We start from the raw sequence: 43,315 nt of genomic DNA on the forward strand, positions 1-43,315 counted from the left end.
CGCCGACGACCTCCCCGCGGCCGGCTCGCTCGAGGTTCGAACCGCGGCGGAGACGACGACAGCCGATCCGATCGCTCTCGCGCCCGGCGAGACCGGGGCGCTCGAGCGCGAGGTCGCGTTCGAAGAGGCCGGCGAGCACGAACTCAGGGTCGGTGAGGCATCGACAACGGTGACCGTCGGCGGCCTCCGCTCACGGCTCGAGTCGATGCCCGGCTTCGGCGCCGCTGGGGCGGCCGTCGGGCTGGCGCTCGCGCTCGCGGTGGCGTTCGCAATCAGTGTGGCTGGCCGAGGCCGGCGGCGCTGAGACGGTCGTCACGCGGCGGCCGTCACCCGTCCCGCTCGCGCTCGACGAAAAATACGCAGGCGTCACCGCCGTCCTCGACGCAGGCCACCTTCGTTACAGTCGTCGCTTCGGCTCCGGCGTCGTCGAAGGTCGCGACGAAGCCCTCGAGGAGTCCCCGCGCCAGTCCGCAGTAGGTCGGCTCTCGGTGCGTGCGGTAGGTAACGCGGACGCGGTCGGCTCCCTCGCGACGCCCGGTAACGGTCGGCAGCGCGGTTTCGTCGCTCGACGCGTCGACGCTCTCGACGATCACCGCCAGGTTCTCGAGGGCGGCGAAACAGTCGTCGTCGCGGATGTGTGCGGTAAACGTCGTCCGGAGTTCGGGCGCGAGCGTCCGGCCGAAGTCGCGTTCGATCTGGGCTCTGTTCTGGGTCGCCATCGACGACAGCGTGGCGAGGATCGCGTCGATCTCGTCGTCTGCGTACGTCGTCACGGGAAGGTAGAGCCGCGGCTCGATGCCCGCACGCTCGAGGACGGTCTCCCAGGTGTCCTCGTCGGTTCGGCTGACGACGTACTCCTTGAGCGTCTTGTGGACGATTCCGTGCATTGGGTCCCCGCCACTCGACACCGGGCGCGAGTGCCGATTCGTGGTGGCGTCGTAGCTGTACGTGGTGCGAGTAACTACTTAACAGTTGAAGTCCTTTCACGACGGTCTCGAGGCGCTCGCTCGAGTCGGCGACGCGACGGATCCGAGTCGCCCCGATGGGATTGCGTTCCGAACTGTAACCGACGGACTGAAGATGGTTTCCTTCGAGGGGTGAGGTGATGGCTGACGAACTGAAACGGCGGCTCGTCCACTCGAGCGGGGCGGGACTCGTCGTCCTCTATCTCCTCTCCGAGGCCTACGACCTCGGTCTCACCTGGGAGCGGTTTCGGATGCTGATGGTCGCCCTCGCCGTCGGAACGATCGGCCTCGAGTTCCTCCGCCTGCGGGTCGGTCTGGACTGGCAGCTATACGAGAAGCTGACCCGCGAATACGAACAGGACCAGTTCGCCGGCTACGGCTACTACATGGTCAGCATGACGGTCGCCGTACTGCTGTTCGAGCCCCAGATCGCGCTCCCGGCGATGTTGATGCTCGCGATCGGCGATCCGATCAGCGGCGCGGTCTCCGACGACAGCCTCAAATTCGTCAAGGGGCCGACGGTGCTCGTCACGATGTTCGTCGTCTCGGCGCTGCTCGCCGCGCCGTTTCTCTACGAGACGCCGCTTGCCGTCCTCGCGGCCGCGCTGGGGGCGACTATCGCCGACGGCGTCAAGGTCCGTCTCGGCGATTTCATCGTCGACGACAACCTGACGATTCCAATCTACGCGAGCGTGCTCGCGTGGGTGGTCCTCGAGTTCGTTCCGCTGTGATCGACCGGTTTCGATACGCGAGCGATAACGCTGTGGCCAGCCGTTTCAGAATTGGATAATATTAATGTAGGTTGGGGGAGACATACAACTATGGGACGATCCGGGCCCGCCATCGACCGTGAGTGGACGTATCCGGTCCTCGTCGGCCTCGCATCTGTTCCGGGAACGCTGTTCGTCCAGTGGTCGAGCATCGACTCTGCCGTCATCGTCCCGGTATTCGTCGCGGGATTGATCGTCGGCTCCCTCGGTAGTGGCCGCCCGGTCTCGAGTCGTCGCGTCGGCTGGCGAACGGGATTGATCGGGGGAATCGCTCTGCTGTGGGGCGGTGCTCGCTTCGTTGCAACCATCCCCGACTACTCGTCGACGGCGGCCATCTCGGTTCTCGCAGCGGGGCTTACTGTCGTGGCCGTAGCGCTGTATATCGCCGTGTTCGGCGTGATCGGTGCCGTCGGCGCTATCGTCGGCGACTGGGCCACCGAGCGATTCGACGACTCCCGGTCGCGGCCGACCGGGCGGTAGCCACCGACTCGAGTGCGGCCACGCTCTTCTGGACGGAGGACGGACCGTCCGCTCGAGACTCGGCGCCGAGTAATTCCCGGATCGCGGTTCCCGCCGACCCTAGAGATCGGTCGCCTGGAACCGCCAGTAGCCGCCGCCGATCGCGAGGACGACCCAGCCGAGCAAGACGGCGAGCCCGAACGCCGGCTCCTCGTAGAACACGGGATCGGTCGGCGGCGAGGCGAACGTTCCACCCCCGAGGTCGGCGGAGAGGCCGGCGGCCAGATTCGCGTACGCGGACATCGGATTCAACGCGGCGACGAGGTCCACCCACTCGGGCGTCGTTTCGGGATAGGAGAAGCCGTTGACGACGTAGAGGACGGCTCGCGGGAGCTGGGCCCAGAGCTGGAAGAAAAAGAGGACGAAGACGCCGAACGCGGCAACCGTCGCCCGCGTCGACGTGCGAACGACCGCCGAGATGCCGACCGCGAAAGCGGTAAACGCCGCGCCGAGCAGCGAGAGCAACGCCGCGACGCCGACGAACTGTGCGGGATCGATGGCGACGCCGAGCACCGCCCCCACCGGGACGGTGACGATCATGCCGACGACGACGGCCGCACAGACGACGAGCGTTCGCGCGAGGAACGTGCCGACGACGACGGCGCCGCGGCCGACCGGTAACCCGAAGACGATCTTGAACGCGCCGTTCGTCCGTTTCTCGACGATCGACGACGCGAAGAAGCCGAGCGCGAGCAGCGGCGTCAGCATCGTGAAAAACGAGAACAGCACCGGGGTCAGTTCGGGTTCGGTCCCGATCGACTGCGCCTCGGCGTAGACCAGAAACAGCCCCAGCAGCGCGTAGATCCCGACCAGCGCGTACAGCTGTCGTTCGCGGATCGTATCGCGAACGTCCTCGCGGACGAACAGCGCGAGCGAATCGAAGCGACTCACTGGGCGACACCTCGCGTGTAGCGCTCGAAGAGGTCCTCGAGGGACGTCTCGCTCGTTTCTACGTCTCTAACGGTCGCCGGCGAGTCGTGGAAGGCCGCGATGACGGCGGCCTTCGCGCCGTCCTCGCAGCCGATTACGACCGACGAGCCGTCCGTCTTGAGGCCGGCGACGCCCTCGAGCGCCCGGACGTACCGGACCGTCTCCTCGGGGACCGAGGAGAGTTCGAGGGTGACGGTCGACGTGCCGCCCGCGGAGTCCCGAAGCGCGTCGATGGTGTCGACGGCGACGAGTTCGCCGCCATCGAGAATAGCGACGCGGTCGCAGACGGCCTCGACCTGCTCCATGATGTGACTCGAGAAGAAGACGGTCGCGCCGCGCTCGTTTTCCTCGCGGACGATCCGTCGCATGGTTCGAGCCCCGTTCGGATCGAGGCCGGTCGAGGGTTCGTCCAGGACGAGGAGGTCGGGGTCGCCGGCGAGCGCGACCGCGAGCATGAGCCGCTGGGCCATCCCCTTCGAGTACTGCGTGACGGGGTACTCGTCGGGGCCGCGCATGCCGACGCGCTCGATGAGTTCGTCCGGGTCGTCGTCGGCGCCTTTCGCCTCGATGGCGAACTCGACGTGTTCGCGGCCGGTTCGCTCGCCGACGGCGCCGTAGCCGTCGGGGAGGACGCCGATCCGTTCGCGGACCGCGGTGCGTTCGGTGGCGACGTCCTCGCCGAGGACGGTGACGCTGCCGGCGGTCGGCGCGGCGTAGCCGAGCAGCAGGTCGATCGTCGTCGACTTGCCGGCGCCGTTCGGCCCGAGAAAGCCGAAGATCTCGCCCGATTCGACGGTGAGATCGAGGTCGTGGAGGGCGGTGACCGACCGGCCCCGAAAGAGGCCGGCGCGCTCGTAGCGCTTGGTCACGCCGCGGAGTTCGATCGCGGCCATACCTCGGCCGTCTCGCGCGGGTGCTATTAGCTTTCTGATCGGTTCGATCCCGACTCCGCTCGAGTCGGCGTCGGAAGCCGCGTCGACGGTAGCGTCGGCTGGACGGTCCGAACCGATCGGGTTCCGATATCGGCAATACCGTACCGGAAGGACGCCCTCAACACCCTCTGGCGCGAACGGTCGCACTCGTGGTTCGACAGTTGGGACTCGAACGGTTCGCGGGCGCGCGGTCGGTACTCGCGGACGGTCGCGGAAAGATCCTCTTCGCCGTCGCGACCGGGTGGTGTTTCTCGATCGGCGTCCGGATGGCGTATCCGGTGTTGTTGCCCTACCTTCGGGAGGCGTACGGGCTCGGGCTGACGACCGCGGGCTTGCTGTTGACCGTGCTCTGGCTGGCCTACGCGCTCGGCCAGCTTCCCGGCGGGATCCTCGCCGATCGGCTCGGCGAGGGCAACATCCTCGTCCTGAGCAGCCTCATCTCGGCGGCGACTCTGGCCGTCGTCGCCCTCGCCGGCTCGGCGCCCGTGGTCTACCTCGCGACGGCCTGTTTCGGCTTCGGAACGGCGCTGTACGGCGTCGCCCGCTTTACGATTCTCTCCGACGTCTTTCCAAATAACGACGGCACCGCCATCGGCGTCACGATGGCCGCCGGCGAGGTCGGCAACGCCGTCCTCCCGCTGCTCGCGGGCGGCATCGCGGCGACGCTCGCCTGGCAACTCGGCTTCGGCCTCTCGGTTCCCATCTTCGGCCTCGTCGCCGTACTGGTCTGGCTCTTCGTCCCGTCACACACGTCCGGGACGACCAGCGCCGTCGACAGCCTCTCGCTCGAGACGGGCCGCTACGTCGCCGACAAGCTCTGGCAGCCCGCCATCGTCGTCGTGACGACGATCCAGATCCTTACCTACTGCGTCTGGCAGGCGTTTACGGGCTTCTACCCGACCTACCTGATCGAGGTCAAGGGCTTCTCCGAGGCGCTGGCGACGGCGATGTTCAGTACGTTTTTCGCGCTCGGAATCGTCGTCCAGCCGCTGACCGGTCGGCTCTACGACCTGTGGGGGATCCGCCGCTCGCTGCCGGCGATTCTGTCGGTCATCATCGTCTCGCTCGTCGCGTTGCCCTTTCTCGAGGGGTTCTGGCCGATCGTCGTCGGCACCGTGTTGCTCTCGAGCATCCTCGGCTACGGCACGATGACGCTGCCGTACATGACCGCGGCGTTCCCGCCGGATATGAAGGGGACGGGGCTCGGCTTCCTCCGGACGACGTACATGACTATCGGCGCGGCGAGTCCGGTCCTGTTCGGCGCGCTCGCCGAGCGGAACTACTTCGACGAGGGCTACTTCGTGCTGGCCGCGTTCGCCCTCGGCGCGATGATCCTCGTCTACTGGCTGCCACCCGAGGCGGAAGCGCAATCGCGCTGACGACTCTCCGACACTGCGCTGCTAGTATTCCTCGTCGAGCTGGCGCCCCGCCACGGTCATCGTCATCGTCCGCTCGTCGACCTCGAGGGCGGTCACCTCGCCGCCGACCAGTTCGACCTCCGATCGGACGTCGTTCTCGGCGTCGACCGCGTCGTCGGGGTCGTCGAAGACGAGCGCCCACTCCGAGGCGTCGGCCTCGCGATCCGGCGTCGAGACGCCCCAGCAGTAGATCTCGCCGTGCTCGAGTCCCTCGAGCGGCGCCAGGTAGGCACCACTCGCGAGTTCGCCCGTCGGGAGCGTCTCGAAGACGTGGGTCATCCAGGGATCGATCTCCTCGAGGCGGTCCCGCTCGCCGCGTCCGGCGTCGATCGGCCGTTCGTAGCGCGAGCCGACGACGATGGCGTCGTCCCCGCCGGCGACCGGCCCGCCGTCTCCGTTCTCGTCGTCGGGTTCCGCGACGACGTACCCCTCGTACTCGTCGGTGACGGCGTACGCGTCGGAGCCCTCGAGCGTCGACTCGAGGTCGTCGCGATCGAACTCGCCGAAAACGACCTCCGAACCCGGTTGTCTCAGCAGGCCGTCGACCCGGTCCGGGTAGCCGTCGATGACCTCGAGGATCGGCGACTCGACGTCGTCGACGGGCGGGAGGTCTTCGGTGTAGTTGTACTGGCCGGTGGTCTCGTTGCCGTCGTCGAACAGCCACGCGCGGAACTCGCGGGCGTCGTCCCACTCGAGATCGACGTCTGGGTCGGGCATTCGCTCGCGTCTGGACTCGATATCTTTCGGTCCGATCCCGTCGGGGTCGTCGTCATCGTCGTCGCTGCCGAGACAGCCTGCGGCGGTTACCGCGGCGACGCTCGCGCCGACGCCGGCGACGAACCGACGCCTGGTCGTTCTCCCATCGTTCATGCGAAACTGAACGTCAGGTATTTGTAAAACTTCGGTGCCCTTCGTCAGTTTCTGAGGCGCCGTCGCGTGACTCCCTCGAGTGGCGATCTGTGGCTACTGTCAGGCGTTCAACCGCCAGATTTCGAAATTGAGCACCGCCGCGAACGTCACCCAGGCGAGATACGGCACGAGCAACGCCGCGGCTCGGCGGTCGACGCGGCGAAACGCCGCGATCGTCGCCGCGACGAGCACCCACAGCAGGAGGATGATCCCGAGCGCGGCGAGGGGCGCCTCGAGCGAGAAGAACGTCGGGGTCCAGGTGACGTTGACCGCCAACTGGACGGCGAACAGCCCGAGCGCGAGCCGTCGACCCGCGGCGTCGCTTCGCCAGACCAGCCAGAGCGCGACGCCGAGCAGGGTAAAGAGCGCCGTCCAGACCACCGAGAACGCGATACCCGGCGGATAGAACCAGGGCTTCTCGAGCGCCTGAAACCAGGCGCTGCCGGGCGAGGAGAGCACGCCGGGAAGGCTGCCGATCAGGTTGACGAGGACGACGAACCCGACGGCCTGCAAGAGCGGTCTACGATCGGGCACACGCTGTGCGGCGCGAGCGAAGACGGAGGCCATGGTCGGTCGACTACCCGCGTTCGCAAAGTCCTGCTGCCGGCATCGTTCCCCATCCTCGCGGCGGTTGACGGGTCCGACGCGAGGAGTGTCTGGATGATAACACCTATAGGTGTTCCGTTGGATCTTCCCCCTACATGGCTCCCGCGACACTCCCCTCCCTCCGCGAGTCGGGACGCCGACTCGGTCGCCGGCTACGGCGCGGCGTTCGGATCGACGCGCGCACGCTCGCCGTCTTCCGCGTCTTCGTCGGTCTCCTCGTCGTCGCCGATTTATTCCTTCGTGCGCGAAACTTCGGCTTTTTCTACACCGACGACGGCGTCGTTCCCCGGTCGCTCGTCCTCGAGACGATCTCCACGCATCCGTTCTCGATCTACCACGTGACGACGGACCCGCAACTGATCGCGGCGCTGATGATAATTCAGGGCCTGATCGCGGTCCAGCTCATCGTGGGTTACAGGACCCGGATCGCGACGGTTCTGACGTTCCTGTTCGTCATCTCGCTCGACAATCACAACCCGTTCGTCCTGAGCTACGCGGACACGCTCTTTCGACTGCTGTTGTTCTGGGCGATCTTCCTCCCGCTGGGCGAGCGCTGGTCGGTCGACGCCGTCCACGCCGACCGCGATCCCCGGCGGTACGTCGCGAGCGTCGCCTCGGCGCTGATCCTCGGCCAGATGGTCTACATGTACTTCACGAACGGACTGATCAAATCCCAGTCCGACGTCTGGACCGGCGGCGACGCCGCCCCGCTGGTGATGGGCATCCACGAGATGACGTTTCTGCTCGGCGACACCCTCGCCCAGTTTCCGACGCTACTCCGTCTCGGCGGCCTGCTCTGGTTCTGCATGCTCGTCTGTTCGCCGCTGTTGTTCGTCCTGCAAGGGCGCTGGCGGATGGCGTTCGTCGGCCTCTTCGTCGGCGGCCACCTCGCGTTCGCGGTGACCGTTCGCATCGGCGCGTTCCCTTACGTCGCCCTCGCCGGCGTACTCCTCTTCCTGCAGGCGCAGTTCTGGAACGATTTGGCGACCGTCGCCCGCCGCATCGGGATCGAACCCTCGAGCGCGAGGCCGATCGAGCGCGCGACGTCCCGACTCGAGGCGGTCGCCCGGCGCGTTCCGAACCCCCAGCCCCGACCGTTCGGCGACGACGACCGCCTCGCCGTCGCTCGAGAGCGGACGTACACGGTCACTCTCGGCGTCGTCGTCGCGACGATCCTGTTCGTCGCCGTCGCGGTCGCGTTCAACGCCGGCGGGGCCGCCCTCGACGACGGGAGCGACGAGTCGCTCGTCGAACGCGTCGACGCGTCCATCGCCGAGACGCTCGCGGAGACGACGGGCGTCAGACAGGTCGATACGGTCGCCTCGAGTCTGCGGATCGACCAGCCGATCGGCTGGGGCGTCTTCGCCGGCCCGGATCCGCGGACGACGGATCGCTACTACGTCTTCCCCGCCGAGACCGAGAGCGGGGAGTTCGTCGACGCCTACAACGAGCGGCCGCTGACGTTCGACCGCCCCCACGACGATCAGTTACAGCAACAACACGGCACGTATCGGGAGCGGTTCTACATGAACAGCGTCCGCCGCGGCGGCTACAGCAACGACGTCCCGGACCTGCTAGCCGACCACCTCTGCGAGCGGTGGCCCGAGGACCACGGGGAGGAACTGCGCTCGCTCGAGATGTACGTCGTCGAGGAGGAGATCACCCACGACACGGTCGACGACCCCGAGAACCGCGACCGCGAGGCCGACCGGTTCTCCCGCCACAGCTGTAGCGGCGACGACGTCGCCGAGTTCCCGTCGCCGGAGTGGTGACGCGCTCCGGTTCGGGGTTCGTGTCTTGGCGGACACCAACTATGAAAAACATTTACTACAGGGGCTCGAGTACAGTTCGTACTGTTGAAATGTCCCTCCAACTCGAGGTGGTGCCGTGAGCACCCTCACCGTCGCGAAGAAAGACTACCACGACGCGATTCGGTCGCGCGAACTGTGGGTACTGATGGCGCTGTTCGTCCTCTTTCTTCCCGTCGTAGCGTTGTACGACGTTACGTCCGGTACCAGCGTCGACGACGGGCTTCCGATCGGGACGCTGTTCTCGATGGTGTTCGTGATGACGGTGCTCGCTCCCGTCACCGCGTTGCTCGTCAGTATCAAGTCGATCGTCCGGGAGCGCCGACTCGGGACGATCAAGTTTCTGCTGGCCTTCCCGTACACGCGCGGAGAAGTGTACGTTGGGAAGTTCCTCGGCAGACTGGCGGTCTTTGCGACCGCGGTCCTCGTCGGCTACGTCCCCGCGTTTCTGATCCTCTTTTTCGGCATCAGCGACTTCGCCGTCGGTCCGTTCGTCGGCATGCTCGTCGTGATCCTCTTTTTCGGGCTGATCTTCGTCGTCGTCGGCTACGCCGCCTCGGCGCTGACGACCTCCGAGACGGTCGCGAGCGTCGCCGGCTTTGCCCTCTTTTTCCTCGTCTACAGCTGGCAGTCGGTGTTCTCTCTTCTCAACTGGTGGCTCGGGCTCGTCGACGGCAACGCGGAGACGTTCATCCACCGGTTCGGACTCACCGCCGTCTCCGAAGACATCGTCAACGCAGTTGCGTCCATCTGGGACAGCGATATCGACAGCGCCTCCGTGGCCGTCAGCAACGGCGGCGACGTTCCCTTCTACCTGCAACACTGGTTCGCGTTCGTCGTCCTCGGGGTCTGGATCGGGCTTCCGCTCGCGCTCGGCTACTGGCGGTTCAGACGCGCGGAGTTGTAGGCGCTCGAGTTCGCGCTTCGGGTCGGGTTCGATCCGTCGCTCGAGCGGATCGGCCTCGAGTTGTGCCTCTCCCTTCTCGTCTCGAAATAGCCAGCAGCGACGCACCGGCACGGCCGATGCCCACAGCGCGTTTCACTTCCACCGCGCTTTCTCAACGTTTAACCGCGGGCACCGCGAACCGCCGGCAATGGCGACACAGGACGAGGAACCGCCGTCCATCGAGCATCCCTTGCTCGAGCCGAACTTCCTCGAGCGCCGACTCTATCAGTTGAAACTCGCCGGTACGGCGGCGAACGACCACACGCTCGTCTGTCTCCCCACGGGCCTGGGGAAGACGACGGTGAGCCTGCTCGTCACGGCTCGCCGACTCGAGGAGGTCGGCGGCACGTCGCTGATGCTCGCGCCGACGAAACCACTCGTCCAGCAACACGCCGATTTCTACCGCGAAGCCCTCCAGATCCCCGACGAGGAGATCGTCGTCTTCACGGGCGACGTCAGCCCGGACGACCGCGCCGCGATGTGGGAGGACGCGACGGTGGTGATGGCCACGCCGCAGGTGATCGAGAACGACCTCGTCGGCTCTCGGATCTCGCTTTCCGACGTCACTCACCTCACCTTCGACGAGTGCCACCGCGCCACCGGCGACTACGCCTACAACTACATCGCCGAACGCTACCACCCCGACGCTCGCGATCCGCTCGTGACCGGCATGTCGGCCTCTCCCGGCGGCGACGAGGAAGCGATCCTCGAGGTCTGTGAGAACCTCGGCCTCCGCGAGGTCGAGGTGATGACCGAGGAGGACGCCGACGTCGATCAGTTCACCCACGACACCGACGTCGAGTGGGAGCGCATCGACCTCCCCGAGGAAGTCATCGAGATCCGCGATGCGCTGAACGACGTCATTAAAGACCGACTCGAGAAACTGAAGGAGCTCGGGGTCGCCTCCTCGACCCAGCCCGATCAGTCCCAGAAGGACCTGAACCGGATGCGCGCGGAACTCCAGAAGCTGATCAACAACGACCAGTCGGAGGGGTTCAAGGGAATGTCCGTCCACGCCGAGGTGATGAAGCTTCGGCAGGCCGTCACGCTCGTCGAAACCCAGAGCGTCGAGGCCGTGCGGCGGTACTTCGACCGCCAGCGCAACCAGGCCCGTTCGTCAGGCGCCTCGAAGGCCAGCCAGCGGCTGGTTTCGGACCCCCGCGTCCGCGAAGCGATGCGCAAAGCCGAGCGCTTCGACCAGTTACACCCAAAATATCGCAAGACGCGGATGTTGCTGGCCGAGACGCTCGGCCTCGAGGGCGGCGAACGAGTGATCGTCTTCACGGAGTCCCGCGATACGGCGGAAGCGCTCACCGACTTCCTCTCGGACAGTTTCGACGCCAAGCGGTTCGTCGGGCAGGGCGACCGCGAGGGATCCGACGGGATGACCCAGAAACAGCAACAGGAGGTGTTGAACGACTTCCGGGCCGGCGAGTTCGAGGTACTGGTCTCGACCTCCGTCGCCGAGGAGGGTCTGGACGTCCCGGAGGTCGACCTCGTGCTCTTTTACGAACCCGTCCCGACGGCGATTCGATCGATCCAGCGCAAGGGCCGAACGGGCCGCCAGTCCGAGGGTCGGGTCGTCGTCCTCATGGCCGAGGACACCCGCGACGAGGCCTACTTCTGGATCTCCCGCCGACGCGAGAAGGAGATGGAGTCCGAACTCCGCGACCTGAAGAGCGTGTCCGACGACCTCGAGGCGGAACTCGACGACTCCCAGCAGGCGCTGACCGACTTCGACGACGGCGACGCGGAGACCGGAGCGAAAGTGAACGCAAACGGCGGCCACCCCGACGCCGTCAGCGATTCGTCCACCGGAACCGAGGGGGTCGAATCGCAGCCCGGCCTGCAGGACTTTTCGGGTGAGAAGACGGAGTCGGACGACGGCGACGGTGGTGAGAGCGAACGCGGAGACGATACCGACGACGTCGAAACCCACGAACCCCACGCCGAAGGCGATGCTATCGAGATCGTTGCCGACCAGCGCGAGATGGACGCCAACATCGCCCGGGACCTCTCGAGACGCGAGGAGATCGAGATCCGCCTCGAGACGCTCGACGTGGGCGACTACGTCTGTTCGGATCGCGTCGTCGTCGAGCGAAAATCCGTCGCCGACTTCGTCGACTCGCTGGTCGGCGGCGACCGATCCGTGTTCGAGCAGGTCGGCGCGATGGCGCGTCACTACTCCCGGCCCATCGTGATCGTCGAGGGCGACGGCCTCTACGAGCAGCGGGACATCCACCCGAACGCGATTCGCGGCGCGCTCTCGAGTCTGGCCGTCGACTTCGGCGCGAGCATCTTGCACACCGAGGGCGAGGACGAGACGACGGAACTGCTCGCCGTGCTCGCGGGCCGCGAACAGGAGACGAGCAGCCGCGAGGTGTCGGTCCACGGCGAGAAGCAGTCGAAGACGCTGGCCGAACAACAGGAGTACGTCGTCTCCTCGATCGCCGAGATCGGTCCCGTGACGGCCCGCGCACTCCTCGAGGAGTTCGGCACCGTCGAGGCGGTGATGATCGCCAGCGAGGAGGAGCTACAGGCGGCCGACGGCGTCGGGAAAGTGACGGCCGAGCGCATTCGGGAGGTTATCGGGAGCGAGTACACGGGTTGAGGCTGATCCACACCGGCGCAAGGTCGTTGTTTTCCACCGCGGCGCGCGTCTTCGGCGTTCCCGAGTCTCGACGCCGACGGACATTCCGAACAGAAAACATATATCCGCCGATTCTCGAGTACTACTAACACCCGTCTACGCTCTCGCGTCGTCCGTTCGACTCGAGTGACGGCGTCGGTCGATGACGCGGAGGTCGAACGTCGGAGCGCGGGCGGCGACACCCTTGGTGATTTCACGTGCGACAACGATTCGAACGACTCGCGGGACGGTTTCGACGGAACCTCGAGGACTGCATCCGCATCGACACTCGCTCGCTCGCGGTCTTTCGAATCTTCGTCGGCCTGCTGATCGTCGCCGACCTCCTGCTTCGGTCGCGGAACTTCTCGTTTTACTACACCGACGACGGCGTCGTGCCGCAGTCGCTGGCGACGGAGCTCAGCGCCGACGGCGCGTTCTCGATTTACCATCTCACGACCGATCCGACGCTGATCGCGGGGCTGTTCGTGCTCCAGGGACTGATCGCGATCCAGCTGATCGTGGGCTACAAGACCCGCATCGCGACGATCCTCTCGTTCCTGCTCGTCGTCTCGCTCGACCACCACAACCCGCTGGTCCTGAGCTACGCGGACACGCTCTTTCGACTGCTGTTGTTCTGGGCGATCTTCCTCCCGCTCGGCGAGCGCTGGTCGATCGACGCCGTCCACGCCGGCCGCGAACCTCGCGAGAGCGTCGCCGGCATCGCCTCGGCGCTGATCCTCGGCCAGATGGTCTTCATGTACTTCCTCAACTGGTACCACAAGTCCCAGGACGAGCTGTGGACCGGTGGGGACGCAACGCCGCTGATCATGGGTCTCGACGATATGACCTACCTGCTCGCCGGAACGCTCCGTCAGTTCCCGGCACTGCTCGAGCTGGGAACCTATCTCTGGTACTACATGCTCATGGGCTCGTGGCTGTTGATCCTTCTCGTCGGGCGCAAGCGAATGGCGCTGGTCGCGCTGTTCATGGGCGGGCACGCCTCGTTCATCGTGACGGTTCGCATCGGAGCCTTCCCCTACGTCGCGCTCGCGGGGCTTACCCTGTTTCTTCAGGCGCAGTTCTGGCGGGACCTCCGGGCCGTGGTCGACTGGCTCGAGGTCGATACGTCGCGAGTGAGCGGCTTCCGATCGCGCCTCGAGACGCGGGCCGGCGCCGTCCCGTACCCACGATTGCAACGTCCCTCGATCGACCGGGCGAAGTCGACCCTCCACAGCGCCACGCTCGCCGTCGTTTTCGTCTCGCTCGTGCTCTTCTCGACGGTGACGTACCTTCCTCTCGCCGGGGTCGGCGAGGCGGGGTCGGGGCCGCCCGAACCGGTCGACGACGTGGCCTCGAGTTTCGGCGTTTCACAACCCGAATGGAGCGTCTTCGCGCCGACGCCGCGGACCACCGATCGCTACTACGTCTTCCCGGCCGAAACGGTAGACGGCGAACGAATTGACGTCTACAACGAGCGCGACATGACGTTCGACAGGCCGTCCGACGAACTCCAGACCCAGTACGACACCTATCGGGAGCGGTTCTACATGAACAGCGTCCGCCGCGGCGGATTCGACGACAACGACGTCCCGGTTCACCTCGCCGAGTACTACTGTACGACGTGGGCCGAGGAGAACGACGTCGAACTGACCCACCTCAGCATGTACGTCGTCTACGAGGATATCACGATGGAGACGATCGACGACTACGACGAGCGAGAGCGCTCCTGGGGACTCATGTACCGCCACGGCTGCGGCGACAACGAACGGGAAGTCATCGAGCGGCCGGACTTCGAGGCCTGATCCCGGTCTCGAGTTCGATGCCGTACCTGGCTCGATTTCGGTCCCGATCTCGATGCTGCATCTGGCTTGATCCGGCCTGATCTAGCTCCGGCTCGGCCGGCCGTCCCACCTTATCGAAGCGTCTCGAGCGCCTCGCTCGCCTCGCGGGCCGCCTCGAGACACTCGCGTGCGTACCGCGGGTCGTCCGTCTCCGCGGCTTCCGCCGCGAACTTCTCTACGGCCGCGACGAGCGAGTCGCGTGCCGTCCCGAGGTCGCCGCCGGCGGATCGGCCGGCCGACCGACGGTCGCCGTTCGGCGCGTCTCGAGACGGCGTCGAATCGGCCCCGCTCGCTGCCGACCGCGGCGTCGACGTCGGGCTCGCGTCGCGCTCGTCGGTCGACTGGCTCGAGGAGCCGAGCGTTACGGGGTCGTCGGTGGTGCTCGAACTCGCCGCGTTCGAATTCGCCTTTCCGCTCGTGCCCGCGGCGTCGGCGACGTCAGCCGCGTCCGCAGGCGACTGCGAGTCGGCCGCCGTCTCGGGCGGCTGCTGGTCGCCGTCCTCCGGTTCGGCGTCTCCTCTCTGCTCGGCGTCCGTTCCCTGTCCGGGGTCTCCGGTCGCATCGGCCTCGAGTTCCGTCCCCTCGACGGCGTCCGGGTTACCGTGACAGCTCGGGCAGAACGTGGTGCCGTCGAGCTGGAACAGCGGGTCGCCGCAGGTGCCACAGTGGGCGTTGGTCATCGTCGCGCCCTTGAGCAGCAGATCGCTCATCCGCTGGGTGGCCTGGCGCTCCTGTTTGTCGCGTTCGTACTTCTCGCGAAGCTTCTCGCGCTCGGCCTCCTTGTCGAAGTCGCTCATACTCATCTCAAGACGGTGGAACGTCGAAAAAGCTGCGAAGGGGCGACGGAACCGGGTCAACGGAGTGCGGGCCTACTCCGTCCGGCGGAACATCCCCTTCGAAGCCGGCTGGACCCCCTCGAAACCGAACTGCTCGTAGAAGCCGTCGATATCGGCGATGAGATTCACGTACGCCCGCGGCGGAGCCGTCTCCGCGATGTATGCCTCGAGTCGCTCCATGAGCCGCGTTCCGAGACCGCGTCGCTGGTGATCCGGATGCACCGCCATATCCGTGATCTGGTAGACGGTCCCGCCGTCGCCGACGACTCGCCCCATTCCGACGACGTCGCCGGTGGGTTCGTGGACCGCGACCGCGCCGTGCAGCGAGTTCGGCAGGCCGCGTTCGATTCCCTCGGGGGAACGCGGCGGCAGGTTCGCCGCCTCGCGGAGCGCAGCGAACGTTTCGGGGTCGGGGACTTCCTCGCGGATCGCGTAGGGATCGTCGGCGGGTATCGTCGACTCGTCCTCAGCAGCAGCGTCGGTACCGTCGCTGGTCGCCGTATCGGACTCGAGGGCGGCCTCCGCGGCGTCGACGGCCGCCTCGGGCGTCTCGACGGTCTCGAGGTCGATCCCGACCCCGACCGCGGAGACGTCGTGGGTCTCGAGGCCGACGACGGGGCGGCCGTAGATGCCGGCGAAACCGATCTCCGTGAGGGTGCCGACGCCGCCCTCGAGCGCGATCACTGCGTCGCCGTTGAGGGCCACGAGCGCGTTGCGGGCGTGGCCCATGCCCGTCGCGATCGGGACGTCGACGTGGTTGTTGGCCTGTTCGCGGCGGTCGCTCGGGAGGATGCCGATCGTCGTTCCGCCCGCCCGCTTGGCGCCGCGGCAGACGGCTTCCATGGTCCCGCCGCGGCCGCCACAGACGACCGTGTGCCCTCGGGCGCCGAGTTCGCGGCCGACGGCCTCCGCTCGAGCGGCCTGTTCGTCGGTAATCGCCCCACCACCAATGACGCTGACGCGCATACGCGGAGGACGGATAGCGCGACATATCATCCGTTCGATCCACCTCGAGTCGGCACGACCGCTCGCTCGGACCGGTCGCGTCCGATATTGTGGCAGACAGCCGTCGAATTTCGGCCGTGTACGGGCGGCGATCACGCCGATCTGCATCGTTTTCCGGCCGATAATACGATATTGTTCGTGACGTTCGACAGCTGTCGAGTGTGGGGTCGTCGAACCGTGCGAGAGAGCGGGTTTCGACGGATTTAACGCCTGGGGAGGTTGAGGTTTACGTGGTATGACGAAAGTTAGCGTGGTCGGCGCGGCCGGGACGGTCGGGGCCGCCGCAGGCTACAACATCGCGCTTCGGGACATCGCCGACGAACTCGTCTTCGTGGACATTCCGGACCAGGAAGACACGACGATCGGACAGGCCGCCGACACCAACCACGGCGCGGCCTACGACTCGAACACGACGATCCGCAAGGGTGACTACGAGGACACCGAGGGCTCGGACGTCGTCGTCATCACCGCCGGCATTCCGCGCCAGCCGGGCCAGACGCGGATCGACCTGGCGGGCGACAACGCACCGATCATGGAGGATATCGGCTCCTCCATCGCCGAGTACAACGACGACTTCGTCACCGTCACCACGTCGAACCCCGTCGACCTGCTGAACCGCCACCTCTACGAGTCGGGCGACCGCGCCCGCGAGAAGGTGGTCGGCTTCGGCGGCCGACTCGACTCCGCTCGCTTCCGCTACGTCATCGCCGAACGCTTCGACGCGCCCGTCCAGAACGTCGAGGCGACGATCCTCGGCGAGCACGGCGACGCGCAGGTCCCCGTGTTCTCCAAGGTTCGCGTCAACGGCCAGGATCTCGAGTTCGACGACGACGAGAAGGAGGAACTCCTCGAGGAACTCCAGACCTCCGCGATGAACGTCATCGAGAAGAAAGGCGCCACGCAGTGGGGCCCCGCGACGGGCGTCGGCCACACCGTCGAGGCCATCCTCCGCGATACGGGCGAGGTGCTGCCCTGCAGCGTCGTCCTCGAGGGCGAGTACGGCCACGAGGACACCGCCTTCGGCGTTCCGTGTAAGCTCGGCTCGAACGGGATCGAGGAGGTCGTCGAGTGGGACCTCACCGAGTTCGAGCGCAACCAACTCGGCGAGGCCGCCGAAAAGCTTTCCGAGCAGTACGACGAAATCGCGTAGTCACGCGCGAGTCGCTTCCGGTCATCCCGACTTCTTTCGCGACGGCATTTACGCCAGCGACCGCACCAGCGACTCGAGCGGTTTCTCGCGGGATTCAGTCGGCTATCGGTGGGGGCGAAACGCCGCGTCAGGGAATCAACTGCTCGCCGTCGTCGTCGTAGATCGTGATCGCGTCGACGGGACACGTGCGGGCGGCGAACTTCGCGTCGAGTTCGGCGTCTTCCGGCACTTCGCGGACGAAGACGCCGTCTTCGACCTCCTCGCTGTCTTTCAGGATCGCTTTCCCCTTCGATTTGTCCTCCTCGAACTCGCTCCACTCGGCGACACACTGGTACATCCCGATGCAGGTCTCCTCGTCGAATTCGACCTTCATGCGTAGCGGTTGGATCGATCGCCGTAAATCGATAGCGATCGGAAGAGATGTTCACGGTAACAGGGGACAACTATCAATCGTATTTTATTATCGTCCGTCTCGTCGACTCGAGCGTGAGTCGGAACCGTTCCGGATCTTCGAACCGGCCGGATCGACGGCGAGACCGATCCGACGCGCTCGGCCGCGCGATGCTCGCCCACCACCGCGGGGAGCCGGGACGGCTCACCTATCGCGACGGTGGGGCTGTCCAAGAATGCAACGTCGAGGCGTTCTACTTCTCGGATCCCGACTCGTGGGAGCGCGAGACGATCGACTGCCTCGAGCGCCTCGCCGACCGCGGCCCGATCCTCGACGTCGGCTGTGGTGCGGGCAAACACCTCCTGTGGTGGGCCGACCGCGGCGTCGAAACCGTCGGCGTCGACGTCAGCCCGAACGCGGTGCTGACGGCCAGCGAGCGGTGCGAGGCCCGCAGGATCTCGAGCCGGAGCGGCGAAGCCGCGAAGCGGGGTCTCGAGGACGTCTTCGTCGGGGATATGTTTGATCTTCCCGTCTCGAGCGACGCGTTCGGCGCCGTCCACGCCGTCGGGACGCAGGTCGGGCTCGGACGTTCGCTGGCGGGGATTCGCGCGCTGTTGAACGAATTCGCTCGCGTGACCGACGACGGCGGGACGGCGGTCGTCGACGAGTACGATCCGACCCAGCTGGACGGCGACTGCTTCGGCTTCCGTCCCGATCCGCGGACGGGAATCGCCCACCGGTGTTTCCACCTCGAGTTCGAGCGCGGGCGACCCGACGGGACGCGAGCGCGCGTGGTCGGACGGACGCTGCAGTTCCTGCTGTGTTCGCCCGCTCGGCTGCGAGACGCGACGGACGGAACGCCGTGGCGGATGACCGACGTGCTCAGGGCCGACGGCACGGCACACTACAGGGCGATCCTCGAGAAGAGATGCGACGCCTCGCCGGTCGCGCCCTCCCGTCGATGATCGTTACCTGGCGACATTTTCCATCCAGCCGTTCGTGCACCCGATTGCCGAGGGAACGCTTTTCCAACGGGTCGTCGAACAGTGACGGACGGAATGGTCGCACTGTCGTTCGCCCTCCTCGTCGGGATCGCCGTTCTCACCTGTCTGTTCATGGCGTGGGTCCTCGGAGCCAACAGTAACTCGCCGCCGTTCGCCCCAGCGATCGGTGCGAACGCGATCTCGACGATGCAGGCCGCGTTCGTCATCGGGCTGCTCGCGGCCGCGGGGGCGCTCATGCAGGGTGGAAGCATCTCCGAGACGGTCGGTGCGGACCTCATCGACGGCGTGGCAATCACGCCGCTCGCTGCCACCGCGGGGCTGCTAACGGCGGCGGGGTTCATGGCGATCGGGATCTACACGCGGTATCCGATCCCGGCGGCGTTCGCGACGACCGGCGCGATGGTCGGCGTCGGCCTCTCGCTCGGCGGCGATCCGGCCCTGGCTACCTACCAGCGTCTCGGGACGTTCTGGGTGATGGTCCCGTTCATGTCCGGCGGGCTGGCGTACGCGACCGGGGTCACGCTGCGCCGCGACGATATCCCCGAATCCGTCGGCGTCCCGCTACTCGGGGCCCTCGTCGGTGCAATCGTCGCAAATATCCGCCTCGGCGCGATTCCGGATCCGGCGGCCGATCAGGGGACGCTCGCCCGGTTCGTCTCCCGACAGTTCGGCGGCGGGCCGACGCTCGCCGCGGGCGTCGACCTCGGGACGGTGCTCGTGACGGTCGCGGTCGGCGCGCTCGCGTTTTACTGGATCCGAAAGCGTGTCCTCGTCTCCGTCGACGACGGAATCCGTTCGTTCCTGCTCGTGCTTGGCGGCATCGTCGCCTTCTCCTCCGGAGGCTCGCAGGTCGGCCTCGCGACCGGGCCACTCGAGAACCTCTTTCGCGTCGAACTCGGACTGCCGGGGATCGTCCTGCTCGCGCTCGGTGCGAGCGGCATTCTCGCTGGCGCCTGGATGGCCGCTCCGCGGCTGTTGCAGGCGACGTCGCGGGAGTACGCCCAGCTCGGCGTTCGGCGCTCGATCGCCGCGCTCGTCCCCGGGTTTATCATCGCGCAGCTGGCGATCGCCCTCGGCATCCCGATCTCGCTGAACAACATCATCCTCTCGGGCGTCATCGGAAGCGGACTGGCGGCGGGTTCGGGCGGCGTTTCGAAACAGAAGATCGGGTTCACGATCACGTTCTGGTTGCTAACCCTCGTGAGTTCGGTTGCCGTCGGCTACGGGCTCTACCAACTGCTGGCCGCGGTCATGGGTGGTTGAATCGCCCAGCACGGAACTCGAGTCGGGCGTACCGCTGCCGGAGTGGGGAGCGTCGAACCGTGATTCACCACTGGTCGTCGAACGCGACGAGACCGTCACTCGAGAATCGTCACCGGTCGCGGCGTCCGGTCGACGACCGTCGCTGCCACGCTCTGACCGAGGAGTCGGCCGACGAGCCCGCTCGATCGGCTGTCGTGGCCGTACAGTACGACGTGGTCGACGTCGTTGTCGGTCACGTACTGCGGTACGACATTTCCGGGGCGTCCCTCGGCGGTATCGATCCGGACGCGCTCTTCCGTCGGTGGCTCGTCGACCCCCTCTAGCATGCGAACGGCACTCGCGCGCGCCGCTTCGGTCCGTTCGTCGTGTCGCTCCAGGACGCCGCCCTCGCTCATCGGCGCATCGAGTGGAGTGACGACCGCGAGGAGGATGACATCGGCGTCGGGGAACGTCTCGAGAGTGTACGTCAATGCCTCGTCTTCCCGCGGCCGTCCGAGCGTAGGAACGAGGATGCGGTCGGGTTCGAGGGTGGCCATGAGACGCCTACATCCGCCACGGTCATCGATCTGTTGCCGGCGTGTGGCTCCACCTATCCGAGATCTCGAGACGATACTTTAAACCGCAACACGCGCCAAGCACGGCCAATGAATATCGAGGAGCTGTCGGGGCTCCCGCCCGGCGCCACGGAGCACTTCCGGCAGGAGGGCATCGAGGAGCTCTACCCGCCGCAGGCCGAGGCCGTCGAGGCCGGCGCGACCGATGGCGACAGCCTCGTCGCCGCCGTCCCCACCGCCAGCGGCAAGACGATGATCGCCGCGCTCTCGATGCTGTCGGCGGTACAGCGCGGGGGGAAGGCGCTGTACATCGTCCCCCTGCGGGCGCTCGCCAGCGAGAAGCGAGACGAGTTCGCCGCCTACGAGGAGTTCGGCGTCACCGTCGGCGTCACGACGGGCAACTACGAGAGCACGGACGACTGGCTCGCGACGAAAGACATCATCGTCGCGACGAGCGAAAAGGTCGACTCGCTCGTGCGAAACGGGGCCGACTGGCTCTCCGAACTCACCTGCGTCGTCAGCGACGAGGTTCACCTGATCGACGACCGAAACCGCGGGCCGACGCTCGAGGTCACCCTCGCGAAGCTCCGGCAACTGAATCCGGGGATGCAGGTCGTCGCCCTCTCGGCGACGGTCGGCAACGCCGACGAGATTGCCGACTGGCTCGACGCCGCCCTCGTCGACACCGACTGGCGGCCGATCGACCTGCAGATGGGCGTCCACTACGGCAACGCCCTGAACTTCGACGACGGCTCGACCCGCGAGGTGCCCGTCGAAGGGAGCGAGAAGCAGGAAGCCGCCCTGGTGCGCGACATCCTCCAGGAGGGCGGCTCGTCGCTGGTCTTCGTCAGCTCCCGCCGAAACGCCGAGGCCGCCGCGAGCCGACTCGGACAGGTCTCGAGTCGCGAACTCTCCGACGAGGAACGCGCCGAACTCGCCGACCTCGCCGCCGAGATCCGCGACGACAGCGACACCGAGACGAGCAGGGACCTCGCCGACTGCGTCGAGCAGGGGGCGGCGTTTCACCACGCCGGGCTCTCCGCCACCCAGCGGTCGCTCGTCGAGGACGCCTTCCGTGACCGTCTGCTGAAGGTCATCTCCGCCACGCCGACGCTCGCAGCCGGCGTCAACACCCCCGCACGCCGCGTCATCGTCCGCGACTGGCGCCGCTTCGACCCCAGCGCGGGCGGAATGGCCCCGCTCGACGTCCTCGAGGTCCACCAGATGATGGGACGCGCCGGCCGGCCGGGGCTCGACCCCTACGGCGAAGCCGTCCTGCTCGCCAAGAGCCACGACGAGAGCGAGGAGCTGTTCGATCGCTACATCTGGGCCGAGCCCGAGGCCGTCCGCTCGAAGCTGGCGGCCGAACCCGCCCTCCGAACGCACGTCCTCGCCACCATCGCGTCGGGCTTCGCCCGCACCCGCGGCGGGCTCCTCGAGTTCCTCGAGGCGACACTCTACGCCAGTCAGTCGACCGAAGCGGGCCGACTCGAGCGGGTGACCGACGACGTGCTCGACTACCTGGCGCGAAACGACTTCATCGAACGCGACGCCGACGCCGGGGCGGACGTAGACGATGGCGCGTTCACCTCCGCCGCAGACCTCGCGGAGCAGCAGACCGCGAAAAACGAGGAGCGCCTCGAGGCGACCAGCCTCGGCCACACCGTCTCGCGACTCTACCTCGATCCGATGAGCGCCGCCGAAATCGTCCACGGCCTCGAGGACGCAGACGAGCGCCCGACGGCGCTGGGACTCTACCAGCTGATCTCGAGGACGCCCGATATGTACGAGCTCTACCTGCGCTCGGGCGAGGACGAGGAGTTCGGCGAACTGTTCTACGAGCGAGAGCGCGAACTGCTCGGCGACGCGCCAAGCGAGTTCGAGGAAGAGCGCTTCGAGGACTGGCTGGCCGCCCTGAAGACGGGCAAACTGCTCGAGGACTGGGCCGACGAGACGGACGAGGAACGGATCACCGACCGGTACAAGATCGGCCCCGGCGACCTCCGCGGCAAGGTCGATACGGCCGAGTGGCTGCTCGGCGCCGCCGAGTCGCTGGCCGCGGAGATCGACAGCGAGTGGACCGTCGCCGTCCGCGAAGCCCGCGCTCGCGTCGAACACGGCGTCGGCGAGGAGCTACTCGAACTGGTCTCGGTCGGCGGCGTGGGCCGCAAGCGCGCCCGACACCTCTACGACCGCGGGATCGAGGAGCCCGCCGACCTCCGAAGCGCCGACAAGGGAGTCGTCCTGAGCGCGCTCAAAGGCGAGAAGACCGCCGAGACCATCCTCGAGAACGCCGGCCGCGAGGACCCCTCGATGGAAGGGGTCGAGCCGGCGAACGCGGACGCCGGCACGGTGACGACCGGCTCGAGCGACGACGACAAAGCGACGCCGGCAGAACGGGCGGAATCCGACGACGGCCAGTCCAGCCTGGGTGATTTCTGATGGAACTGTTCGAGTGCACCCTCGCGATCGACGACCTCGACGCGTTCGTCGCCGACATCGGCGCGATCGGCGACCGTCACGGCGTGACGATCCAGGCCTTCGACGCCGACTACATCGCCGACCGCGCCCACCTCGAGCGCGCACGCGACCTCGCCGACCGCGCCATCGACCGCGGCGAGAACGTCGCCAGGGATCGCGCCGTCGAGATCCTGCTGTACGCCGCCGGCCGCCGCCAGATCGACCGCGCGCTCGAGATGGGCGTCGACGAGGGGGAGACTCGAGCCGTCGTGTTGGTCGACGGTTCCACCGGAAACGAAGGGGTTCACGAGGGCAATGGGTCCGATTCGACCGCTGACAACGACCGAGAACGCCAGGGCGAACGGGCCGCCCTCGAGGCCCTCACCGCCCTCGAGGCCGTCGGGGACTGCGAGCCGACCCTCGAGTCTCGAGACGAGGTGACCCTCTGTGCGTTCTTCGAGATCACCGAGGCCGAGCGCGAAGCGACCGACGCGGACCTCGGCGACCTCGTCCGCGAGCGAGTGGCGCTGCTCGAGGTCGAGAAATAACACCGCCGACGGACGCGGGATTTTTCTCGCCGCCAGTGGTGTGTGGCAACGACCCATGCAAGCCGCCAGACTCCACGAGTACACCGACGACATGAGCGAGGCACTGCAGATCGACGAGATCGACCGCCCCGACCTCGAGCGCTCCGATCAAGTGCTGATCGAGGTCGAGGGCGCGGGATGGTGCCAGACCGATAATCACATCGTCGAGGGGATGTGGACCGACTACGCGCCACAGGACCTCCCGATGACGCTCGGTCACGAGAACGCCGGCATCGTCGCCGAGGTCGGCGAGGAAGTAACGCTGGTCGAGGAAGGCGACCCCGTGATCTGCCATCCCGTCCAGACCTGCGGTATCTGTCGTCCCTGTCGACTCGGCGAGGACATGTACTGCGAGAACAGCGCCTTCAACGGGCTGACGACCGACGGCGGCTTCGCCGAGTACCTGCAGACCAACGAGCGCGCGGTGATCCCGCTTCCCGACGGCGTCGATCCGACCGAAATCGCACCCCACGCCGACGCCGGAATCACCGCGTATCACGCCGTCAAGAAGGCGGTCGCCGAACTGAATCCCGGAGACACCTGCGTCGTCATCGGCGTCGGCGGCCTCGGTCACATCGGCATCCAGTGTCTCGACGCGATGAGCGCCGCGGACATCGTCGCCGCCGATATCAAAGCCGACGCCCTCGAGTTGGCCGCCGATCTGGGCGCCCGCCACACCGTCAACTCCGCCGACGAGGACGTCGCGAGCGTGATCGCCGACCTCACCGACGACGAGGGCGTCCAGCAGGTGATCGACTTCGTCGGGCGAGACGAGACGACCGCCCTGGCTCCCAACATCGTCGCGGCCGGCGGCGACCACCACGTCGTCGGCTACGGCGGCCACGTTCACGAGCCCAGCCAGGCGCTGGTCGACGGCGAGTTCGCGTTCCGCGGGACGCTGGTCGGCAAGTACGCCGAACTGCAGGAACTCGTTGCACTCGTCGACCGCGGCGACGTCGAACTGCGGACCGAACGTCACGACCTTGCGGATATCAATACCGTCGCCGAGCGACTCGAGCACAACGAGATCGAGGGGCGGGCGGTCCTGACGCCGCCGTAGCATAGTTCCCGCGACGAGCGATCGTGCCTTCCTCCTACTGACGGGCGGGAGCCACCGTCAGTCGGTCGTTCGCACGGGAGCGTCGTCCTGCCGTGCGAGGAGACCAACTGTGGCACCCGAAACCGTTCCGCTCAGCATTACGAGCGCGCTTCGCTTCGGTATTCGCCCTCGGAGGGCAGCCTCGAGGAGCATGAGCGTATCGAGTACGTCGATCAGGAGGGCGATGCGGTCCCACTCGCGACGGGTCGTTCCGGACGCCGTCAGCTGGCCGACCCCCAGTCCGAGCGCGCGAATGCACGCGTACCGAAGCGCGACGTCGGCAGAGTCGCCGTTCGTCGAGAGGCCGTACCACCGACCGAGCGTGCGCGGAAAGAGGAGTCCGATCGTTCCGAACACTACGCGAAACCAGGGGAGGTATCTCGAGAGGGCGTCGACGGTTGGTCGATTCGTAGCCGATCTGGTCATACAGTCGACAGCTCGGCGGCAAGCGACGTGATGCTTTTTGTCGGCGGCTGATACGTCCACCCGAATCGGTTCAGCCGGGCAGGACGACGTTGATCGCAGCAACGACGATGCCCGCCAATCCCATGCGGACCGCCGCGACGTACCACCGCTGTCTCGAGATCGAGGCCAGGTAGATCCCGAACGTCGCCAGAATCCCGATTCCGACGAGGATCGACGCGATTACGGCCTGAAACATCGTGAAGACGACGCCCTCGAAGGCGAGCGGTGTGAGTGTCAACAGGACGGCCAGAATCGGTCCCGTCGCGCTCGCCGTGGCGTGGACGATCTGTGCCGCCCGATGTTCGCGCTGGACGCGGGTGTCCTCGAGTTCGGTGAGCATCGCCCGCTCGAGGCGTTCTTGTTCGGCCAGCGCCTCCGCCCGCTCGATCTCCCAGACGCTCCAGACGCCCGAGGTACCGAGCCCGACGGCCGCGCCGAGGCCGATCGTGACGGCGGTGAGCCCGTCGCCGACGCCGGAGAGGTAGGCGCCGACGACGACGCCGATGCTCGTCAGCGTCCCGTCGAACCCGTTGGCGATGAAGTATCGCCGGGAGATCGACCGAACGTCTTCCTTTCCGAGGACGCGCCGGAGGCGATCGAATCGGGCGCCCATCGTCAGCCGTCGATCCAGGGATCGTCGGCCGTTCGCGAACCGCAGGCGACCTGATCGATCGAGTGAATCGACGCGCTCAGATCCTCAATCTCGGCTCGGACCCTCTCGAGGTCGAGATCGTCACCTTCGATCGTCACGCGAAGGGTTTTGACGGTTTCGTCGACCTCGACTACCGTCGCCGTCGCCGCGTCGATCCCCTCGAGGTCACTCAGTTGCGTCGCGAAGGTGACGACGCCGGGGTCGTGCGGTTTCAGTACGTCAAGAACGAGTCGCCGTATCGGTGCCATGACGGGGTAAACGACAGAGCGAGTGAAAGAACTACGGGCGACGGTGGTCGTCTCCTGCTCCGAACGATCCCTCGAGTGGACCTGACCCCAGCGGCAGTCTCTTGTAGGAGTCCCTGATACCACGTGACGTATATGGCCTCCCTCGAGGATCCGATTCGAATCGGCGGCTGCGAGATCCCGAACCGACTCTATCGCGCGCCGCTGCTCGAGTGTGCGGGCAACGGTCCCGACGCCGTCGATACCCTCATCGACGACCTCGAACCCGCGGCTGCGTCGGGCGTCGGTCTCGTCTGCCAGGGGGCGACGATCGTCCGCGGCGACGGCGGCTGTGCCGCACCGGGGATGACCCGGGTCCACGATCCGAGTTTCGTCTCCACACTCTCCCGACTGACCGACCGGATCCACGACCACGGGGGCAAGATTTTCATTCAGCTCGAGCACGGTGGGTTACGAAGCATGGAAACCTGGCACGCGGAGTACCGACGCGAGCACCCGAATCTCGAGCAACTCGCGGTCTCCGAACCGCCGTGGCAGTTGCGCCTCGCGGACCGTCTCGGCTTCCTCGAGTACGATCCACACGTCCTCTCCACCGACGAGGTCTACGAGCTAGCGGCTGATTTCGGCCGTTCGGCGGCCTACTGCGTCGACGCCGGCTACGACGGGATCCACCTTTCGGGGGCCAATATGGGCATCATACAGCAGTTTCTCTCGCCGTTCTACAACCGCCGCGACGACGAGTTCGGCGGTTCGCCCGAGGCCAGACTCGAGTTTCTCGCGCTCGTCCACGACGAGATTCGCGAGCGGGCCGGCGACGTCCCGCTGCTGACGAAGGTCCCCGCCGAGACGCCCGCGCCGCCGTCGCCGATCGTCCGACAAAAGCTCTCGCTCGAGGACGGGATCGAGATCGCCCGTCGACTCGAGCGGATCGGCTACGACGCGATCGTGCCCGTCGAAACGTCGGTCGTCTGGGATATGAGCATCGTCCGCGGCGAGTATCCCGAGCGGGCGTGGTCGAACGAACAGCTTCAGGCGGCGTACGACGCCGCGTTCGGCGGCCCGCTGCGGCGCCGACTCGTCGCGCTCGGGAACCGACTCGAGTCGCTGCCGTACGGCTTCGAACCCGCGTGGAACGAGGCGTTTTGCAGGCGCGTCCGCGAAGAAGTCTCGATCCCGGTGCTCGCGGAGGGCGGGATTCGCGAGCGAGCGCAGATGGATCGGTTGCTTGGCGCCTCGAGCGACGCGACCGCGGACGACGGCGCGGCCTGCGATATGGTTGGTATGGCCCGGCCATTCTACGCCGAACCGAGAGTGGGTGCGCGGCTGCTCGAGTCGAACGGCAAGGACGGGCGTTCGTCGCGGAACCCGCGCGTACTCTGTGAGAACTGTAACAACTGTACGGTGCCCCAGGCGACGGGCGCACCTGGAATCTGTCGCACGCCGTCGGTGTTACGGCGGCGCGGCGACCTCGAGCGCGAGGGCGCCTACGAGCGGTGAGTCGAGCTACGGCGGCGTGACGGTCTCGCTCGTGAGCTCCTCGAGGGTCACTTCCGTCGTGTAGTCGGGCGCGTCTACTTCGAGCACCGACTCTTCCTCGAGGCCGGTAAAGTGCAGCGTCAGTTCGTAGGTTCCGTCGGCGTCGACGACGCTTCGTTCGCGCTGGTCGCCGTCGACCGTCCTGACGTCGACGTACTCGCCTTCGTACGCCGGATCCGACTCACCCTGCACGTGATAGGCCGGGAGGTCGAGGTCGGTGTCGTCGACCTCGTCGCCCTCGACCGGGTAGCCGGCGTCGACCCACTCGTTGAACCCGTCGTCCAGCGCGTAGACGTTCTCGTGTCCGTCGTCGATCAGCGCCGCGGCGCGCTGGACGGCCATCGCGTGCGGACAGACGCAGTAGGTGACGATCCGATCGTCCGTCGGCCACTCGGCGACGGGGTCGTCCGCGTCCCGTCCGTCGGGTGCGGGGCTCAACGCAGCGCCCGTGATCCGCGCGTCTTCGAACGAACTCGCGCCGCGGGTGTCGACGGCCCGTGCCTCCCGTCGCAGGTACCAGTAGTAGACGTCCTCGAGGGGCGCCAGCGGCACGTCGACGCCGTCGTGCTCGAGCGTCTCGTAGGCGTCGGTATCGATCGTCCGTTCGGCGGGCTCCGTCTCGGGTTCGGAACCGTAGCCGTCGGTCGCCCCCGTCCCGTCGTCGGCGTCGTCGTCTCCCAGACAGCCAGCGAGGGCTCCGACCGTCGTCACCGTTCCGGCCACGAGAAACCGCCGTCGATTCATGGATTTATTCGATCCGTTTTATTCAGATAGCTCTTTCGGTTCAATAACGGTGTCGAAGACCCCTTCGTTTCGGGTGGAGAGTCGGCGTCGGGACTGGGGAGCGTACTCGAGTCGAAAGAACGGAAGTAGTCCATCCTGGATTCGAACCAGGGTCGAAGCCCCCAGAAGGCTTCAGGATTGGCCACTACCCTAATGGACTGACATGTTTCGTCGGTCTCCGATTGCCGACGACGTACCAGATAGTAGTGGGGGTGTATATTAGAGTGTTACGAACTGATCCGAGAATGGGTCTATGTGTCGAACGGCGTTCGTATTGGTACCACCACTCATAGGGGACTCTCTCTTGGCGGTTCGTAGTGTTCTCGTCGATGACAGTTGGCACAGAGAACGGTACACTGTTCGATCTCGACTTGTATCCGTTCTCTCGTCCGATTGTCCGCGACCAACCGTGTGACGCTCGCCTCTTTCGTCGCGTCGTCGTGATGGTAATCCAGACAACCGGGGTTAGACTCTCGACACCGGTCGCAACCCGTATCGCGTTTTCGGTCGTGGACCCATCGACGGCGTTCTCCGATCGGTATCGTGTAGTGGTGTTTTCGATGACAATTTGCACAGAGAACCTCGCATTTTTCGATTTCTTCACGGAGTCGTTCTTTCCCATAGCCGTAGGTCACCATCTTCCCGACCGCCATCTCCTTCGTCTCCGTATCGACGTGGTGGAAATCGAGACATCCGGGAGTATCGATTCCACACCGCGAACACCCTCGGTTCCGTTTTATCTCGTTCAGCCACGACCGATGCCGAGAACGACGGCGTAACGATCGCTCCGTATTCCACTCGACGTTTCGATAGTGCCACCGCTGGTCGACCGAGAGCTCCTCCCAGACGAGATCCGGGGGCAGATCGACGTCATCCGGTTTCGGCTTTACACGGGTTCCTGTCGACGGACTCGTCTCGAGTCCGGCGGCTTCTTTCGCGTCGTTCCACCCACCACACGTTCGAATGATCGTCGCCGAGGCCGGCGTCAACCCCAGTTCCTCGTACTGCGCTTTCGTCGGCGACTCGCCGAGTCGCTGTGCGGCTTCCCGCAGCGCCTCGAGACACGCTTCCTCGCTCATCACACCCCCGTTGGCCGCCCCATCACTGATAAACCCGCGGCCGAAATCGGGACGACCAATCGACGATGATGCACAAATCGATACGCATTTTCCTCGTCGCTGTGCACAGTCGCGTATGTACGTCGGACGATTCGTCGTCGTCGGCCCCGAGGTCGGCGCCTACCGCGTCTCCTCACGCTCGTTCCCGAACCGCGAGATCACCGCTCGAGACGAGGCTCTCACCGTCGGGCCCACCGCGGACGCCCCCGAGACGGACAACCCCTACGTCTCCTACAACTGCCTGCGCGTGGTCGACACGCCGACGGGCGAGACGGTCGCCTTCGGCAACGGCTCGCACGTCGATCCGATCGCGGAGAAACTCGAGCTCGGCTACCCAGCTCGAGACGCCCTCGCGGAGAGTTTGCTGGCGCTGGACTACGAGAAAGACGACTACGACACGCCCCGCATCGCGGCGACGATCGGCGGCGGTGACGACGGCGAGGCGCTGATCGGCACGGTCAGGAAGGACGCCCTGCTCGTCGAGACGGTCGACGAGCCGACGCTCGTGGCCACCTACGAGAAGAACGCGCCCGAATCGTTCGCAGACGAGTTCACGGCCGAGAGCGCTGCGGACGCCGCGAGCGAGGCCTACGACCTCGAGTTCGAACATGCGGTCTGTGCGGCCGGCGTCGCCCGGACCGACGACGGCTTCGAGACGGCGATCGAGAACGGCGACTAGACGACCGTTCTCGGATCAGTTCGTTTTCGTCGGTTGCTCGCCTCTCGAGTCGGTCGCTCTCGAGGAGCAGAGACGGGATCGTGGCCTCGAAACGGAGCGTTCTGGATCGTCACGCCAGAGAATCCCCACGTCGCTCGTGGGCCATCTCGCGTTCCGTTCGCCCCCTCGAGGCGACCACTCCGCGTCGCACAGTTTCATCGCGTGACCAGTTCGCAGGACCGCCGGTCCGCGCAGTTCGCGCTCGCCGTTCCCAACCGACTTCTCTTCCCGGGCGCTTCGAGCCCGCCACCGCACGTGGGCCGATCGAGCCCGAGCGAGACGTAGTTCTCGCTTTCGAACGCGCCCGTCGACCGTCCGACGGATCAGGACGTACCGCAAACGGTTTTTCCGCGTCCCACGGGAGTAGGAATATGCCACTCGAGGAAGGCGACGACGCGCCGACCGTGACCGCGCGAAACCAGGACGGCGACGAACGCACGCTCGCGTTCGACGAGCCGACGGTCGTCTACTTCTACCCGAAAGACGACACGCCCGGCTGTACGATCGAGGCCAACCAGTTCCAGCGCGAGCGCGAGACCTACCGCGAGGCGGGCGTCGACGTCTACGGCGTCTCGGTCGACGACGTCGACTCCCACGAGGACTTCTGCGAGCAGGAGGGCCTCGAGTTCGATCTGCTGGCCGATCCCGACGGTGACGTCGCCGACGCGTTCGACGTCGACCTGCTGGACAGCGGCGTCACGGCACGGACGACGTTCATGCTCGCCGACGGGGAGGTCCAGGCGGTCTACGAGAGCGTCGACCCCGACGGCCACGCACGGGACGTACTGATGGACGCGCTCGAGGACGGGCTGGTGACGCTCCCCGAGTAAGTCGTCCCCGTCGACTCGACGCGGCGCTGTCCCCCTCGCTTTTGACCTCGAGTCGCGGGCAGAATTTATCTCGCTCGAGGTTCTATGATCGTGTATGCGACGAAACCCGTTCGACGATATCGAGGAGATGCTCGACCGCGTCAGCCGACAGGTCGAAGAGGGAATGACGAGCGGGGGGCTGCAGGTTCCCGGCTCGGTGGCCGTCGACGTCGTCGACACCGGCGAGGAGTACCTCGTTACGGCCGATCTGCCCGGCTACGAGACCGAGGACATCGAACTGACGCTCTCGGAGGGGACGCTGCGCCTCGAGGCCGCCCGCGAGGACGAAGACGAGTACGCTGAAGGGCGATACCTTCGTCGCGAACGGACGCGCACGTCGGTGAACCGTCGGATTCGGCTTCCGGATCCGGTCGAAGAAGAGAACGTGTCCGCGGGCTACGAGGACGGCGTGTTGACCGTGCGGCTCCCGAAAGTCTCGGGAATCGACGAGTCGAAACAGATCGACATCGAGTAGCGGCCGACGCCGTCTCGAGGTCGCGGTTCGGCCGCCGCGACCGTGGGTGACGGCTCGAGCCGGCACCTGCAGTGTCTGCCGATCGTCGAGTCTGTGGTCCGCCGCAGTCGGTCGGCGGCGTCCGCCGGGAGCAACACGCCGTTTTCGACCGCCTCGTCGGCCGCGGCGGCCATCGCGGTCGTGTAGTCGTCGTGCGTCGGATACAGCTTTCCGAGTCGCTTCTCGCCGAACCGGAACGTCCGACCGAACAGCTCGCCGCTCGTCGCGTCGTAGCGGGCGACGGGACGTCGTCCGGCGGCAATCTCGGTCCCCTGCCGTTGGTGTATGGAAAGTTATACGGCGGCGACGCCCGGACACGCATACAAGAATGAGCGACGCGGGTTACGACCACGCGACGGTCGAACGACGGTGGCAGGAGGCGTGGGACGAGGCGGACGCCTATCGGACGTCCGACGACGTCGAGGAACCGACGTACGTCCTCGGCATGTATCCCTATCCGTCGGGCAAACTCCACATGGGCCACGTCCGCAACTACACGATCACGGACGCCTACGCCCGATACCGACGGATGACGGGCGACGAGGTGCTCCACCCGATGGGGTGGGACGCGTTCGGCCTTCCGGCGGAGAACGCCGCCAAGGAACGCGACACCAATCCGCGCGACTGGACGTTCGACTGCATCGACACGATGCGCGACCAGATGGACGCGATGGGCTTTGGCTACGACTGGGACCGCGAAATCGCCACCTGTACGCCGGAGTACTATCAGTGGAACCAGTGGCTCTTCTCGCGGTTCCGGGAGGAAGGACTGGTCGAGCGCCGGGACGCCGAGGTTAACTGGTGTCCCCACTGTGAAACGGTGCTGGCCGACGAGCAGGTCGAGGGCGAGGCCGAACTCTGCTGGCGCTGTGATACCCCCGTCGAACAGCGCGAACTCGAGCAGTGGTTCCTTCAGATTACCGAGTACGCCGACGAACTGCTCGAGGCGATCGACGACCTCGAGGGGTGGCCCAACTCGGTCCGCCAGATGCAACGCAACTGGATCGGCCGCCAGTACGGGACCGAACTCGAGTTCGATATCGACGGCCACGGCTCCGTCGAGGCCTTTACCACCCGCGTCGACACCATCCACGGCGCGACCTTCTTCGCGCTCGCGCCGGACCACCCGATCAGCGAGGCGGTCGCCGAGGAAGACGAGGACGTCCGCCGCTTTATCGACCACGAGGCCGACCCCGACGGCGACGAGCCAAACGGCGTCGCGACCGGCCTCACGGCGACCAACCCCGTCACCGGCGACGAGATTCCCGTCTACGTCGCGGACTTCGTCCTCTCGGACGTCGGCACCGGCGCGCTGATGGCCGTCCCCGGCCACGACGACCGCGACCACGCCTTCGCACAGAAGAAGGACCTCGAGATCGTCCCCGTTATCGCCCCCGAACCCGACGAGGGCGACGAGCCCGAGGCGCCCGACGTCAGCGAGGAAGCCTTCACCGACGACGGTGTCCTCATCAACTCCGGCGACTACTCCGGACTCGACAGTGAGACGGCTCGAGAGCGTCTTACGGAGGATATCGACACCGCCGAGGAGGCCACGCAGTACCAGCTGCGCGACTGGGGGATCTCCCGCCAGCGCTACTGGGGGACGCCGATTCCGATCGTCCACTGTCACGACGGTTGCGGCGCCGTCTCGGTCCCCGAGGAGGAGCTCCCGGTCGAACTGCCGGAGTTCATCAACACCACCGGGAACCCCTTAGACGCCGCCGAGGAGTGGCAGGAGACGACCTGTCCGGAGTGTGGCGGCGACGCGACGCGCGAAACCGACACGATGGACACCTTCGTCGACTCCTCGTGGTACTTCCTGCGGTACGTCTCGCCCGACCTCGAGGACGCGCCGTTCGACCGCGAGCGGACCAACGACTGGATGCCCGTCGACCAGTACGTCGGCGGCATCGAACACGCCGTGATGCACCTCCTCTATTCGCGCTTTTTCACGAAGGTGCTTGCCGACCACGAGGAGCTAGAGCACCGCGAGCCCTTTACGAACCTGCTGGCCCAGGGGATGGTGCAACTCGAGGGCGAGAAGATGTCGAAGTCGAAGGGCAACGTCGTCTCGCCACAGCGGATCGTCGAGGAGTACGGCGCCGACACGGCGCGGCTGTTCATGATGCAGGCCGCCCAGCCCGAGCGTGATTTCGACTGGAGCGAGGAGGGAGTTCGCTCGACGAACGCCTACCTCACACGATTGAAGGAGATGGTCGAGGAGTACGTCGCCGAGGAGCCCGACGGCGACGACGACGCCGTCGCGAGCTACGTCGCCGCGGAGATCGACGCGACGATCGCGCTGGCAAGCGAGGAGTACGACGACCTGACGTTCAACCGCGCGCTGCGCGAAGCCCAGGACCTGACCCGGACGCTGCGTCAGTACGCCGACTACACCGCCCCCCACGCTGAAACGTACGAGCGCGGGCTGTCGGCCGTCGTCCGCCTGCTCGCACCCGTCACTCCACACCTCGCCGAGGAGCTGTGGGACGAACTCGGCAACGACGACCTCGTCGTCGACGCGCCGTGGCCGACGGCCGACATCGACGCCGACCACGTCACGAAACGGCGCCGACTCGTCGAGAACACGCGCGAGGACATCCGCGACATCGTCGACGTCGCCGGCATCGAGGATCCGCAGGCGATCGACGTCGTCGTCGCCCCCGACTGGAAATACGACGCCCTGGAGATCGCCATCGAGAGCGACGCGCCCAATCTGATCGGCGAACTCATGCAAGAGTCACACATTCGGGAGCAAGGCGACGCCGCCGCCGACTACGGCCAGGACCTCCAGGCGGAGCGCGAGGCGCTGTCGATGACGCTCGGCCCGGACGAGGAGTACGACGCCCTCGAGGCCGCCGCCTGGCTGATCGAACGCGAGTTCGAGGCGCCGGTGACCGTCGTCCGCGCCGCGGACGCCGACGAGAGCGCGTTGAAAAACGCCGAACCCGGACGACCCGCGATCGAGATTGAGGACTGACGACGACCGTTCCGGTCGAGGGATACTTGCCTCGCGCCCCTCGACACGGCGTATGTCCTCCGTCCAGTGAGACCGCTCGCACCCGACACGTTTTGCCGCGAGTTCGATCGTCCAGCTATCACGTGACGAACGTATCGAATTCGTTATAAGCACTCCCGTTCGCTCTCGGAAGGACGACGGTCGACCCCGTCTGATCCGCTGAGACGCCACGCTCCGTCGGTAGCGTTCTGTGGCTTCTTTTCTTCCTCTCGAGAGCGAACGGCGCGGTTGCTTTCTACTGTTGTCGGGAGTATCCAGTACAGGAGAGAGATGTCAAGGTATATGGCAGATGATATATGGGCGGAACACTATCGCAGAGACCGACGCCGGTGCTGGCGGTGACGGTGACTCCGGCGACGAAGTGACGTTTACCGATACCGACGCTGACGTCGGCGACGGATCGATCGATCCGGACCCCGCCGACTGATCGCGCGGTTTCGATCCGATTTCGGTCGAATCGTTCCGTTTCCGATTGTGTTCTGTACCTGTGACTACCATCTGACTTGACCGCTGACTGGCTGTTTTATGCGCCTGTCGGACGTAGCTGCCGGTACGGTCCGTTGCAAGCGGACTCGAGGCTGCCGATCACTCACTACTCGAATGACACAACGAAACGAACGACAGCGACGACGTCGGTCACGCTCGCGAACCGATCCGTTCACCTGGCGATTTCTCGATGGATCGTCACCGACTGCCCCCCACGTCGCCTCGATGACGTGGCGCGACGGCCTGTTCTGTCACTGGCCCGTCGACCCCGACGCGTTGGATCCGCACGTGCCCGACGAACTGACGCTCGAGACGTACGACGGAGACGCCTGGCTCAGCGTTCTCCCCTTCGTCCTCGCGGATATCGGGCTCCGCGGCGCGCCGCCAATCACGCGGACCGCGATCGCCGAACTCAACGTTCGAACGTACGTTCGCTACCGCGGGGACCCGGGATTGTACTTTTTCAGTGTCGACGTCAGCAGTCCGCTTGTCGCGGCGTCCGTAGGGCGGACGACGCGGTTGCCGGTCTACCACGCACACATGCGCGTCAGTTCGAGTGGCGAGGAGGTCGCGTTCAGGAGTACGCGGGGCCAGACCGGACGGGGCGTTCGACCCGAGTTCGACGGCGACGATCCGCCGGCTCGATTCGACGCGACCTACCGCCCGAACGGCGAGGTGTTCAGACCGGCTCCCGACAGCCTCGCCTACTGGCTCGTCGAGCGGCGACGGTTCTACGCTCCCGAACGCAGGGGCGTTCTGGCCGGCAAAATCGCACACGAGCGGTGGCCGTTACGGCCCGCCGAGGTGACGATCACCGAGAACACGATGTTCGCCGCGAACGGACTCCCGGAGCCGACGGGCGAGCCGATCGTTCACTTCTGTGGCGAACTGCCGATCACCGGTTCGGTGCCGCGGTGGCTCCGAACGACGTGAGCGGCCTGACGCTCTCCGTCGCTTTTCGAGACCGGCGGAACCGCCGGAGCTACTGTTCGGTATCGATCAGTCCGAAATCGAGCCCGGACCCGCTCTCGCGGGCGTTCTCGTAGACGACGTGGGCCGCGGCGACGTCCTGGATCGCGAGGCCGGTCGAATCGAAGACCGTCACCCCGGTTTCGTCCGCTCGAGCGGGCTTCGAGCCGACGACGACCTCGCCGATTTCCGCGTGGATATCGTCGTCGGACAGCACGCCCGCGTGGTAGGGAACGTTGATCTCGCCCGAGTGGGTGCACTGTTCGTGGTCGTCGATGACGATCGTCGCGGACTGCAGGAGGTCGTCGGTCAGTTCGTGTTTCCCCTCGGCGTCGGCGCCGATGGCGTTGATATGGGTGTGGTCGCCGACGTCCTCGAGGTCGACGATCGGGTCCGAGACGGGCGTCACCGTCGACAGGACGTCACAGTGGCCGGCCTCGGCGACGGACCCGCTGCGGACGTCGAACTCGTCCCCGACGGTTTCGACGAACCGCGCGACGCGGTCGTCGTCCTGGTCGGTCACGACGACCTCTTCGATCGGTCGCACCTCGCTGATCGCCTGCAGTTGCGTGTACGACTGGACGCCGGCGCCGACGATGCCGAGACTCGAGGCGTCCGCAACGGCCAGGTGGTCGGTCGCGACGGCCGCGGCGGCGCCGGTGCGTTTCATCGTGAGCGTCGTCCCGTCCATCACGGCGAGGGGAACCGCCGTCTCCGGGTCGGAGTAGATCATCGTCCCGAGCACGGTCGGCAGGTCGTGATCCGTCGGATTGTCGGGGTGGACGTTGACCCACTTCACGCCGGCGGCGTCCCACGGCTCGGTCTCGAGATACGCAGGCATCGACCGGAAGTCGCCGTTGTACCGTGGCAGGTCGATGTAGGACTTCGCGGGCATCTGGGTGTCGCCGCGTTCGAAGGCCGCGAAGGCGGCTTCGACGGCGTCGATGACGTCGCCGAAGGCGGCGTGGGTGTCGACGTCGTCGCTGTCCAGGAGAAGCGTGTTCATGACGGCGAATATCGCGGGAACGCACTTAATTGGTCCTGAATCGACGGCCTGAACGGCTCCGTCGACAGAAGCCGGTAGGAGACGAACACGACAGGAGCAAGTGTTCCCCTGAGCCAACGCGCTCGAGGGCGACGCTGTGACTGGACGGGTGCGACGACGAATCCGCAGAAGCAGGTGCGAGTGCGGATTGGGTGGACCGACTCAAGTGAAATCGGTGAACGATGGCTCGAGCGGTTAGATGGACCGTCCATCCCCAATCGAATCGTTGGTGAGTGAGCGGTTCGGAGAACCCGAACGACGCCGTTCACCGAGCGCTTTGTACTAAATTTTGCCGAGGGCCGCCTTCGGTGGCCCGTGGTTCGAAAGGCGCTTCGCGCCTTTCGTCATCACGAGAGAGCTTCGCTCTCTCGAACGACAGAGCAAAATTCAGTTTCAGGCTCGCGGGTCGCGTTCGCTCCCCGTCTGCTCACGGGCGCGAAGCGCCCGTTCGCATGGTCCGCGGGATCGAAGATCCCGCGCTACTCGCCGTTTCGAGGTTCTCACTCGCTTCGCTCGTTCCGAACCTCGCCTACATCATGCCGCCCATGCCGCCGCCCATACCGCCCATGCCGCCGCCCATGCCACCGCCGCCCGGTGGCATCTCCTCGTCATCGTCGTCGTGGGAGACTGCGAGGTCGCCCGCGGCGATGACGTCGTCGATGCGCAGCAGCATGACTGCGGCTTCGGTAGCGGATTCGATGGCCTGGGTCTTCACGCGCAGCGGCTCGTAGACGCCTTCCTCGGCCATGTCGATCGTGTCGCCGGTGTAGGCGTCCAGCCCGGAGGCGGTGTTGCCGCCGTCGTGGTCGGCGCGAAGCTCGACGAGCGAGTCGATGGGGTCCAGCCCGGCGTTCTCGGCCAGCGTGCGCGGGATGACCTCGAGAGCGTCGGCGAACGCTTCGACGGCGAGCTGTTCGCGGCCGCCGACGGAGTCGGCGTAGTCGCGCAGGGCGAGCGAGAGCTCGATCTCGGGGGCGCCGCCGCCGGCGACGACCTTGCCGTCCTCGAGGGTCGTGCGGACCACGCCGAGGGAGTCCTCGATGGCGCGGTCGACCTCGTCGATGACGTGCTCGGTGCCGCCCCGGAGGATGAGGGTGACGGCCTTGGCGTCGTCGACATCCTCAACGAAGATGCGCTGGTCGCCGGCGATCTCCTTCTGGGCGACGGAGCCGGCGAAGCCGAGGTCGTCCTCGGTCAGGTCGTCGACGGAGGAGACGGGCGTGGCGCCGGTCGCGCGGGCCAGCTGGGACTGGTCGCTGGACTTGACGCGGCGGACGGCGATGATGCCCTCCTGAGCGAGGTAGTGCTGGGCCATGTCGTCGATGCCGCCGTCGACGAAGACGACGTCGGCGCCGGCGTCGGCGACCTGCTCGGCCATCTCGCGGAGCTGGGCCTCTTCCTGCTCTAAGAACTGCTCTAACTGGTCGGGGTCGGTGACGTTGACCTCGGCGTCGATCTCGGTTTCCTTGATCTCTAGGTCACCGTCGACGATCGCGACGGAGGCGTCCTCGGCGAAGTACGGCATGTTGTCGGAGACGCGTTCCTTGTCGACGATGACGCCCTCGACGAGCTCCGAGTTCTCGATGGAGCCGCCGACGACCTTCTCGACTTTGATGTTGTCCGTGTCGACGCCGTCGTCGTCGGCGACGGCCTGGACGGCCTCGACGACGAGTTCGGAGAGGAGGTCGCGAGCGCTTTCGGCGCCCTTGCCGGTCATCGCCGTGGCGGCGATCTGGTGGAGGATCTCGTCGTCGTCCTCCTCGACGTCGATGGCGACGTCCTCGAGGGCCTCCGTGGCTTCCTCGGCGGCCTGGCGGTATCCCTGGGCGAGGGTGGTCGCGTGGATGTCCTGGTCGAGGAGGTCCTCGGCCTGGCTGAGGAGTTCACCGGAGATGACGACGGCGCTCGTGGTGCCGTCGCCGACCTCGTCCTCCTGGGTCTCGGCGACTTCGACGATCATGTCCGCGGCTGGGTGGTCGATCTCCATCTCCGAGAGCAGCGTCACGCCGTCGTTCGTGACGATGACGTTGCCCGAGGAGTCGACGAGCATCTTGTCCATCCCCTTCGGTCCGAGCGTCGTTCGGACGGACTCGGCGACGGCCTTGCCGGCCTGTACGTTCATCGACTGTGCGTCTTTGCCGGAGGTCCGCTGGCTGTCCTCCGAGAGAACGATAAGGGGCTGGTTGCCCATCTGCTGTTGTGCCATAGTCAGTCGATGGATTGTTTGTGATTCTATAAAAGTCTTTCGAGACAGCCTGAGTCTAATCCCCGTACGGAGACGCTGTACGGTTGATTCCCGGCGAGATGGGTACTCCTATTTATATCCTTCTCGAGTCGGCCGACAGTGAAAACCAGTCCGTCGGTGTGACTCGAGTCGGCGGTAGCAAAGAGCGGAGAGAGTCGTTCGACGCGGTCAGGACTGTCCGCCGGGGAACCGGTGGTACTCCATGCCCTGATGTTTCATCTCGTTGTGTTTCTCCTCCAGGAAGGAGTAGACCGCGCCGTGTGGCGCGCCGTCTAGGAGCATCTCGGCGGCGGTGCGGACGGCGTCGACCTCCTGCGGTGCGCCGATCACGCCCAGCGTCGAGCCGTAGATGACGACGTCGGCGCCGGTCAACTCCTCCATGAGCTCTCGCGTTCGGCCGTCCTCGCCGATGAGGCGACCCTTCTTGCGTTTCATGTCGTTCGTGTTGCGCGCGGCGGCGTCGATGTCGACGACGTCGAACAGCATCATCTCGTCCTCGAGCAGTCGCAGCGCCGCGTCGGGAGCGAAGCCGCGACCGATCGCGCGGACGATATCGGGGGCTTTGAGCCCGCTGACGGGGTCGCCGACGGTCTCGACGGCGACGGAGCCGTTCTCCGAGTCGATGTCGAGTCGCACCTCGGCTTTCGCCTCGATTTCGCGCATCGTCTCGCCGCCCTCGCCGATGAGAACGCCGATGCGGTCCTGCGGAATCTTCACGTGTTGCATACACAGCGATACTGGCTGGGCGAGGTTAAGACCTTGGTCCGCTCCCTCCAGATTCCGATACGAACACCGCTCGTCGGTCCCGACGCACTCGCAACCGGTTGCGGTTCACCGAGACGTCGGTACGGCAGACCGTCTCACTCGAGTTCGGTTCGAGGAGACGCGTCGTGCGGTCTCCTCGTTCGTTCGCTATTCGGGGGCGTCTTTCGACTGGTCTTCAACACGGTCTCGAGGCTACCATCCGTATGAAACGTCGACTGCTGTTGACGGCGGTTGCCGGGGCGGTAGTCGCAGGGTGTGTTACCGAGTCTCCGGACGGTGGAACGGGGACGGACGCAGGCGTATCGGCCGATAGCGACGCAGAAGATGACGGCGAACCGGCCGACGAGGAGCCGAGCGAGGTGTCGCTTCTCGATGCGTTCGAATCGGCGCTCGAAGACGGCGGTCTCGAGAACGTCGCGGTCGAGTCCGTCGACGACCGCGTCGAGATCGAATACCACGCGACCGGGGTGACCGAGGACGACGTCGCTGCCGAAATCACGCTGATCGCGGACGGGTATACGACCGCGACCGAACAGGGGCTGTCGTCGACACGGCTCGAGGCGACCGCCATCGAGCCGGCCACCGACGAGACGCTCGATCGGTTCTCGATCGAAATAGAGTGGATCGACGCGTACCTCTCGGACTCGATCGAGTGGAACGAGTTGCTGATGCGGATCGCGGAGACGTTCGTGACGGAGACGTCCTCGGAAGATGACGCTGTTGTCGAGGACGGTTCCGACGACGAAACCGAGGGAGGAGACGACGAGGGCGGCGAGAGCGACGAGAGTGAGGAGAGCGATGGGAACGAGACGGAGCAAATCGACGATGCTGACACTGATACCGAGTGATCGTTCAGCTGCGATGACCGACGCACTCGAGCGCGCGGTCGAACGATAATTTCTGACCGATCGGCCGACTCACCGGTCTACCAACTAACACTTGGCGAGCAGTTCTCGGAGGCGGAACTGGTGGTAAAACGAGACCGCGACCGGTCGATCGAAACGGCGACGGAGTTTCGGCGGACGGTCCGGAGTCGATGGAGGTCTCGTCGTCGACGCTGCACCAGCATCTACGGGAGGGTGTCCACCGTCTTCTCCGGGCGTTTCTCGACGACCGCTCGGAGTGAGGCATGCGATGGCGGCGGCGCTAACGTGCTTCGGTCGTCTGTGCCGACGTAAGTCGGCGCAGGATGGGTACTCTCCGGTCCCCTACGTTCGGATAGGACACGCGACGAGACCATCTCGCGTCGACGATACCACCGCGCATCGAACGTCCCGTACTCATGGCAGCAAACGATACGTCCAACGGCTCACGCACCGACCCCGAACGTCCCGCGATTCCGACGGCCATCGTCGCGGACGTCGATAGCACCGGCCGCGTCATGATATACGACGAGCGAACGCAGACGGCCTGGATCAGTTCGACGAACGCGGTCGCGCTCGAGCGGATGGTCTGAGTCGGACGACCGTCAGACAACCGGACGGCCTCTCCGTCGAAGACGCTCGTCTCTTCCCGATCGACGCCGCTGCTTCGACTGCAATTTAGGTTCGTTGCCGGCGTCTCCGTCGACGACACGACTGCACTCACACTCGCCGGCCGTGACGGTCGGCACCGTGTCCAGCGACGTACAATATGAACCGAGAACGCTCCCCGCGAGCCGATACACCGCTGTGCGAGGACGAGCGAGCGGCCTGGGAACACTTCCGGCGGACGGGGTGTATCCTCCCAGGATACGCACACGTGATCGCCAGGGAACTGAAAGCGAGTCGCGAGCGCGACGGCGAGCACGAATCGACGTGATCGGCCGACCCGGTCCCGCGACCGTACTCGAGGCGGACGCTGGACTGGGTCCGTCTCGCCCGACGTCGGTCGGGGGTTCTCCGCTCGAGAAACCGCGGACGTACGGCCGACTCGCGACCAGTCACCGGCACACAGCATGACGACACACATCAAACTACACGGATCGAAGGCCCAACGGTTCGAGGCGATCAAACTCGAACTGAGCGAACGGATGGGGTACGAACTGAGCAACCCCGAGGCGCTCGGACTCCTGATGGCCGGTTTCGAGCCCGACGGACGTTCCGACGGGGCGGACGATCACTGACCGGACCGCACCGACCGAATCCGTGCTCCGGAGGTGACCCCGAAACGCCCGATTCGGACCCCTCGACGGCTACTCGCCGAGCGTGACCCGCGTGGTCTCTTCGGTCGTCTGTCCGAAGTAATCGGTCGCACGGATCGTGACGTCGTACGGCGCTTCGTCGCCGTCGAGGGCATCGTCCCGGAGCGACTCGCTCCCCGATGCCTCCTCACCCCGCGCCATCGAACTCGTGTCGGCGACGACCGTCTCGTCGTCGGCGCGGACTAACTCGAGTTCGACGCCGTCGAGTTCCGCGCCCTCGTCCGAGACGGACCACTCGACGACGGCCTCGGGCGTTCCGAGGAAGTCGTCGATCGCCACCTCGAACCGATCGATCTCGGGTGCGGGAGAGCGTTCGTCGAGCGAAACCGTGTCGCTCTCCTCGGCGGTGTTGCCCTCGGCGTCGGTGACCGTCAGCGTAACGTCGTACTCCTCGCCCGCTCCCTCGAGTCGGTCGCTGTTTCTGACCGTGTGAACGCCGCTCTCCTCGCCGCCCTCGACCTCGGAGGCCACGCGGTGGAGCGCCTCGTCGTCGTCCGCGTACCGGAGTTCGGATTCGACGAGTTCGAGTTCGCCATCGCGGTCCGAGACGTCCCAGTGGACGGCACAGCGGACGAACTGGCCGTTGCTGTCGTCGGTGAGTTCGAAGCGTTCGACCGTCGGCAGCCCGGGCTCCGGATCGGTTTCGACTCGCACCGTCTCTCCGGTCGCGCGTTCGTCGTCCCCGTCGGCAACCGCTTCGATCTCGTACTCGGTTTCGGGCTCGAGTCCCGCAAGGTCGTCCTCGTAGGCGCCGATGGACTGCAGGGACTGTGAGTCCGTGGCGTCCCACTCGTCGTCGCCGGCCTGACGGACGCGAAACGACACCGCGACCTCGTCGGCGTCGCTCAGTCCGTCGAGTCGCCCGCTCGCTTGGAGCGTGCGGTGATCGACGGCTTCGACGTCGCCGGTTTCGACGGCGAGGTCCTCGAGGCCCGTCGCGAACGTCACGACGTTCGCGGTCGCCGTCTCGTCGCCGTCGTCGAGAACGGCGCGGACGTCGTACTCGGTTTCGGGAGTCAGGTCCTCGAGCGCGGCGCTGAACTCGTCCTTCTTGGTGGGCGTCCAGTGCCTCATCGATGATC

General features: G+C 66.1%; 43 protein-coding genes, 1 tRNA gene and 3 pseudogenes. 26 read left to right on the plus strand and 21 right to left on the minus strand.

The genetic code is table 11. The features are described from left to right. Window positions 1–304 (plus strand): annotated as a pseudogene (locus C493_RS23055) (hypothetical protein); the annotation flags it as partial. 22 nt (window positions 305–326) lie between these two features. On the opposite strand, the gene C493_RS11895 reads toward C493_RS23055, so the two are convergent. After that, window positions 327–887 (minus strand): heme NO-binding domain-containing protein, encoded by a 561-nt coding sequence (locus C493_RS11895; protein ID WP_007259688.1) that lies wholly within the window; start codon window positions 885–887, stop codon window positions 327–329. An 85-nt stretch (window positions 888–972) separates the two neighbouring features. Between C493_RS11895 and C493_RS24050 the strand changes: the two genes are divergently transcribed. The 3 genes from C493_RS24050 (at window position 973) to C493_RS11905 (ending at window position 2,215) form a co-directional block, all read left to right on the plus strand. After that, window positions 973–1,101 carry a hypothetical protein gene (locus C493_RS24050; RefSeq protein WP_275039831.1) on the plus strand — a complete coding sequence of 43 codons (129 nt, stop codon included), beginning with the start codon at window positions 973–975 and terminating at the stop codon, window positions 1,099–1,101. A gap of 4 nt (window positions 1,102–1,105) precedes the next feature. Continuing rightward, a complete protein-coding gene (locus C493_RS11900) occupies window positions 1,106–1,696 on the plus strand; it encodes a diacylglycerol/polyprenol kinase family protein (protein WP_007259689.1) in 591 nt (196 codons plus the stop codon). A gap of 90 nt (window positions 1,697–1,786) precedes the next feature. After that, window positions 1,787–2,215: a DUF5518 domain-containing protein gene (locus tag C493_RS11905; protein ID WP_007259690.1), complete on the plus strand. Its 429-nt coding sequence runs from the start codon at window positions 1,787–1,789 to the stop codon at window positions 2,213–2,215. A gap of 99 nt (window positions 2,216–2,314) precedes the next feature. On the opposite strand, the gene C493_RS11910 is transcribed toward C493_RS11905, so the two are convergent. Both C493_RS11910 and C493_RS11915 read right to left on the minus strand, forming a co-directional pair. Beyond that, window positions 2,315–3,145 (minus strand): ABC transporter permease subunit, encoded by an 831-nt coding sequence (locus tag C493_RS11910; protein WP_007259691.1) that lies wholly within the window; start codon window positions 3,143–3,145, stop codon window positions 2,315–2,317. Next, on the minus strand, window positions 3,142–4,077 hold the full coding sequence (locus C493_RS11915; protein WP_007259692.1) for an ABC transporter ATP-binding protein: 936 nt from the start codon (window positions 4,075–4,077) through the stop codon (window positions 3,142–3,144). The genes C493_RS11910 and C493_RS11915 overlap by 4 nt, the downstream gene beginning before the upstream one ends. A 200-nt stretch (window positions 4,078–4,277) precedes the next feature. On the opposite strand from C493_RS11915, the gene C493_RS11920 reads away from it, so the two are divergent. Beyond that, on the plus strand, window positions 4,278–5,495 hold the full coding sequence (locus C493_RS11920; RefSeq protein ID WP_007259693.1) for an MFS transporter: 1,218 nt from the start codon (window positions 4,278–4,280) through the stop codon (window positions 5,493–5,495). A 21-nt stretch (window positions 5,496–5,516) separates the two neighbouring features. On the opposite strand, the gene C493_RS11925 is transcribed toward C493_RS11920, so the two are convergent. Then, complete coding sequence (locus C493_RS11925; RefSeq protein WP_007259694.1) at window positions 5,517–6,404, minus strand: hypothetical protein; 888 nt, start codon at window positions 6,402–6,404, stop codon at window positions 5,517–5,519. Between the two features lie 99 nt (window positions 6,405–6,503). Then, window positions 6,504–7,010: a TspO/MBR family protein gene (locus tag C493_RS11930; RefSeq protein ID WP_007259695.1), complete on the minus strand. Its 507-nt coding sequence runs from the start codon at window positions 7,008–7,010 to the stop codon at window positions 6,504–6,506. A gap of 134 nt (window positions 7,011–7,144) precedes the next feature. Here C493_RS11930 and C493_RS11935 point away from each other — a divergent pair, with 134 nt between their 5' ends. From C493_RS11935 to C493_RS11950, 4 genes are all read left to right on the plus strand, one after another. Next, window positions 7,145–8,821, plus strand: coding sequence for an HTTM domain-containing protein (locus C493_RS11935; protein WP_007259696.1), 1,677 nt, complete (start codon window positions 7,145–7,147; stop codon window positions 8,819–8,821). A gap of 115 nt (window positions 8,822–8,936) precedes the next feature. Next, window positions 8,937–9,764: an ABC transporter permease subunit gene (locus tag C493_RS11940; protein WP_007259697.1), complete on the plus strand. Its 828-nt coding sequence runs from the start codon at window positions 8,937–8,939 to the stop codon at window positions 9,762–9,764. A gap of 187 nt (window positions 9,765–9,951) precedes the next feature. Then, window positions 9,952–12,414 (plus strand): DEAD/DEAH box helicase, encoded by a 2,463-nt coding sequence (locus C493_RS11945; RefSeq protein ID WP_007259698.1) that lies wholly within the window; start codon window positions 9,952–9,954, stop codon window positions 12,412–12,414. A gap of 236 nt (window positions 12,415–12,650) precedes the next feature. Continuing rightward, window positions 12,651–14,234 carry an HTTM domain-containing protein gene (locus C493_RS11950; protein WP_007259699.1) on the plus strand — a complete coding sequence of 528 codons (1,584 nt, stop codon included), beginning with the start codon at window positions 12,651–12,653 and terminating at the stop codon, window positions 14,232–14,234. Between the two features lie 110 nt (window positions 14,235–14,344). Here C493_RS11950 and C493_RS11955 read toward each other — a convergent pair whose 3' ends face one another. The 3 genes and pseudogenes from C493_RS11955 to C493_RS22690 form a co-directional block, all read right to left on the minus strand. Beyond that, window positions 14,345–15,070: an Sjogren's syndrome/scleroderma autoantigen 1 family protein gene (locus C493_RS11955; protein WP_049889333.1), complete on the minus strand. Its 726-nt coding sequence runs from the start codon at window positions 15,068–15,070 to the stop codon at window positions 14,345–14,347. Between the two features lie 72 nt (window positions 15,071–15,142). Continuing rightward, window positions 15,143–15,562, minus strand: a complete 420-nt coding sequence (locus C493_RS22685) for a GNAT family N-acetyltransferase (protein WP_152421154.1) — start codon at window positions 15,560–15,562, stop codon at window positions 15,143–15,145. A 54-nt stretch (window positions 15,563–15,616) separates the two neighbouring features. Then, window positions 15,617–16,075 (minus strand): annotated as a pseudogene (locus C493_RS22690) (TIGR00725 family protein); the annotation flags it as partial. 274 nt (window positions 16,076–16,349) lie between these two features. On the opposite strand from C493_RS22690, the gene mdh reads away from it, so the two are divergent. Continuing rightward, a complete protein-coding gene (mdh, locus tag C493_RS11965; RefSeq protein ID WP_007259702.1) occupies window positions 16,350–17,264 on the plus strand; it encodes a malate dehydrogenase in 915 nt (304 codons plus the stop codon). A gap of 127 nt (window positions 17,265–17,391) precedes the next feature. Here mdh and C493_RS11970 read toward each other — a convergent pair whose 3' ends face one another. Beyond that, the gene (locus C493_RS11970; protein ID WP_007259703.1) at window positions 17,392–17,637 is read right to left on the minus strand and encodes a ferredoxin; all 246 of its coding nucleotides are present in this window, start codon (window positions 17,635–17,637) and stop codon (window positions 17,392–17,394) included. Between the two features lie 113 nt (window positions 17,638–17,750). Between C493_RS11970 and C493_RS11975 the strand changes: the two genes are divergently transcribed. Next, window positions 17,751–18,620: a class I SAM-dependent methyltransferase gene (locus C493_RS11975; RefSeq protein ID WP_394295411.1), complete on the plus strand. Its 870-nt coding sequence runs from the start codon at window positions 17,751–17,753 to the stop codon at window positions 18,618–18,620. 93 nt (window positions 18,621–18,713) lie between these two features. Next, on the plus strand, window positions 18,714–19,922 hold the full coding sequence (locus C493_RS11980) for an inorganic phosphate transporter (RefSeq protein WP_007259705.1): 1,209 nt from the start codon (window positions 18,714–18,716) through the stop codon (window positions 19,920–19,922). Window positions 19,923–20,017: 95 nt separating this feature from the next. Here C493_RS11980 and C493_RS11985 read toward each other — a convergent pair whose 3' ends face one another. Further along, window positions 20,018–20,458 (minus strand): universal stress protein, encoded by a 441-nt coding sequence (locus tag C493_RS11985; protein WP_007259706.1) that lies wholly within the window; start codon window positions 20,456–20,458, stop codon window positions 20,018–20,020. A gap of 108 nt (window positions 20,459–20,566) precedes the next feature. Here C493_RS11985 and C493_RS11990 point away from each other — a divergent pair, with 108 nt between their 5' ends. The 3 genes from C493_RS11990 to C493_RS12000 are packed head-to-tail and all read left to right on the plus strand — an operon-like array spanning window position 20,567 to window position 24,583. Continuing rightward, window positions 20,567–22,918, plus strand: a complete 2,352-nt coding sequence (locus C493_RS11990; RefSeq protein WP_007259707.1) for an ATP-dependent DNA helicase — start codon at window positions 20,567–20,569, stop codon at window positions 22,916–22,918. Next, window positions 22,918–23,484: a KEOPS complex subunit Cgi121 gene (gene cgi121, locus C493_RS11995; protein WP_007259708.1), complete on the plus strand. Its 567-nt coding sequence runs from the start codon at window positions 22,918–22,920 to the stop codon at window positions 23,482–23,484. The genes C493_RS11990 and cgi121 overlap by 1 nt, the downstream gene beginning before the upstream one ends. Before the next feature lie 55 nt (window positions 23,485–23,539). Beyond that, the gene (locus C493_RS12000; RefSeq protein ID WP_007259709.1) at window positions 23,540–24,583 is read left to right on the plus strand and encodes an NAD(P)-dependent alcohol dehydrogenase; all 1,044 of its coding nucleotides are present in this window, start codon (window positions 23,540–23,542) and stop codon (window positions 24,581–24,583) included. Window positions 24,584–24,640: 57 nt separating this feature from the next. Here the strand turns inward: C493_RS12000 and C493_RS12005 are convergent, their stop codons facing one another. The 3 genes from C493_RS12005 to C493_RS12015 all read right to left on the minus strand — a co-directional run bounded on the left by C493_RS12005 (window position 24,641) and on the right by C493_RS12015 (window position 25,987). Next, a complete protein-coding gene (locus C493_RS12005) occupies window positions 24,641–25,048 on the minus strand; it encodes a hypothetical protein (protein WP_007259710.1) in 408 nt (135 codons plus the stop codon). A 70-nt stretch (window positions 25,049–25,118) separates the two neighbouring features. Beyond that, the gene (locus tag C493_RS12010; RefSeq protein ID WP_007259711.1) at window positions 25,119–25,700 is read right to left on the minus strand and encodes a VIT1/CCC1 transporter family protein; all 582 of its coding nucleotides are present in this window, start codon (window positions 25,698–25,700) and stop codon (window positions 25,119–25,121) included. 2 nt (window positions 25,701–25,702) lie between these two features. Further along, on the minus strand, window positions 25,703–25,987 hold the full coding sequence (locus C493_RS12015; RefSeq protein WP_007259712.1) for a DUF211 domain-containing protein: 285 nt from the start codon (window positions 25,985–25,987) through the stop codon (window positions 25,703–25,705). A 132-nt stretch (window positions 25,988–26,119) separates the two neighbouring features. Between C493_RS12015 and C493_RS12020 the strand changes: the two genes are divergently transcribed. Then, window positions 26,120–27,481 (plus strand): oxidoreductase, encoded by a 1,362-nt coding sequence (locus C493_RS12020; RefSeq protein ID WP_007259713.1) that lies wholly within the window; start codon window positions 26,120–26,122, stop codon window positions 27,479–27,481. A gap of 6 nt (window positions 27,482–27,487) precedes the next feature. On the opposite strand, the gene C493_RS12025 is transcribed toward C493_RS12020, so the two are convergent. The 3 genes from C493_RS12025 to C493_RS23855 form a co-directional block, all read right to left on the minus strand. Further along, on the minus strand, window positions 27,488–28,264 hold the full coding sequence (locus C493_RS12025) for a rhodanese-like domain-containing protein (protein ID WP_007259714.1): 777 nt from the start codon (window positions 28,262–28,264) through the stop codon (window positions 27,488–27,490). 126 nt (window positions 28,265–28,390) lie between these two features. Beyond that, window positions 28,391–28,463: transfer RNA gene (locus C493_RS12030), tRNA-Gln, on the minus strand. Between the two features lie 127 nt (window positions 28,464–28,590). Continuing rightward, window positions 28,591–29,382, minus strand: coding sequence for a homing endonuclease associated repeat-containing protein (locus tag C493_RS23855; RefSeq protein WP_007259715.1), 792 nt, complete (start codon window positions 29,380–29,382; stop codon window positions 28,591–28,593). Window positions 29,383–29,497: 115 nt separating this feature from the next. Between C493_RS23855 and C493_RS12040 the strand changes: the two genes are divergently transcribed. The 3 genes from C493_RS12040 (at window position 29,498) to C493_RS12050 (ending at window position 31,483) form a co-directional block, all read left to right on the plus strand. Further along, window positions 29,498–30,100, plus strand: coding sequence for an IMP cyclohydrolase (locus tag C493_RS12040; RefSeq protein WP_007259716.1), 603 nt, complete (start codon window positions 29,498–29,500; stop codon window positions 30,098–30,100). A gap of 410 nt (window positions 30,101–30,510) precedes the next feature. Continuing rightward, window positions 30,511–30,969, plus strand: a complete 459-nt coding sequence (locus C493_RS12045) for a peroxiredoxin (RefSeq protein ID WP_007259717.1) — start codon at window positions 30,511–30,513, stop codon at window positions 30,967–30,969. 94 nt (window positions 30,970–31,063) lie between these two features. Beyond that, window positions 31,064–31,483: an Hsp20/alpha crystallin family protein gene (locus C493_RS12050; protein WP_007259718.1), complete on the plus strand. Its 420-nt coding sequence runs from the start codon at window positions 31,064–31,066 to the stop codon at window positions 31,481–31,483. Here C493_RS12050 and C493_RS24230 read toward each other — a convergent pair. After that, window positions 31,405–31,809: an alpha/beta hydrolase domain-containing protein gene (locus C493_RS24230; protein WP_394295412.1), complete on the minus strand. Its 405-nt coding sequence runs from the start codon at window positions 31,807–31,809 to the stop codon at window positions 31,405–31,407. The genes C493_RS12050 and C493_RS24230 overlap by 79 nt on opposite strands. Before the next feature lie 41 nt (window positions 31,810–31,850). Between C493_RS24230 and leuS the strand changes: the two genes are divergently transcribed. The 3 genes from leuS to C493_RS12065 all read left to right on the plus strand — a co-directional run bounded on the left by leuS (window position 31,851) and on the right by C493_RS12065 (window position 35,960). Further along, window positions 31,851–34,502, plus strand: a complete 2,652-nt coding sequence (gene leuS, locus C493_RS12060) for a leucine--tRNA ligase (protein WP_007259720.1) — start codon at window positions 31,851–31,853, stop codon at window positions 34,500–34,502. A gap of 328 nt (window positions 34,503–34,830) precedes the next feature. Then, window positions 34,831–34,968: a hypothetical protein gene (locus tag C493_RS23060; RefSeq protein ID WP_161606895.1), complete on the plus strand. Its 138-nt coding sequence runs from the start codon at window positions 34,831–34,833 to the stop codon at window positions 34,966–34,968. A 173-nt stretch (window positions 34,969–35,141) separates the two neighbouring features. After that, window positions 35,142–35,960 carry a YqjF family protein gene (locus C493_RS12065; protein ID WP_007259721.1) on the plus strand — a complete coding sequence of 273 codons (819 nt, stop codon included), beginning with the start codon at window positions 35,142–35,144 and terminating at the stop codon, window positions 35,958–35,960. Window positions 35,961–36,009: 49 nt separating this feature from the next. Here the strand turns inward: C493_RS12065 and C493_RS12070 are convergent, their stop codons facing one another. The 3 genes from C493_RS12070 to C493_RS12080 form a co-directional block, all read right to left on the minus strand. Continuing rightward, complete coding sequence (locus C493_RS12070) at window positions 36,010–37,002, minus strand: alanine dehydrogenase (protein WP_007259722.1); 993 nt, start codon at window positions 37,000–37,002, stop codon at window positions 36,010–36,012. 568 nt (window positions 37,003–37,570) lie between these two features. Beyond that, window positions 37,571–39,232: a thermosome subunit alpha gene (gene thsA, locus C493_RS12075; protein ID WP_007259723.1), complete on the minus strand. Its 1,662-nt coding sequence runs from the start codon at window positions 39,230–39,232 to the stop codon at window positions 37,571–37,573. A gap of 222 nt (window positions 39,233–39,454) precedes the next feature. Further along, the gene (locus tag C493_RS12080; RefSeq protein ID WP_007259724.1) at window positions 39,455–40,012 is read right to left on the minus strand and encodes a KH domain-containing protein; all 558 of its coding nucleotides are present in this window, start codon (window positions 40,010–40,012) and stop codon (window positions 39,455–39,457) included. A 242-nt stretch (window positions 40,013–40,254) separates the two neighbouring features. Here C493_RS12080 and C493_RS12085 point away from each other — a divergent pair, with 242 nt between their 5' ends. From C493_RS12085 to C493_RS23440, 4 genes are all read left to right on the plus strand, one after another. Further along, entirely contained in the window at window positions 40,255–40,899 is a 645-nt protein-coding gene (locus tag C493_RS12085; protein ID WP_007259725.1) for a hypothetical protein, read from the plus strand. Between the two features lie 434 nt (window positions 40,900–41,333). After that, window positions 41,334–41,507 (plus strand): hypothetical protein, encoded by a 174-nt coding sequence (locus tag C493_RS23065; protein ID WP_161606896.1) that lies wholly within the window; start codon window positions 41,334–41,336, stop codon window positions 41,505–41,507. Window positions 41,508–41,683: 176 nt separating this feature from the next. Then, window positions 41,684–41,851, plus strand: coding sequence for a hypothetical protein (locus C493_RS23070; RefSeq protein ID WP_161606897.1), 168 nt, complete (start codon window positions 41,684–41,686; stop codon window positions 41,849–41,851). Window positions 41,852–41,987: 136 nt separating this feature from the next. Next, on the plus strand, window positions 41,988–42,155 hold the full coding sequence (locus C493_RS23440; protein WP_162832293.1) for a hypothetical protein: 168 nt from the start codon (window positions 41,988–41,990) through the stop codon (window positions 42,153–42,155). 69 nt (window positions 42,156–42,224) lie between these two features. Here C493_RS23440 and C493_RS23075 read toward each other — a convergent pair. Next, window positions 42,225–43,315, minus strand: a pseudogene (locus C493_RS23075) (serine protease); the annotation flags it as partial.

This window comes from Natronolimnohabitans innermongolicus JCM 12255, assembly GCF_000337215.1.
GTDB lineage: Archaea > Halobacteriota > Halobacteria > Halobacteriales > Natrialbaceae > Natronolimnohabitans > Natronolimnohabitans innermongolicus.

Coding starts and splice junctions, on each gene's coding strand:
- C493_RS11895 (WP_007259688.1), bottom strand. CDS start 887: ATGCACGGAATCGTCCACAAGACGCTCAAGGAGTACGTCGTCAGCCGA.
- C493_RS11900 (WP_007259689.1), top strand. CDS start 1,106: ATGGCTGACGAACTGAAACGGCGGCTCGTCCACTCGAGCGGGGCGGGA.
- C493_RS11905 (WP_007259690.1), top strand. CDS start 1,787: ATGGGACGATCCGGGCCCGCCATCGACCGTGAGTGGACGTATCCGGTC.
- C493_RS11915 (WP_007259692.1), bottom strand. CDS start 4,077: ATGGCCGCGATCGAACTCCGCGGCGTGACCAAGCGCTACGAGCGCGCC.
- C493_RS11925 (WP_007259694.1), bottom strand. CDS start 6,404: ATGAACGATGGGAGAACGACCAGGCGTCGGTTCGTCGCCGGCGTCGGC.
- C493_RS11930 (WP_007259695.1), bottom strand. CDS start 7,010: ATGGCCTCCGTCTTCGCTCGCGCCGCACAGCGTGTGCCCGATCGTAGA.
- C493_RS11935 (WP_007259696.1), top strand. CDS start 7,145: ATGGCTCCCGCGACACTCCCCTCCCTCCGCGAGTCGGGACGCCGACTC.
- C493_RS11945 (WP_007259698.1), top strand. CDS start 9,952: ATGGCGACACAGGACGAGGAACCGCCGTCCATCGAGCATCCCTTGCTC.
- C493_RS11955 (WP_049889333.1), bottom strand. CDS start 15,070: ATGAGCGACTTCGACAAGGAGGCCGAGCGCGAGAAGCTTCGCGAGAAG.
- mdh (WP_007259702.1), top strand. CDS start 16,350: ATGACGAAAGTTAGCGTGGTCGGCGCGGCCGGGACGGTCGGGGCCGCC.
- C493_RS11970 (WP_007259703.1), bottom strand. CDS start 17,637: ATGAAGGTCGAATTCGACGAGGAGACCTGCATCGGGATGTACCAGTGT.
- C493_RS11980 (WP_007259705.1), top strand. CDS start 18,714: ATGGTCGCACTGTCGTTCGCCCTCCTCGTCGGGATCGCCGTTCTCACC.
- C493_RS11985 (WP_007259706.1), bottom strand. CDS start 20,458: ATGGCCACCCTCGAACCCGACCGCATCCTCGTTCCTACGCTCGGACGG.
- C493_RS11990 (WP_007259707.1), top strand. CDS start 20,567: ATGAATATCGAGGAGCTGTCGGGGCTCCCGCCCGGCGCCACGGAGCAC.
- cgi121 (WP_007259708.1), top strand. CDS start 22,918: ATGGAACTGTTCGAGTGCACCCTCGCGATCGACGACCTCGACGCGTTC.
- C493_RS12000 (WP_007259709.1), top strand. CDS start 23,540: ATGCAAGCCGCCAGACTCCACGAGTACACCGACGACATGAGCGAGGCA.
- C493_RS12005 (WP_007259710.1), bottom strand. CDS start 25,048: ATGACCAGATCGGCTACGAATCGACCAACCGTCGACGCCCTCTCGAGA.
- C493_RS12010 (WP_007259711.1), bottom strand. CDS start 25,700: ATGGGCGCCCGATTCGATCGCCTCCGGCGCGTCCTCGGAAAGGAAGAC.
- C493_RS12015 (WP_007259712.1), bottom strand. CDS start 25,987: ATGGCACCGATACGGCGACTCGTTCTTGACGTACTGAAACCGCACGAC.
- C493_RS12020 (WP_007259713.1), top strand. CDS start 26,120: ATGGCCTCCCTCGAGGATCCGATTCGAATCGGCGGCTGCGAGATCCCG.
- C493_RS12025 (WP_007259714.1), bottom strand. CDS start 28,264: ATGAATCGACGGCGGTTTCTCGTGGCCGGAACGGTGACGACGGTCGGA.
- C493_RS23855 (WP_007259715.1), bottom strand. CDS start 29,382: ATGAGCGAGGAAGCGTGTCTCGAGGCGCTGCGGGAAGCCGCACAGCGA.
- C493_RS12040 (WP_007259716.1), top strand. CDS start 29,498: ATGTACGTCGGACGATTCGTCGTCGTCGGCCCCGAGGTCGGCGCCTAC.
- C493_RS12045 (WP_007259717.1), top strand. CDS start 30,511: ATGCCACTCGAGGAAGGCGACGACGCGCCGACCGTGACCGCGCGAAAC.
- C493_RS12050 (WP_007259718.1), top strand. CDS start 31,064: ATGCGACGAAACCCGTTCGACGATATCGAGGAGATGCTCGACCGCGTC.
- leuS (WP_007259720.1), top strand. CDS start 31,851: ATGAGCGACGCGGGTTACGACCACGCGACGGTCGAACGACGGTGGCAG.
- C493_RS23060 (WP_161606895.1), top strand. CDS start 34,831: ATGATATATGGGCGGAACACTATCGCAGAGACCGACGCCGGTGCTGGC.
- C493_RS12065 (WP_007259721.1), top strand. CDS start 35,142: ATGACACAACGAAACGAACGACAGCGACGACGTCGGTCACGCTCGCGA.
- C493_RS12070 (WP_007259722.1), bottom strand. CDS start 37,002: ATGAACACGCTTCTCCTGGACAGCGACGACGTCGACACCCACGCCGCC.
- thsA (WP_007259723.1), bottom strand. CDS start 39,232: ATGGGCAACCAGCCCCTTATCGTTCTCTCGGAGGACAGCCAGCGGACC.
- C493_RS12080 (WP_007259724.1), bottom strand. CDS start 40,012: ATGCAACACGTGAAGATTCCGCAGGACCGCATCGGCGTTCTCATCGGC.
- C493_RS12085 (WP_007259725.1), top strand. CDS start 40,255: ATGAAACGTCGACTGCTGTTGACGGCGGTTGCCGGGGCGGTAGTCGCA.
- C493_RS23065 (WP_161606896.1), top strand. CDS start 41,334: ATGGCAGCAAACGATACGTCCAACGGCTCACGCACCGACCCCGAACGT.
- C493_RS23070 (WP_161606897.1), top strand. CDS start 41,684: ATGAACCGAGAACGCTCCCCGCGAGCCGATACACCGCTGTGCGAGGAC.
- C493_RS23440 (WP_162832293.1), top strand. CDS start 41,988: ATGACGACACACATCAAACTACACGGATCGAAGGCCCAACGGTTCGAG.